The sequence below is a fragment of the Vibrio sp. R10-SG3-ISO3 genome, assembly GCF_059834225.1.
Window position 1 is genome coordinate 1 of record NZ_JCBDHE010000026.1, and the last position, 57,671, is coordinate 57,671.

The following is a 57,671-nucleotide window of genomic DNA, read 5'->3' on the forward strand; positions in this document are numbered from 1 at the left end:
GAGAAACAGAAGAAGCTCGGCGCGCTCGTGGTGTCTCGAACCGCAATGGCAACGCCAGATAAAGAAAAAATGACACAAGCTTTACTGAGCTATGTACGCCGTAAAGGCTTGTCTGTATTAGAGTGGTCTGATCGCGCTCGTGACACATTAGAGCGCATTCGCTGCGCTGCGCAGTGGCTGCCAGAGCACGATTGGCCAGATTGCTCTGACGATGGCTTATTGGCGGCTCTAGAGCGCTGGCTAGAGCCGTACATGAATCAGGTCACGTCGGTCAAGCAGTTGGCATCGATATCGATAGAGCAAGCGCTGCTGGCCTATTTGGGCTGGCCGTTAAATCAGCAGTTGGATGAGTGGCTGCCTACGCACTACACGCTGCCAACGGGCACACGAGCGCGGATTCGTTATCAAGATGGACAAGAGCCCGTGCTGTCGGTTCGAATTCAAGAAGTGTATGGCGAGCAGACGTCGCCACGCATTGCCGACGGTCGCAAAACCTTAGTATTGGAGCTGCTCTCTCCGGCGCGCAGACCGTTGCAGATCACCCGAGATCTCGCAAGGTTCTGGGCAGGCAGCTACGTGGAAGTACAAAAAGAGATGAAGGGGCGCTACCCCAAACACGTTTGGCCGGATGATCCTGCCAATCATGTGGCAACGACAAAGACCAAGCGGCACTTTAACTGACAGGGCTACTTAACGGTCAGGGCGCGTTAACGGAACTGGGATGGCGTCTGATGGGTAAAGCGCTTGAATTTAGTGCTGAAATAGTTGCTGTCTTTGTAGCCGACTTGAAAGGCAATGTCGGTGATCGACAGGTCAGAGTAATGGAGCAGATCAATGGCTTTATTGACTCGAACACGGTGGACGTAGTTGTTGAACGTGAGGTTAGTGACTTGCTTGATCTTGCGGCTCAGAGTGCGTGACGAGATGTTAAACCGCTCGGAAATGTCGTTGACGCATATCTCTTCACTGTAGTTATTCTGTAACCAGTCGATCACTTGCAAAATGGTGTTGTCGTCGGCGTTGTTATTTTGGGAAGTTAACCGTCCGCGTGACAGCTCAACGATCAACTGCTGAAACAGCGCTTCAGCCATAATGCGAGAATCGACCGAGTTCTGCATCGCTTCTTTTTCGAGTTGCGCCATCAGTTGCTCGGTGCGTTTCAACGTGGCGGTGGAAATCAGCCAACTTTTCTCTTCGGACTCTTCCCTCGGTAGTAGATTTTTCAGCAATGGTGAGTAGGCCAGTCGACTCTTTTTAAACAAGATATTAGTTAGATGGAGGTCATCTACCTGTTCGTACAAGTGACGGTCATTGGGTGAAATAAAGCAAATATGATTCTTTGCGAGATTGGTCGGGATGTCATTAAGAATGTGTTGTCCCGTGCCTTTGGTGACAATGATCAACTCGTGAAAATCATGCGAATGTTCTGGGTAGTTGGGTTGAGGAGCACGGACTTCGGCACACACGGCGGAGTCTGAAGTATGAAAAAAGTCGTCACCGTTTAATTGAAACATTGTTTTACTCCTCTTTGGTTGTTTTTTTGTACTCCTTTCATGTTGGAGCAGCAACTCTGGGATAGACAGAATGTGATCTTTAGTGCGACATGGAAGTCAGAGTGTGATCCTTTTCACTTCTCCAGTTTTTGCTCTAATTTCGGAGAAAAAACACAGAAAAGCCGAGAAGTGGAGGACTTCTCAGCCATTTACATCTGTGGCAGCGACGCCGTACTGGCTTAGAGGTTAAAAGTCTCTTTCAGCGCTAGCATATCTTCAGGGCTGACGCCTTGTGGGATAAATCCACTGGCTAAGCACATCAAATAGAGTTTGGCGCCTTTGTTGGCGACATCGACAAAATCGAACGCGGTCAGTGCGTCTTTGCCGGTGGCGACAGCGCCATGTTTTTCCCAAATAGCGACGTCGTGCATCAGCAGCTTATCGCGGGTTCCTTGGGCCATGGTTTGGCTACCCGGCATGCAGTAAGGCACTATGCCAATCCCTCTAGGTACGAAAGCGCGCACTTCTGGCAGCATTTGCCAACAAGCTATGGTGTACGCATCATCGTTTTGCGCAAAATCTGGATGATGGGAAAGTGCGATCAGCTCAATTGGATGCGTGTGAACCACGCATCGGCTATCTCGCCCAGCCTGCTGTTGCGAGATGATGATCTCCACATGAGAGATAAATTCGCTGGTGGGGGCGAAATCTGGATTATTTCGTCCACCCCAAAGCAGATGGTATCCCTGTGCGCTGTCGTCAATGCGCAAAATGCAGCCCGCTGCTTCTGGGTCACGTAACTCACGAATCCGCTCTCCCGTTCCTTTGACAAAAAAGAGATGACCCGCCGCAGCGCTTGGAAAGGCATCACCGCCAATCATAGAGAGCTTCTTATGCGGAAAAGCACTGAGGTCGGGTGGGAGAACGCCAAAAATATCAGTAATGTCGACAGAGATATTACCGCCATTACGCTCTGCCCACTCTCGTTGCCACAGATACTGCGCGACTTCGCTTACTTTGGCGATTTCGTCTTGGACTACTTGGTTTATGGTCACCGTTTGCATTTGAATTCCTTAATTGATAGTCGTGGTTACGCGAGATAGAAGACCGATTGCAGTGGCACTGAACGAGGTGAATTATCCTCGTTGGTATCCATGATGTCGGCCATGTATCGCCACCACTTTTGGCAGATGTCAGTGTCTGCGATGGCTTGCCATTTCTCTTCACTTCGTACATTGAGGCAGGCAAACAATTGCTCAGTCTCAGGGTGAAGAAAAATGGAATAGTGCTCGGCGCCGTGTGCTTTTAGCGCACGTTCCAGTTCAGGCCACAGTTCATCATGGCGACGCTGGTACTCTCGGGCTTGGCCGGGTTTAAGCTGCATGACCGTGGCGATTCTGATTGCATTGGGCGTCATGGGCTCTCTCACTCTGCATCACGGCGCAGCAGTACGGTTTCCTCGTACTCTTTGATATCGCGTAGCCAATCCAAACCGACAGGAACCTGGTTCATCAAACAGTAGTAATCCCAGACCGCTGCCCATGGCGCGCTGCGGGTCTCTTCTAATAGAGCCAGTCGTGTGGTGTAGTCACCGCTGTTTTCCGCTAGGCGCAGTTGCGTTTCGGGTTCGAGCATCGCTTTGAGTAGCGCTTTGCGCGTATTGCGTGTGCCAATCACCCAAGCGGCAACGCGGTTGATGGACGCATCAAAGAAATCGAGTCCCACATTGACGCGATCAAAGAGCTTGTTGCGAACAATTTCGTTGGCGATGGCTTGGGTTTCATCATCCAAGAGTACGACGTGGTCGCTGTCCCAGCGAATAGGGCGGGTGACATGAAGCAAGAACTCTTTCACATAGAGTGAGCAAGCCGAAATCTTGTCACTGATTACTTCTGTTGGGTGGAAGTGCCCCGCGTCGAGACACAGCAAAATGTCGCGTGTGGCGGCATAGCCCATATAGAACTCGTTGCTGCCTACTGTGTAGGCTTCAGCGCCAATGCCAAAAAGCTTGCTTTCGACGGCGTCTTTGTGAAAAGCGCTATCAATCGGCTCGGCGATGATTTCATCCAATGAGGCCATTAAGCGCTGTCTAGGGGTTAAGCGATCGATGGGCACATCTTTCATGCCATCCGGAACCCAAATGTTCATTACTGATGGAGTACCAAGCTCTTTACCAAAGTACTCTGAGATTTTTCGGCTCGCCTTGCAGTGGTCAATCCAGAACTGACGAATCTCAGCGTCGGGGTGAGAGAGGGTAAAGCCATCCTCACTGAGTGGGTGTGAGAAGCATGAAGGGTTAAAGTCCAGTCCTAACTCATTCCGTTTGGCCCATTCAACCCAATTCTTAAAATGCTCAGGTTTGATCTGGTCGCGCGGAACGGGTTGGTCCGATTCTAAGTAGATGGCGTGCAAGTTGAGTCGCTTAGCACCCGGGATCAAACTGAATGCTTTATCGAGATCTTGACGCAATTCTGCGGGTGTACGCGCTCTACCCGGGTAGTTCCCTGTTGCTTGGATACCACCACTGAGTGCTTGCTCTGGGTTTTCAAACCCACGCACGTCGTCCCCTTGCCAGCAATGGATGGAGATGGGAATCTCATTGACTGCTTTTATGACGTTGTCGGTATCAATGCCCATATCGGCAAATTGTTGTTTCGCCAGTTGGTAGGCTGAATGAATCTGTTGTTGAGTTGGCATCAAAGTATCCTTATTGAGTCAAGGCGTCGAAGCGCGCTTGCTGCGCGTCGAGTTGTGAAATCGGTGTCGGTGAAAATTGGGTGAGTTCGAAAGAGTGCGCGATGATCTCGCGCCCATGCTCAATCGAGTGCACCGCGCCAGTGGCAATCAATTGACCCATCATATTGCCCAGTGCCGAAGCTTCAGTCGGATTAGCCAAGACGGGCACTTGACAGGTATTAGCGCACAACTGGTTGAGAAAATGATTGTTGGCTCCGCCGCCCACCACGTGAATGGCGGTCAGAGGTTTGGGCGCTAGATGGTTAAGTTGAGCAAACACTTGTGCATAGCGCAGTGCCAGACTGTCGAAAATGCAGCGCGCAATCTGTGCCAATGTTTGTGGGGTTCCTTGCCCTGTTCGTTGGCAAAAATCGACGATCGCGTGCTCCATGTTGTCAGGGTTGAGGAAGCAGGCGGCGTCCGGGTCAATCAAAAACTCGAATGCGGGGCTTTGCTGAGCCACCTCCACTAAATGAGCGAAGTGATATTCGCTGTGCAGTTTTTGGATGGATTGAATCAGCCACAGTCCCATGATGTTTTTCAAGGTGCGATAGGTGCCACCCGCACCGCCTTCATTTGTCACGTTGGACAGTAGGGCTTCGTCATTCAATGTGGGATGAGCGGACTCGTATCCCATGAGCGACCAGGTTCCTGAACATAAATAGGCGCACGTGTCGGATTGGAGTGGCGTGCCTAATACCGCTGACGCCGTGTCATGGCTGGCAATGGACGCGACTGGAACAGTTTTGTACTCACCAATGATCTGGTTAGGCGCTTTCGGCTCCAGAAACCAATCACTTGGAATACCAATGCGATCAAGCAAAGCTTGGCTCCACTGTTTGGTGCGACAGTCAAGCAGTTGGGTGGTGGACGCGTTGGTGTACTCGCAATGCTTGACGCCAGTCAGGCGATAGTTGAGGTAGTCAGGAATCAGCAATAGGGTCGCCACATCGCTGAGTGATTCTTTGGGCAGTGCGCACAATTGGTAAAGCGTATTAAAGGGCAAAAATTGGATGCCCGTGGTTTGGTAAAGGGCTTTTCGGTCGAGTGTGTCGGCCAGCAGTTGCTCCATGACACCTTGAGTGCGCGCGTCTCGATAGGAGACTGCAGGGCTGTGTCTTTGACCTTGTTTATCCAGCAGAACAAAGTCGACACCCCAAGTGTCAATACCTATGCTCGCAGGGTGAATCCCACTTTCGAGCACGACGTCGATACCGATACACACTTGTTTAAACAGGGCATCAATATCCCAGCAGTCTTGACCTTGGATTGAAACCAATTGGTTGGTAAATCGATGTTGCTCATCAAGGGAGAGGCGCTGACCATCAAACGTTCCTAGCATGACTCTGCCGCTAGAGGCGCCAATATCAATCGCAATTACGTGTTGCTGCATTATGGATGTCCGTTGTTCTTAATGTGAGAAATTATCGGTAAATCTCTTCTTGAGAGACTTAAAAAAAATGCAGGGGTTGGCGATAAGGTGTCAGGTTTTTCAATATCGATTTGCGTTAGATCACAAAAGCTCACACCTCCGTTTTTTGTGCACAACAGGTGAAAAAAGCCCTGCATGAGCAGGGCAAACATCGCGTTTCGAGGACACGGTAGGTGTTTATAAATAGGTACGTAAATACTCAGAGAGACAAAGGATCGCCATAGCCTGACCATAAGGCATGGAGGTCAATGGGATGTTGCGGTAGTAATCGAGGTCATCGCCCATGGCGGTGCCAAAAGAGACATTGATCAGTTCACCGGATTCGCTGATGTAGTCCTTGATGAGGACATCGACGGCTTTGTTCGCCATTGGGGCGTAGTCGGCAGAAATGTATCGCTTGCGTACGGCTTTTAATATGCCATACGCAAAACCCGCCGTGGCTGACGCTTCCACATAAGAGTGATCGTCATCGAGCAGGGTGCACCACAAGCCACTCTCTTGTTGAGTGCGAGCGAGCATCGCCACCTGACGTTCAAGAATGTGCACCAAGTGACGACGATAAGCGTCATGCTCTGGCAAGTCGAGCAACTCAAGGAAATCAGGGATCACTATCGTGACCCAGCTGTTGCCGCGTGCCCAACGTGCATTGGCAAAGTTATGGTTGCCATCAAAGGTCCAGCCATGGAACCAAGCGCCGGTCTCGCGATCCATAAGGTATTGAATGTGGGTCAGGAACTGATATTTCGCTTCTTCCACATACTCTGGGCGGTCAAGCAGTAGGCCAATCTTGGTGAGCGGCATGACGCTCATCATGAGTGTGTCATCCCACATCTGCTCATTGTTTTCACTGTTGTAAACAATGTGCTGAATGCCACCGCTTTGCGTTTTGGGCATCTGGTACATCACATACTCTGCCCAAGCTTCCAGATACGGGATCAAGGATTGATCTTGCGTCTCTTCATAGCGATAGGCCAAGGTCAAAAATGGGCACACAGTATTGACGTTTTTCGTGGCTTGCTCTTCGGCAAATCGGTCTTCAAACCACTCATCAATAATGTTGAGCACGGTTTGATCATTGGTTTGTTGGTAATACTTGTACATGCCATACAGACCAATACCGTGCGTCCACTCCCAGCCGGCCCAGCCTTTGGTATCTATGGTGCGACCGTCATCAAGATGAAGTAAAAACTCGCCGGTTTCATCTTGAATGTTGATTAAGTTGTTGATCAAAGATTGAATCTTATCGACCACCACTTTTTTCGGGTGTTCACGTTCGATACGGCGAAGGAGTGGGCTTTGTTTTACAGGAAACACTTTCATTTTCATTCCTTAATTCGATTACATAACACCAAGCAGTCTTGGTAAGAATAGAGTGAGTTCAGGGACATAGGTAATCAGCATCAGCATCGCGATAATGGCGATGTAGAACGGGATCAGCGGCTTGATCACCTCTTCGACTTTAACTTGGCCGACGCTTGCCCCGACATACAGGCCACTGCCTACCGGAGGCGTGATGGTACCGATGGCAAGGTTGAAAACCATCAAGATGCCAAAGTGGACGGGGTCAACGCCAATCTTTTGCACAATCGGCAGTAAGATAGGAGTGAATATCAGGATCGCAGGTCCGATATCCATAAAGGCGCCGACAATCAAAATAAACAGGGTGATGACCAGCATGATAATCGCCGGATTATCTGAGATGCCAAGGATCAACTTACTCAGCGCACCAGGGATTCCGGTCATCGACATCGCAAAAGACATCGCTGAAGACGTGGCGAGCAAGAACATGATCACGCCCGTCATGACGAAGGTCTGGATCAAAATCTTCGGCAGATCTTTAAGGGTTAAGGTTCGGTACATCACTAAGGTTAAAAACGCGGTGTACACAACAGCGATCGCTGAGGCTTCGATGGCGGTGAAGATCCCTTGAACGATCCCGCCAACAATGATGACCACCAGCAGCAAGCTTGGGATCGCTTCTCGTGTCACGATCCACGCCGTGCCTTTTTGTAGGGTAAAGAAGTTTGTGTAGTTGTTTCTCTTCGCCACCACATAGGTGATGAGAATACACCCCAGCCCCCAAAGACTGCCCGCAATCAGACCGCCCGCAAACAGCGCTGCAATTGATGTACCGCCACTGGCCAACGCATAAAGAATAAACGCCGTGGTAGGAGGGATGAGCATCCCTGTCGGCGCTGACGCGATATTGACCGCAGAGGCAAAATTACGGTTGTAGCCCTCTTTGGCGCTCATTGGAATCATCACACCACCAATTGAGGTGGAAGCCGCAATGGCTGATCCAGACACGGCACCAAACATCATATTGCCCGCGATGTTGGTGTAGGACAAAGAGCCGGGGATGCGCCCCGTAAACAGCTTGGCAAAGTTGACTAATCGGGTCGCGATGCCGCCGTTATTCATGATAACGCCCGAAAGAATGAAGAAGGGAACGGCCAACAGCGCAAAGCTATCTAGGCTAGAAAACATCTTCTGTGCGGTGGTGAACATCGCAATATCGAACGGAAGAACGAGCATCACGGTCGCGCAGGAGGCAATCACGATGCACAAACCAATCGGCGTACCTAAAACTAGCAGCAAGACAAAAACGCCGATCAATAGGCTCGCTGCGGTGATGGGATCGGTCATGCGGTTTTCCTTGTTGCGCGATCGTTGATAGGCTTCTCTTTGCAAGGAAGAGCGCGAATTTCTTTATGAATATCAAGGATATTGAGCAGGCTGTAAATGATGATCAGCACGCCAGAGAGCGGTAGAGCATAGTAGACCTTACCCATCGACAGTTGCAGCACTGGCGAGATCTGCATCATGGCGTTGCTAGAGACTTTCCAACCGCCGATGATCATGATGTAGACCGAAAAGGCAATGAACACCATTTGGATGACGATGTTCCAGTAACCCGCAATTCGGGCAGGGTAGCGATCAAGAAACAGCGTTAGGCTAATGTGCTCTCGTTTTCCGGCCACATAGGCAAGCCCAATCACCGAGAGCCAAACCAAAGAGAAGCGCAGCATTTCTTCAGAGAAGGTGCTGGGCGTATTAAATAGGTAGCGACTGATCACTTGCCAGCAAGCGACAAAGACCATCACGGTCATCAGTGAGCAACCAAACCATTCGATGGCTTTATCGAGCCACTTTCTTAGCGTATTCATATCAACCTCGTAGGGCAGGAGATAGAAGACTGGCTTCTATCTCCTCGGTTTTAGTTTTGTTCTACTTGTTCGATTTTCTGATAGAGCGAGTAAAGCTCTGGTTTTTTCTTGAGGTTTTCATAGATGGGCTGCACTGCTTGTTTAAAGGGGGCTTGGTCTATTTCGAAGAACTCGACGCCAAAATCTTTGCGCGCAGATTCGGTCGTTTTCGCCATCTCTTCTTGCCATAACTCTTGCTGAAGTGTGATGGATTCATCAATCGCTTCTTGTAGGGCCGCAAGTTGATCTGGGGTCAGCTTTTGTTTGGTGATGTTACTCATGACCACCACGTCAGGGATTCGAGTGTGCATGTCGTAGCTGTAGAATTTGGCCACTTCGCCATGACGGGCGATGGTTAGGGCAAACTCGTTGTTTTCTGCGCCATCAAGAATGCCTTGCTGCAATGAGGTGTACACTTCAGCTTGGCTCATGGCGATAGGTGCGGCTCCGAGGAGCTTCATTGTCTCGATGGACGTTTCACTCTGCATCACGCGGATCTTTTTACCTTTGAGGTCGTCGAGCGTTTTCACCGGTGCTTTGCTCATGTAGAAGCTGCGCGCTCCTGAGTCATACCAACCGACACCGGAGAAGCCTTGCGCTTCTGTTGAACGATAGACCGTGCTCATGACATCCTCGTCTTCCATCACGCGGTAAAAGCCCTCTTTGCTGTCAAAAAGGTAAGGCAATGAAAAAACGCCGTAGAGAGGGGAGAAGCTTTCGAGAAGGCCAGATGAGACTTTAGTGATATCAATGGCACCGACTTGAGCCATTTCAACCAGTTCACGTTCGCCGCCGAGCTGGCTGTCTGGGAAGTATTGAATCGTGACTTCGCCGTTGGTTTTTTCAGCCACAGCATCACCAATGTACTGTAAGGCGGCTTTCACGGGTTGGCTGTTTTCAGCGTAGGCAAGCTTGAGCACGGTGTTTGCGTAAGCGCCTTGCGCAGCCAGCATCAGTGCGGATGCTAAAACGGCTTTGTTGAAGGGGGTGTAGAGTCGGGACATAGTATCCTCCATACATAATGGCTTTTGATTATGTTATTGGTTGGTTGGGTTTATCGTTATTGATTTACGCAGTGTATAGTTGCAGGGCGGCGCGATGTTCACCTTTAAAAATGAGCCAGCTTTATCTGGCCATCGTCAATTTTGCGAGATCGATAGCGCAGCGAGTCACATTTTTACTTTTTGTCTCCCCACGGAGAATGCGCTTGAACGCTGGGCTTTTTTACGCCGAACTGACTTACTGCTGTTTAGGCATACAGCAAAGCGCGATATAGTAAGCGCCAATGCTCAGCAATCCGAATTTAGCTCATGACCAGCAATAAGAAGCCGCGTTCGAAAGGGACAGCCACGAAAAAACGTACGCCAGCGCGAACCGCCTCGAAAAAGCCCTCTTCGCCTAATAAAACACCATTAAAAGCCAGTGTGTTACGAACCCTATGGGGCCTTACATGGAAGCTCGCCTTGGCTGGGTTTGCCTTACTACTGGTGGTGGGCATCTATCTTGATAGCTTGGTTAAACAGAAATTTGAAGGTCAGCTGTTCTCTTTGCCTACGGTGGTGTATGCGCGTATTTTGCATCTCGCGCCGGGTGACAACATTTCGATTCAAGAAGTCCGTAATGAGCTGGATGTGCTCAATTATCGCAAAGTGCGTCACCCTCAATACCCGGGTGAGTATTCCTCTTCTTCGAGCAAGATTGAGCTGATTCGTCGGCCTTTTGAGTTCTCTGATGGCCCAGAGCCTGACCGCCACGTCATGCTGCATTTTGATGCGTCAAGCCTGCAAAGGATCCAATCGTTAGAAAAGCCGGGGGAGTTAGGCTACTTGCGCATTGAGCCGAAAATGCTGGGTATGCTTGAAAAAAATCAAGATGAACAACGACTGTTTATCAAGCGGGTCGATTTTCCGGAAGTGATGATCGACGCGCTGCTCGCAACAGAAGACCGGCACTTTTATCAGCATGATGGAGTGTCACCATTGGCGATCGCGCGTGCTTTGGTGGCCAACGTGAAAGCGGGGCGGACCGTGCAAGGCGGCAGCACTCTGACGCAGCAGTTAGCCAAAAACCTCTTTTTATCGAGCGATCGCACCTTATGGCGCAAAATGAGAGAGGCTTACATCGCCCTGATTCTCGATTATCGCTACAGCAAAGACCGCATTTTGGAAGCGTACCTCAATGAAGTCTATTTAGGTCAAAGCCGCGGTGAAGCGATTCATGGCTTTGGTTTGGCGTCGCGTTTTTATTTCGGCCAACCGATTCAAGAGCTGAGAATTGATCAACTGGCGTTGTTGGTCGGCATGGTGAAAGGCCCTTCGTATTACAACCCACAACGCTACCCTGAGCGGGCGAAAGAGCGTCGAGATCTGGTGCTGCGCTTAATGATGCAACAAGGCACGTTGACGGCGAGCGAGTTTGATGCTGCTGCCAGCCGCCCACTGGATTTACAAGCAACGCCACAAATTGCCAGTCGTCAGCCCGCTTATTTTCAGCAAGTGAGTATTGAGCTCAAAGAGAAACTTGGAGAGCGTTTCCAAGGCGACAGCGGCCTGCGCGTATTTACCTCACTTGACCCTGTCTCGCAGCATCAATTGGAACGCGCCGTGGCCTCTAAGGTAACGCAACTGGCAACCGTGGCGGGCGATGAATTAGAGGGCGCAGCGGTGGCGGTGGATCGACACACCGGCGAAATTCGCGCGATGGTCGGTGGCAAACGCACCGGCTTTGATGGCTTTAACCGAGCCTTGAACGCGAAGCGGCAAATTGGCTCATTGGCAAAACCTGCGGTCTATTTGGCGGCGCTCAATCAGCCGGAAAAATACACCTTAGCCACCACGCTGCATGACAAGCCGATTACGCTCAAGGGCAGTCAAGGTAACGTCTGGTCGCCGCGCAATTACGACCGAGAATATCGCGGTGATGTGCCGCTCTATCTGGCGCTGGCCAAATCGCTCAATGTGCCGACGGTGGAGCTAGGTATGCAAGTGGGCATAGAGAAGGTCATCAACACCTTTGAGCAGCTTGGCGTGCCACGTGAAGAGATTCGCCCGGTGCCTTCGATGTTTTTAGGCTCATTCAGTCTTACCCCGTTTCAGGTGGCGCAGATGTACCAAACCTTAACCAACTCGGGCCGATACGCGAAGCTCTCTGCGCTGCGTTCGGTGCTGAATCTTGAAGGGCAGGTGCTGTATGAGTCTCTGCCTAGCGCGTCACAGCGCGTCGATCAACAAGCGGCCTGGCTGACCACTTATGCGATGAAAATCGGCGTTACCGAAGGCACTGGCCGCTATCTCAATAGTCAGTTTTCTCAAGCGGCGCTGGCGGGAAAAACCGGTACCAGTAATGATACCCGTGACAGTTGGTTTGTCGGTGTTGATGGGCGAGAGGTGACCACGATATGGCTTGGCCGAGACGACAATACACCGACCAAACTGACGGGGTCGAGCGGCGCATTACGTGTCTATGCCGATTACTTATCACAGCGTATTCCGCAGCCATTGAGTCTGCCATGGCCCCAAGGCATCACGACACTAGGTTTTGCTGGGCGAGAGTCGGGCAGCTTGGCGCTGGATTGTCGTAACGACTTTAGGTTGCCCGTATGGGATAACACAGGTCAGCTCAAACAACAGTGTGATAAAGCGTCGGCATCCTGGATCAATCGACTCTTTGACTGGTAAGGTCAGATGGGTTTGTGTATATAATCCGAAATCATTGGTTTTGAAAGGAATTCAAACGTGAAAAAAACGCTTCGCTCCTTGCGCGGTTTTAGCTATCTATGCGCTTTTTTAGGCGGGTGGCCACTCATAGCGACAGCACAGTCAGGACCATCGCTGCTTGATACCGATGTGCCAGCTGTTGAGCGCCCTAAAATTGCTGTGGTGCTGGCGGGCGGCGGCGCCAAAGGTGCGGCGCACATTGGGGTGTTGAAAGCGCTTGAAGAGCTGAAAATTCCAGTCGACTACATTACCGGCACCAGTATGGGCGCCTATGTCGGCGGCCTTTATGCGACAGGGATGAGCGCTGATGAAATCGAGAGTTTTCTTTACAGCGTCAATTGGAACTCTGGCTTTGTTGATAAAGTGCCGCGCAGTGAGCGTCGTGTGAGAGATAAAGAGTACGAAGACCGCTACCAACTGACGACCGATTTTGGCCTCGGGATTGGTGAGCTCAGAGCCGCCAAAGGGGTCGTGCAAGGGCAGAGTATGCTGCGTATCTTGCGCGAAACCACAGGTAATCTTCCTCCTTTTACCAGCTTTGATGAACTGGCGATCCCCTATCGTTCGGTGGCGACCGACATCATTCAATTAGAACCTGTCATATTAAGCAGTGGCTATTTGACCGATGCCATGATGGCGAGCATGTCTGTCCCTGGTGCGCTGCCACCGTATGAAGTGGATGGCAAAATGTTGGTCGACGGCGGGGTGACCAACAATATGCCGGTCGAACTCGCTCGAGCACTGGGCGCGGACATCATTATCGCGGTGGACATCAGCTCGGATTATCGCGCCGAAGAGGAATTTACCAACTTATTTACCGTCGCTTCGCAGTTGTCCAATTATCTTGTAAAGCGCAGTACTCGAGAGCAGACGAGCTTTCTTGCTGAGGGCGATGTCCTTCTGAAACCTGAGGTGGGTCGCTATGGCACCACCGATTTCTCCATTATGCCTGAAGCGTATGTCAAAGGTTATGAGGTCGCCCACGCAGCAAAGGAGCAATTGCAGGCGTTGTCGGTTTCTTCCGCTGAGTACCAACACTATGTGGAGAAAAAACAGCAAGCACGAGCCAAACTCACTTATGTCGATGAGGTGGTGATTGACCGATTGGAGGTGAGCAATAACAGCCCATTCTCCGATGAGGTGATAGCGCAGCGATTGAATCTTGAAAGCGGCGAGCAGTATTCGACGGAAACGTTGGAGCAGAGCATACGCGATCTCTATGTGTTGGATCGGTTTGAGTTGGTGACCTACCAGTTTGATCAGCAAGATGATGACAACGTGCTGCGCGTGAACATCAAAGAGAAATCCTGGGGGCCGAATTTTGTCGACTTTCGTTTCTTCCTTGAAGATGACTTTCAGACCAAAAGCCAGTACTCGATTGGTGTCTCCACCAACTTCACCGGCTTGACGGAGCAAGGAGCCGAGCTAAGAACCAATGTCGAACTGGGCACAGACAAGCTGTTGGAGTTTGATCTCTATTCACCGATCCTCTCCTCTCAAACACTGTTTGGTAACGCGATAGTCAGTTACAAGGAGCAGACGCGTAACCTGCCGTTTGACGCCGATGGAGAGTTCGAATTCATTACCGATCCTACCTTAGAGACAACTGAGAATTACCTGCCGGTGAACTATGCCCAGTGGATTGGGGAGCTGGCGATGGGTTATCAGAGCAACTTATGGAGCCAATTTAAGGTGGGCGGGCGCTATACGCACGGTGAAGTGGAAGCGTCGACCTTCTCCTTGTTTGGCACTGGCCGCTATGAGCGCCTGGGTCTGTTTGCCAACTACCGCATTGATACTTTGGACAACTTTGCCCTACCAAACAAGGGGGTTTACCTCGATCTAGGATTCCTAGTTTCTGATGATAGCTCGCAAGACAGTTTGTCGGACATCGATGATACCGTGTACGAAACCACCGTGCGTTGGATAGGTGCGCACAGCTTTGGCCGTCATACTTTAGTGGGAAACTTTGATGGCGCGCTAGTGGAGAGCAAAAAGTCCCAGTTGCTGGTGGATCCTAAACAGTTAGGCGGCTTTCTAAACCTCTCCGGCATCCCGAAAAACAGTCTGGTTGGGCAAAACAAACTCTATGGCAATGCCACTTATCGCTACCGTTGGTTTGATAATGATTTTGGCCTCTTCAGCTCGCCCTTCTACGTAGGCGCGTCATTGGAATATGGCGGTGTGTGGTCAGATCCGGATACAGAAATCAGCCAAGCGCCGATGTATCAAGCGGCTTCGGTTTTTGCGGGGATTGACTCGCCAGTCGGACCGGTGATGTTTGGTTATGGCCGTACTGAACAAAACTACGACTCGTTTTATCTCATCATCGGCAGTTCGTTTAAATAGTGGGATCGAGTCGATATAAATTGTTGTACGGTTTATAGGGTGAATGTGCTTATACTGCATGAAAAAGCATAGAACTTTAGTCTCAAGTTGCTATGTTGGTCAAAATGATGAGATTTTAATTTAACGTTAAATTTGCTATTCTACCGCCCACAGTTTGGCCTCTCTGGCATGATTATTCGATGTTTGGTATCGCACCAATTGAATGACAATATGGCATGGAGCGCCAAGTTTCCAAGGATGTTCACTCCCTTCTTTTCTGAATAAATAGCAATAAAGGGGAGGAACCGCAATGAGAGGAAAAAGTCGTGCTTGAAGCCTATCGTAAACACGTCGAAGAGCGTGCTGCTGAAGGAGTTGTACCTAAACCATTGGATGCCGAGCAAGTTGCCAGCCTAGTGGAACTTCTGAAAAATCCCCCTCAAGGTGAAGAAGCGTTTATTCTTGACCTTCTGGAAAACCGAATCCCACCGGGTGTTGATGAAGCGGCTTACGTCAAAGCTGGTTTCCTAACGGCTGTGGCGAAAGGCGAGGTCTCTTCTCCGCTGGTTAGCCGCGAAAAAGCCGCGCAGCTCCTTGGTACTATGCAAGGTGGCTACAACATCGCGCCGCTGGTTGAGTTCCTTGATGATGAGACTCTAGCCCCCATCGCGGTCAAAGCCTTGTCTCATACACTACTGATGTTTGATGCGTTCTACGACGTGGAAGAAAAAGCCAAAGCCGGCAACAGCTTTGCACAGCAAGTGATGCAATCATGGGCGGATGCAGAGTGGTTTACTGCCAAGAAGAAAGTCGCAGAAAAGATCACGGTTAAAGTGTTTAAAGTGACCGGTGAGACGAACACCGATGACTTATCCCCAGCTCCAGATGCTTGGTCGCGCCCTGATATTCCTGTTCACGCGAAAGCGATGCTGAAAATGGAGCGTGAAGGCATCAACCCAGATCAACCTGGTAGTGTTGGCCCTATCACGCAACTCGAAGAGTTGAAAAAAGACGGCATCCCACTCGCTTACGTGGGTGATGTTGTGGGCACCGGTTCTTCGCGTAAATCCGCGACCAACTCAGTGCTGTGGTTTATGGGCGAAGATATCCCATACGTACCTAATAAACGCACCGGCGGTATCTGCTTGGGTGGCAAAATTGCCCCTATCTTCTACAACACCATGGAAGATTCAGGCGCGCTACCGATTGAATTGAACGTACAACAGATGAATATGGGCGATGTGATCGACATCTTCCCGTACGAAGGTGTGGTACGTAAAGATGGCGAAGAGATTTCTCGTTTCGAGCTGAGCAAAGTGCTGCTTGATGAAGTGCGAGCGGGTGGCCGTATTCCTCTTATTATCGGTCGTGGCTTAACCAGTCGCGCGCGCGCATCGCTCGGTCTTGAAGAGACCGATCTCTTTGCAAAACCCGTTGACCCATCATCGTCAACTAAGGGCTTTACTCTGGCTCAGAAAATGGTCGGTAAAGCGTGTGGCGTTGAAGGTGTCCGCGCAGGTCAATACTGTGAACCTAAGATGACCACGGTCGGCTCGCAAGATACGACGGGCCCAATGACGCGTGATGAGTTGAAAGACTTGGCGTGTCTTGGTTTCTCCGCAGACCTTGTTATGCAGTCATTCTGTCATACCTCTGCGTATCCAAAACCGGTGGATGTGAATACTCACCATACCTTGCCAGACTTCATTATGAACCGTGGCGGTGTCTCTTTGCGCCCTGGTGACGGTGTTATCCACTCTTGGTTAAACCGCATGTTGCTGCCAGATACCGTAGGTACAGGTGGTGACTCGCATACTCGTTTCCCTCTTGGCATTTCTTTCCCTGCCGGTTCTGGCTTGGTGGCGTTTGCCGCAGCGACGGGTGTGATGCCATTGGATATGCCTGAGTCTATCTTGGTGCGCTTCAAAGGCGAGATGCAGCCGGGTATCACCTTGCGTGATTTGGTGCATGCGATCCCTTACTATGCGATTCAACAAGGTCTATTGACGGTTGAAAAATCAGGTAAGATCAATGAGTTCTCAGGTCGCGTACTTGAGATTGAAGGGGTGGAGCACTTAACGGTTGAGCAAGCGTTTGAGCTCTCTGATGCCTCAGCAGAGCGCAGTGCAGCAGGCTGTACGGTCAAGCTCTCTCAAGCGTCAATTGAAGAGTACCTCAACTCAAACATCACCATGTTGAAGTGGATGATCTCCGAAGGTTACGGCGATCGCCGCACCATCGAGCGTCGCATTACAGCGATGCAAGAGTGGTTGGCTAACCCTGAACTAATGGAAGCCGACGCGGACGCGGAGTACGCGCACGTGATTGAGATTGATCTTGCCGAGATCAACGAACCTATCTTGTGTGCGCCAAACGATCCGGATGATGCGCGCCTACTTTCTCAAGTGCAAGGCACTGAGATTGACGAAGTCTTCATTGGCTCGTGCATGACCAACATTGGTCACTTCCGTGCAGCAGGTAAATTGCTTGAGCAATATGGTGGTACCTTGAATACACGTCTCTGGGTAGCGCCGCCAACCAAGATGGACCGCGATCAATTGACCGAAGAAGGCTATTACGGCATCTACGGCCGTGCGGGTGTGCGTATTGAAACCCCAGGGTGTTCACTCTGTATGGGTAACCAAGCGCGCGTAGCGGATAAAGCGACGGTCATGTCGACCTCAACGCGTAACTTCCCGAACCGTTTAGGTACCGGCGCGAATGTGTTCCTCTCTTCCGCTGAGCTCGCGGCAGTGGGCGCTATCATAGGCCGCATCCCTACTAAAGAAGAGTATCTTGAGTACGCGGCGAAGATCAATGCGACCGCGGCGGATACCTATCGCTACTTGAACTTCCACAAGATGGAACAGTACACCAAGAAAGCGGATACCGTGATCTTCCAAGAACCAGCGTAATCACGCTCTAGCGAATATGACAGATCAGCGTCTGCTTCGGCAGGCGCTTTTTTTATCTCTGTTTTTTAGGCTCACGGTGTCGATTTTTAGAGTGTCTGAGGCCGATTTTAGGTATAGTGCGCGCCTTTTCTTCACGACTTTTTCTGGGTAGGTGGTTCAATTATGGAATTTGAATTTATTAAGAATACCTTACTGGGTGACGTCTACGTAAGATCCAGTATGGGGCATGAGGTCTTTGGTCGCTGGCTTCAGGAAGAAATTGGTCAAGACCCCGTCAAACTCGAGAGCATTGATCAGTTGCTAGCCAGTGCGAAAGCTGCGCCTCAGCAAGAGTGCATTTTAGAAGGCCGAGAAATTTCTCTGACAGTTCAAGGTGATGAAGTGTTAGTGGAAGAGAACAGCTTAAAGCATGACTTTGACCTTGGCGCGGAAAGTGAGTTTGAGTTGTATGAGAGCGAGAGCCGTGCAAGCTGCGGTTTGGAAGATTTCGAACAACTGCTCGACCAGTGGAAATCCTTTCTTCGAACAATGTAATGCACCCTATTGGTGAATGAATTCACGGATGCTCTGTTTTTGGGAAGCGCGCGCACCTTTATGGTGCGCGTTTTTCGTTCTACAGGATGGGAATTTAATGTAATTTCATATTTATCAATGGTTTAAAAACTTGGCACGCACCTTGGATTATAGAAAAGCAAAAGGATGACTGCTTCAGAGAGGATGCGATGAAACTTATTAATGCGATTATCAAACCGTTCAAATTAGATGATGTTCGAGAGGCGTTAGCCGATGTGGGCATCGAGGGGATGACTGTATCAGAGGTGAAAGGCTTTGGTCGTCAAAAAGGCCATACAGAACTTTACCGTGGTGCAGAATATCAAGTCGATTTTCTACCCAAAGTAAAACTAGAGATCGCCACTCAGGCTGAAAACGTTGACCGCGTTATCGAAGCCATCACGAAAGCGGCGCACACCGGAAAAATTGGTGACGGTAAGATTTTTGTCTACGACCTAAGTCAAGCAGTGCGTATTCGTACTGGTGAGACGGATGTTGAGGCACTTTAAGAATTCAAAGGACTGGAGATAAACACGATGGAATTATCAACAACAGTAACAGAGTTACGTTACGCACTAGACACCTTTTTCTTCCTCATTTCAGGTGCGTTAGTTATGTGGATGGCTGCGGGTTTTGCGATGCTGGAAGCGGGTCTAGTACGTTCAAAGAACACCACTGAAATCCTAACCAAAAACTTCTGCCTATACGCTATCGCTTGTACCATGTACTTGGTGGTTGGCTACAACATTATGTACGTCGACAACGGCGAAGGCGGTTGGCTACCATCAATCGGTGCGCTGATTGGTACGCAAGGTGAAGGTGCAGACCACTCCCTTGAGTCTGACTTCTTCTTCCAAGTTGTGTTCGTGGCGACGGCGATGTCGGTTGTCTCTGGCGCAGTGGCTGAGCGTATGAAGCTATGGGCTTTCTTGATTTTCGCTGTCGTACTTACAGCCTTCATCTACCCAGTCGAGGGTTACTGGACTTGGGGCGGTGGCTTCCTATCTGAAGCGGGCTTTAGCGACTTTGCAGGCTCTGGTATTGTTCACATGGCAGGCGCAGCAGCAGCATTGGCAGGCGTACTTCTTCTTGGTGCACGTAAAGGTAAATACGGCAAAAACGGTGAAATCTACCCAATTCCTGGTTCAAACATGCCATTGGCAACGTTGGGTACCTTCATCCTATGGTTCGGTTGGTTCGGCTTCAACGGTGGTTCACAGTTGATGGTATCAGATTTCGAGAACGCAACAGCGGTTGGTCAAATCTTCCTAAACACCAATGCCGCAGCCGCAGCAGGTGCCATTGCAGCGCTGTTTGTTTGTAAAACCACTTGGGGTAAAGCAGACCTGACTATGATTCTTAACGGTGCGTTGGCGGGCTTGGTAGCTATCACCGCAGACCCACTGTCACCATCACCACTTTACTCTGTGGCTATCGGTGCGGTATCAGGTGCATTGGTTGTGTTTAGCATCATCGGTCTAGACAAACTTAAGATTGACGATCCAGTGGGTGCTATCTCTGTTCACGGTGTGTGTGGCTTCTTCGGCCTGATGGTTGTGCCACTAAGCAACGGTGACGCTTCATTCGGTGCACAGCTTCTTGGTGCTGCAGTGATCTTCGCTTGGGTATTCGGTGCAAGCCTAGTGGTCTGGGGTATCTTGAAAGCAACAATGGGTATCCGAGTCTCTGAAGACGAAGAGATGGAAGGTATGGACATGCACGACTGTGGTGTTGGTGCTTACCCAGAGTTCGTGACTGTGAAATAAATCACTTTTTAATACAAAGTATGAAGCCCACACTCAGTGTGGGCTTTTTTTGATCTATGCTTCAGGGGCTGAGTAAAAGCACCATAGATACGCTCTGGCTTTTGAGACTGAGTTGATACAAAATTAATCAATATTTGGTTAGATGTGATACAAGTTGTTACAAATAAAGGGGTTTAAAATCAGCCGTTAACCCGCCTGTTTTGCTTATTGATGGATTGTTTTCTAAAGTTTGTTGAATATAATAAACGTATTGATAAACATTATCATTACTATATAAATCTAAAGGATTGACTCGATGAAAAAACTGCTGACTCTTTCTGCATTAGCCTGTGCAACTGTTGCCCCAACCGCGGCTCTCGCTGCAGAAGAAGTAAATGTCTACTCTTACCGCCAGCCTTTCCTTGTTGAGCCGATGTTCAACGAATTTACCAAAGAAACCGGTATCAAAGTAAACGTCAAGTTTGCGAAAACAGGGATCGCAGAAAAGCTCGCTCAGGAAGGAGAGTACAGCCCAGCAGACGTCGTGCTCACTGTTGACATCAGCCGCTTAGCTGAGCTTACCGACAAAGGTCTGGTGCAAGCGGTAAACAGTGACGTGCTTGAGAGCAACATTCCTGCTCAATACCAAGATGAAAATAACGAATGGTTTGCTCTGACGACACGTACTCGCAGCGTTTACTCTTCGCGCGACCGCGTAGGCAAATTGGGTGAAGACTTCACTTACGCCGATTTAGCCAAGCCAGAGTTCAAAGGCAAAATCTGTACACGTAGCGGTAAGCACCCATACAACGTATCACTGATCTCCTCTATGATTGCTCATGAAGGCGAAGCTGCGACCAAAGCTTGGTTGGAAGGGGTGAAAGCGAACCTAGCACGTAAACCGCAAGGTAATGACCGTGCACAAGTGAAAGCCATTAAAGAAGGTTTGTGTGACGTGTCGCTAGGTAACAGCTACTACCTAGGCGCAATGGTTAACGATCCAGAGCAGAAAGCGTGGGCTGACGCGGTGTACATCAACTTCCCGAACCAAAGCACCACAGGTACACACGTGAACATCTCAGGTATGGCGATGGCAAAATACGCGCCTAACAAAGAGAACGCAGTGAAGCTGATGGAATTCCTTGCGGATGACGTCGCGCAAGAGATGTACGCAGAAGTGAACTACGAATACCCAGTCAAAGCGGGTGTAAAACGTTCAGAGCTCGTGGCTTCTTGGGGTGACTTTAAAGCCGATACTCTCTCGCTAGATGAGATCGCCGATCACCACGAAGCAGCAGTGAAACTGCTTGATGAAGTGAAGTTTGATCTGTAATTCTTCTCATTCAGACCATTAATTAAAGACAACCTCAAGTCTCGCTTTTCTTTGCCGAGCTTGAGGTTGTTTGCTTATAAGGGTATAAATACACCTATACGGTTAAAGGATATGAGATGTATTTGCAACTGCATCTATCCCTCATACAGCCTGATGATAAATAGGCAATGAAAGAAAAATATTATTCATGGAAAACCAGCAGTGGAGCGCTTGCTTTGTTGCTGGTTTTACCGATCTTAGCGATATTCTACACCGCCATCGGCGAGACAGATGACCTCTTTGGCCATCTGATGTCGACTGTTCTCCCAACTTACACTTACAACACTGTGCTGCTAGCACTGGGAACCATGGCATTTTCTCTGCTTTTTGGTGTGCCGAGCGCTTGGCTGATGGCGATGTGTCGCCTGCCCAGTGAGCGAGTATTACAGTGGGCATTGGTCTTACCGCTGGCCATGCCTGCCTATATTGTCGGATACATCTTTACCGATTGGTTTGATTTTGCTGGCCCGGTGCAGGTGTGGTTGCGCGGCGTCACTGGCTGGGGACCGGGTGAGTACTGGTTTCCTGATATTCGCACTTTAAGCGGTGCGGTGGTGGTGCTGTCGTTGGTGCTTTACCCCTACGTGTATCTGCTGTGCCGCGCTGCGTTTATGGAACAGAATGTGTCGCTGTTGCAATCGGCGCGCTTATTGAAGTGCTCCCCTTGGGAGAGCTTTTGCCGCATTTCATTGCCACTGGCACGCCCAGCGATGGCAGTGGGGTTGTCGCTGGTTGCGATGGAGACCATCGGCGATTTTGGTACAGTCAGCTATTTCGCGGTCAATACGTTAACGACCGCGGTGTATGACACTTGGTTAGGCTACTCAAGCTTAACGGCCGCAGCAAAAATTTCCGCCATCATGTTGCTGATTGTGATCTTGCTGCTTAGCGCGGAACGCTACAGTCGACGCAAACAAAAGCTGTTTCAGCAGCAGTTTAATAGCCGTGAAGATTTTCGTTATGTGCTAACGGGTTGGAAGAAGTGGCTGGCCCTAATTTGGTGTTGGGGTTTGGTTTGTATCGCTTTTCTTTTCCCGTTGGGTCAACTGCTGATGTATGCCTACACCTACTTCTCACAAAGCTGGACCGCAGAGTTTCGCCAATTTGCGCTCAATAGTCTCTATGTTTCTATTTCCGCTGCGTTGATTGGTGTGGCGATCGCTTTGGTACTCAACTTCTGCCAGCGGATTACGCCGAGTAAGACCAGCGTCAGTTTTATGCGCCTCTCTTCACTGGGCTATGCGGTGCCGGGCACAGTATTGGCAATTGGTATCATGGTGCCTGTACTCAGTCTCGATCATTTGGTTAATGATGTCGCTAAATGGATGGAGTGGGGACGCCCAGGGTTGATTTTCTCTGGTTCTATGTTTGCAGTTATCTTCGCCATGGTGGTGCGTTTTTCAGCGGTGGCGATTGGCAGCATTGAAAGCAGTTTGAGTAAAGTGTCGCCCTCACTGGATATGGCGTCGCGCACCATGGGGTGTAGCGTCAATCAGATGGTGTGGCGGGTTCACTTCCCACTGGTGCGTCGCGGCGCTTTGATTGCGGGCCTGTTGGTGTTTATTGAGTCGATGAAAGAGCTCAACGCCGCTCTTTTGCTCCGCCCATTTAACTTCGAAACCTTAGCGACCTACGTCTACAATTTTGCCTCCGATGAGAAATTGGAGTTGGCGGCGTTACCCGCCGTATTGTTGGTTCTCGTTGGTCTTATTCCTTTAGTTCTGATCAACCGTTCACTGGAGCACACACACTGATGAGTTGCGCGCTATCTATTGAAAACCTCACTTGTAAATATGACGACCAGACCACGGTACTCGAGTCGTTATCTTTGCGGGTCGAGCATGGTGAAATTGTCTGTCTACTTGGCGCCAGTGGTTGTGGGAAAACGACGTTGCTCAAAGCGATTGCTGGTCTGCTTCCGCTCAGTTCAGGCACCATGAGTCTCAATTGCAACGTGATTGATAATGGCGAGCACTGGTTGCCGCCAGAGCAGCGCAACATCGGTATGATTTTCCAAGATTACGCGCTGTTTCCCCATCTGACGGTAGAACAAAACATTGCCTTTGGTTTGACCGCGCTCTCAGCGCAAGACAAACATCAGCGCGTGGAAGAGATGCTGGAATTGGTGCATCTCAGTGGTTATGGCGATCGCTACCCGCATCAGCTGTCGGGGGGTCAACAGCAGCGCGTGGCCATTGCTCGCTCTTTGGCGTACAAGCCGGACTTGCTCTTGCTTGATGAGCCGTTCTCTAACATCGATACCCAAGTGCGCCATGAGCTGATTGGTGAAATTCGCAAGATTTTCAAAAAGCAGGGCGTCACGGCGATATTCGTCACCCATAGCCGCGAAGAGGCCTTTGCCTTTGCAGACAAAATGGCGGTGATGAACCACGGCGTCATTGAGCAATACGGGACGGCAGGCGAGCTTTACTACCAACCGTCGAGTAAATTTGTGGCGGATTTCTTGGGCGGCGGCAGTTACATCAAAGCCAAGCGCATCTCATCGTCTGAGTTCGAAACCGAACTCGGCGTGATTGAAGCGACCGCGCAACATGAGATCTCTCAAGGCGGCGAATGTGAATTGTTACTTCGTCCACAACATGTCCAGATCAGTGCGACTCAAGAGAGCAGTATCTCGGTGTTAGAGCAGCAGTTTATGGGCGATCACTGCCGTTATGTCATCAATGCGGGTGGTAATCTCTTGCTCGCCAGCTCCCCTGAGCCGTTGATGATTGGCCAACATGTGTCTGTCAAAGTGGATACCCAAGGTGTATTGGCGTTCTAGTCTAGAGCGGACATTCCGACAAAAAAATGCCCGGTATAGTACCGGGCAAATCTTCTTCACCTATAGGGTGGACCCAAGATGGATCGCGATGAAGTCTAGAGTTTGAGGAAGGTTTTCATTTGCAGCACCACTTTTTCAGCCGTGGCTTGGTCTGCCATCTCAGCAAAAATTCGCAGTAGCGGCTCAGTGCCAGAGAAACGTGCGATGACCCATCCACCATTTTTAAACACCACTTTCGCGCCATCTTCGTAGCTGACTTTGTCGATGTCATACTCAAATTCAGGCAGTTGCTTCTCGACGTAGAGGCGATCATACAGCGCCTGTTTTTGCGCCGCTTTAAACGTACAATCTCCTTCTGCGGTATAGGCGTAACCGTAGCGTGAATAGATTTCACCAAGCAGTTCGGAGAGTTTTTTTCCAGTAACGGAGATCATCTCCACCAATAAGCTGGATGCAAATACCCCATCTTTGCCCTTGATGTGACCACGGATGGTCAAGCCGCCTGAGCTCTCTCCGCCGATCAGCGCATCGTGCGCTTCCATCTTGGAGCTGATGTGTTTAAAGCCTACCGGGACTTCATAACACGCTTCACCATGATCTGCGGCGATCTTATCGAGCAGGTGAGTGGTCGCGATGTTACGCACCACCGCACCTTTCCAGCCCTTGTACTCAAGTAGGTAGTAATAGAGCAGTATCAGCACTTCGTTGGGGTGAATAAAATGACCTTTTTCATCAATGATGCCTAAACGGTCGGCATCCCCATCGGTACCAATACCAATGTCGTAGCCTTCTGCTGCGACCAGATGTTTGAGGCGATATAAGGTTGCAGCGCTAGGTGAGGGCATCAGCCCGCCAAAATCGGGGTTCTTGCCATCGTGAATCACATCCACATCGCAGCGCCCGTTAATCAAAACGGTTTGCAAAGCGTTCTTCGCGACACCAAACATCGGGTCGATGAGAACGCGTAAGTTGGCTTTTTTAATAGCTTCAATGTCGATGAAATCGATGATGGAATCGACAAACTCGTTCATTGGATTAATGAGCTTAATACGCTGGCTATCAAGTGCCTGCTCAAACTCCATGCTCAACACATCACCTTGGCTGAGGGTTTCAATTTGCGCTTCGATCTTTTGTGTGATCACTTCATCGGCGTCGCGGCCACCTTCGATGAACACCTTGATACCATTGTAATCCGCTGGGTTGTGCGAGGCGGTGATGCATGCCGAGTAGGCGCAATTCATCTGCTTGGCCTTGAACATCACGATAGGGGTGGGCACAAATTTGTCGATAAAACTCACGCAGATCCCGTTCGCTGCAAGCACTTCAGCAAACCAGCGGCCCGCTTTATCGGAGAGAAAGCGGCGGTCATAACCAATCACGAATCCGCGGTCGCTGACCTGTTCGTGATTGATGATATTGGCCAGCGCTTGGGCAACAAGGCGCACATTGTCTTTTGTGAACGCTTCACCAATAAACGCACGCCAACCACCGGTGCCAAATTTAATTGCTGAACTCATAGTTGTTTTCCTTTCTATCAAGCCCAGAGCGGCGCAAGGACGCTCTGGGCTGACTCGTTATCCCAATACCACGACCACTTGGTTGACAGAGCCTTGAGGCTGAACCGGAACCACACCCTCGACGGCTTGGCCGTTCACCGTGATGGATTGAACCCCTTTGCTCACCGAATTCGGATTGTCGACTTTGATGTGATAAGTGGCACCTAGCCACTCACGCGTCACCTCAAAGCCCGGCCAATCGGTTGGTATACACGGGGCGATGGTTAGGCCATCAAAGCCACTGCGCACACCCAAAATAAAGTTGGTGACCGCAAAGTAAGCCCAGCCTGAGGTGCCGGTTAGCCAAGGGTGGTTGGCGCGGCCATGATCTTGATGATCGCGCCCCATAATAAATTGCACGTAGGAATAAGGTTCAGCGACACGTTTCTCGATGATGTCGTTTTGGTTGTATGGGTTGAGCGCATCGTAGAACTTCATCGCACGATCGCCGCGGCCCAGTTTGGCCTCTGCGACCCAAGCCCAAGGGTTAGGGTGTGAGAAGATGGCGCCGTTTTCTTTCACGCCCTGGTAGACGCGAGTAACAAAACCGATGTCGTCATTAGGGGTAGCGAACGATGGCGAGTTGAGATGCAAGCCGTATTCGGAGAACAGGTGTTCATCAACCGCGTCCATGGCACGCTCGCCACGCTGCTGCGAGACTGCACCAGAGAGGACGGCGAGGGTGTTCGACTCCAGATGAACACGGCCTTCTTTTTGCTGCGCAGTACCAATTTTGTCGCCATTTTTGGTCAAGCCGCGAATGTACCAACCGCCTTCGTCGTCCCAGAGGTGAGTTTCACACGCTTCACGGACGTTCGCCGCCATTTGGCTGTATTTCTCCACATCCTCCTCTTTACCAAGGAACTTGGCCAAGTCGATGAACTCTTGCAGTGCCCAGAAATGGAGGAAAGAGACCATCGATGACTCGCCGCCACCAAGGTTGAGACAGTCATTCCAGTCAGCGCGCAGGCCTTTACAGATACCCGTTTGACCAACGTACTCAGCCGAGAAGTCGAGCGCGGCTTTCATGTGCTCATAGACGCTGGCTTCGCCGCCATCGGAATACGGAATGGTTTCATCAAAAAATCCGTGCTCGCCCGTTTCCATCACGTATTTACAGATGGTCGGCACTAACCAAAGGTGATCGTCAGAGCAGGTATCTTCAATGCCATGGATCTTATCTTCATCGGAAGGGGTTGGAACCACTGTGGGTGATTTGGAGGGTTTTACATCCGCTTTTTCAGGATCGAACCAGTCAGGATCAAACAAGTGCAGACCGTATCCCGCTTTGACCTGACCGCGAAGCAGATCAACAATGCGCTTGCGCGTCATTTTCGGGTTAGCGTGTGGGACGGAAATCGCATCCTGAGCCGTGTCTCGATAGCCCAACCCAGTACGTCCACCCACTTCAATAAAGGAAGCGAAACGTGACCAGACAACACAGGTCTCGGCTTGGTACAGCGTCCAAGTGTTGATCATGGTATCCAGACCTTCGTTCGGCGAGCGGACTTGGAACTTGTTACAGCGCTCGTCCCAGTGCGCTTTGATGCCGGCAAAGGCGCGATCGATCTCACTCACATCTTGGTATTTGGCGCGCAAACGCTCGCCATTACCTTTTCCGATACCCAGCAAGTAGGCGAAACGCACTTCTTCACCCGGTGCAAGCGTGAACTGTTTGTGCAGTGAGCCACAGTGGTTGTAACAAGTTTGCGCGCTGTTCGAGCAGCGTCCTTGCTCGACGGCAATCGGATTGGCTTCGTCACGATAGAGACCAAGGAAACGATCGCGTTGACCATCATACGAGTCTGGATCGAAGGTGGAGGCGAGGTAATAGAAGCCTTCAAAGTCGTTGGTGTTGTAGTAGAGATCATACTCAATCACGCCGTCACGGTATTCGGTGCCCGCAGAGTAAAGTGACATCTGGTGGTTTTGATTGTCCGATTGAATATGGCTAAATGAGAATTCGACGAACGAAAACGCGCTGATCGTGCGTGGCGTATCTGAGGCGTTTTTGATCACCACATCCCAAATTTCAACGTCTTCGCCTTTCGGTACAAATAAGGTTTTGGTCGCGCTAATGCCACTGTACTCACATTTGAATTTGGAGTAAGAGAGGCCGTGGCGCACTTCATAGGTCGCTTCGTCTAAACTCTTCGCAACCGGCTGCCATGAGATAGACCAGTAATCACCGCTGACATCATCGCGCAGATAGACGTAATGCCCAGGGCGATCAAAGCTGGCATTGGGGCGGAATTTGGTGACGCGATTGTACTCAGGGGAGTTGTAGAAAGAGTAGCCGCCCGCATTGTGCGAAATGACGGTACAGAACTTTTCTGTGCCTAAGTAGTTAGTCCATGGTGCAGGGACGTCTGGTCGAGTGATGACGTATTCACGATGTTCGTTATCGAAATAGCCGTATTTCATGTGTCTTTCCTTTTAACAAGTTACCAATCAGTAACCAAATCTAAGCTAGTGAAAACTGTAAGTAGTGATTCAATGGGTTAAGTTCATCGCCAGGATTGCAGGTCTATAACCAGCGCTATCCGACGCTCATTTTTTCGTCTCGTCACCTCGTTGTTTGGGTGCTTGAGGTTTTGGCGAGAGAGGTTTGGCGCCAGTGCTTGCAGCTGTTCGCCAAGGCGCTCTATAGGCCACCCCTTGTTTGTCGAGCAGCGGTAAGTGGGCGTTAAGTCGCGCAAGGTAGTCCAACCAATCGCGCTGGTGTTTTTCACTCCAGCCCGCTTCAGCAAGCGCGGTTAGGCGTGGGAAAATCATGTAGTCCATGCGTGCAGGCTCGGTGACAATTTCGCTCCACAGCGCACATTGAATGCCTAAAATTCGACGTCGAATTGGGTCGTTGTCGGCGATGTCAGCCAGTGGCTCGTAGCGATACGCCTTTTCAAGCGGGATCACGTTGGCCCAATCGACCCCCGGCTCTTCAGGGGCGTAATCTTGGCTCATGTCGAGATAGGTGCTTTGACCAGGCTGTAAGATGACGTCAAAGCCTTGTTTGGCGCAGTGCAATGCAGCGTCCTCACTGAGCCAAGAGTAGATCACGGTATCTTTGCTCACTTTGTCACCATGTTGCGCTTCTTCCCAACCGACCATTCGTTTACCTAAGCTGCGTAACTTGCGCTCGGCGTAACGCAGCAGATGACCCTGTAGCTCTTTGCTGCTTTGGTAGCCGTGCTCTTTCATTAGCGCGATGCACGCTGGACTCTCTAGCCACACTCCTTGTGGCACTTCGTCGGCGCCGATATGCACCCAAGGAGACGGGAAAAGCGCCGCCACTTCCTCAAGTACCGCGTCGAGAAACGCATAGGTACCTGGCAGAGCGGGGGACAACACGTTGTCGCTGTAATGCTGGATACTGCGGTAGTTTGAGCGATCGCTGGCGTCATACAGCCATTCCGGTAGGGATTGGATCGCTGCTCGGCAGTGGCCTGGAATATCAATTTCAGGGATCACTGTGATGCCGCGTTCTGCGGCATAGTCGATCACGGCGGCGATCTCTTCTTGGCGGTAGTATCCACCGTAGCGCTGCCCTAGATGATTAAATTGCGCTTGCAACGCCAAATCTGGACCGCGAAACGCCCCAATTTCAGTTAATTGAGGCAAGGATTTGATTTCAATACGCCACCCTTCGTCATCGGTAAGGTGCCAATGGAAGGTGTTGAATTTGTAGTGCGCCAGCTGGTTGATGAGGCGTTTGATTTGTGCCACCGAGTAAAAATGGCGCGCGCAATCTAGCATCATTCCGCGATAGCGAAAACGGGGCTTATCGCTGATGGTGACCAGCGGCACGGCGAGCCCATTGCCTTGTTTCGCGGGTCTGATGAGTTGCAGCAAGGTGGCGCTGGCATGAATAAAACCGACGTCCGAGCCTGATTCAAGCTGCACACCATGATGAGTCACGGTTAAGTGGTATTCCCCCTCATCAAGTGTTGGGTTCAAGCGAAAGAGGATGTCACTTTGCCCAATCGTGTGCACCTCAAAATCATGCAGTGTGGCTAGCTCTTGTTGCAGCCAAGTAGCGCCGCGTTCTGCTAATGCGGTTTGCAAGGTGATTTGGCTGTGCTCAGAGAGACGATATTCGCCCTCTTTGAGTGCTAGAGCATTGGGCTTTGGGATCAGCGCCAAGGGTGCTGACGGCAGCTCTGAGCGGGCTGGGATCTCGGCCCGCTCTCGGTAGGGGGAGGCGAGAGCAATCGGCGAGACATGCACCGCGTGTGTTTGGCGTTGCTCAAGGTCGATCAGCAGCGCATCTTTTAGTCCATCAGTATAAAAACGTAGTGGCGCGGTTTTGATGCTAAATTCGCAATAAAAGTGTTGGTTGGCGGTTAACGTGTCGACATCTGGCGTTAAAGTGCAAAAACTCCCAGTCTGCACAATCTGCCCGTGGCTGACACTGCTTGGCTGAATGTAGCGATCAAGAATGAACTGTAACTGCCAGGTGGGCAGGTCTTGATCGGTTAAGTTGTGCAAGGTGAGGCCAAATCGGCAACCTTCTTTGCTCTCATTGAGCACCGCAAAATCCACTCGATAACTCATTGTGCACCTTCGTGTTGAATGTCGCTCAGTCTATAAAGGTTGTGCTCAGGTTTACCTGCAAACATCAGTGCCCCTTCGATGGCGTCGAACTTAGCAGGCACAATCAGACTTCTCATCGGTGGCGATAGCCACGCTTGCATGCGCTCCGCGACACCGCCCATCAAACAGATGCGCGTCGCGCCTCGGCGGCGTAACGCTTGCAGCCACATTTCGATATCGTCACGGGTTTGTTGTAAGAGTGCTTGTGCCAACGGGCATCCTTCATCGGCGAATTGAAATATCTGAGGAGAAAACTGACCATAGTCACGAGGCAGCGCTTGTTTTGACCAGGCAACAATCGCATCGACGTCATGGTGAAAGTGTGTCATCACGTAATGGTAGAGCGGTGTTTTGGGCTCAATGTCATCGTAGGCGAGCAGCACTTTTTGGATCAGACTTAGCCCCATCATCGCGCCACTGCCTTGATCGGAGATGGGAAACTCACGGCCACCGACCACTTGCTGCTCACCACCGTTGATCAATAGACCGCACGAACCTGTACCAGCAATCAGAATGGCACCATCTTGGCCGTCATGCGCGCCAAGACAAGCGCCATAGGCATCCGTATTGAGGACTATGGAGGCGAATGGGTGAGGCTGCTCCATCATCGCAAACCATGCAGACTTTTGCTCCGCGCCCGCGAGGGCAAGGCCAAGGTGCATGCGTGTGAAGTCAGTGCTCGTCAACTCGGCCTGAGTAGCTGCTGTCGTGACGGCATCGACAATGGATGTCAGGGCAGATTCGATGCCGAGTAAAATGTTAGCGCTACCGCTTTTTCCCTCGCCAAGTAAGCGCCCCTGCGCATCTCGGATTCGCGCTCGGCACGAGGTGCCGCCGCCATCAATGCCGACATATAAATAGGTCATTGCGCTTGCTCCTTTGAGAACGGGTGAGTTTGAGAGAAGCGACGCGCCTGATGACAAATGGCGAGCAGATACCACGCCGCATGAGGAATCCACTGTTCGCCCCAACGCCAGTTTTGCAGCATGTCATCACATTGAGGGGACGGATTGAAGGCGATGTCTCGTTCATCATCAAACCCGCTGGTAATGCCGTTACAAATCCCCCCTTTGGCGTTAAAAAAGCCCAGCTCAGGCAGGTAGTCTGGGTTGTTGTGACCTGCGCCATCAAGCATGCAGAGATCAAATGGGTTCAAGCCCAAAATCCAGCTCAAACAGTCTTCAGCAAACCCATCCAATTGCTGACACAGTGACGGGTTATCAAGGTGGGGCTGAGCGATATGGGCCATGCTCGCTAGAGAGCCGAGCCGTGCGTTTTCGCCTTGCCACCAGTAGCCAGTTTCATTGTCATGGGGAACAAAAAAGCGCGCGCTTTTCTCCTCTGACAGAGGCTTAGTGTATTGGCGAGGGTAACCAAAGGGATTGTGCACCGCTTGTGTGATGGAGAGTTCAAATCGGACTGCTTGTTCAATCACACGCTGGACGCTGTCTCGCTGCGCTGCATCGGTTTCAATATCCAGATAGCGACACAAGCTGATCACTGGTAATCCTGCGTCACTGGCGTGAAAGTAGGGGCGTGAGCCATCGTGATTCGCGGACCAGAAATGGCGCTGATCGTCATCGCTGTATTGACGTGCCATCAGTTTGTTGGCCCACTCTTGGCTTTGTTGCAAATAGCGTGTCTGTTTTGTGGCGCGATAGAGCTCGCAACAGGCCAGTAATGCACAGTACTCATCGATGATGTTTTCAACGCCATCGTCTAAGTACTCGCGGTTGTGTGAGATAAGGTGCCAATAGCCTTTTTCCGCTGCCGCCAAGTAGTCGTTGGGTCGATATTCTCCGCCTTGCTCGCGCTGCGCCGCGGCAGCGAGCGCAGCAATCGCGATGCCGCCACCTTGACGAAATCCAGCTTGAAAGTCCGAGGACTTATGGCCCAATTGTGTCGCATAGGCGCAAATATGGCGTTTGCTGGTCTCTTTTGACCACTGGTCAAACACCGTCATGTAAAAGTAGCCATCAGGATGTTGCATTCGCACTAAAAAATCGGAGCCGTGCGATGCTTCTTCTGCCATTCTCAGGCGAGTAAACGCAGGGACGGAATCGAGCGTTTGCAGCTGCTCTAAGCCATTGAATAGGTTCCACACGACCATGGGGATCTGCTGTGGATTGAAGTAATTGGCATAAGATAGATGGCTGAGGTATTTGCTGACATCGCCGGAGGCGTCATACCAGCCGCCGTGGACATCCGCGTACGCATCATGGCCGTAAAGGGGCACGTGGCGATCTTGCTGATCAAACACGCCCGTACAACGCTGAGACTTAAAGTAGTGCAGCGCATCGGACAGCGTGGCGCTGAGCAAGTGTTGATGGCGAATCTCGAAAGTGTGGGAGCGGACGGCGTCGTCTGCGCTCAACTCGTTATCTCTCGAGGTCTCTTTTTTTAACGTATCTTTGTTCAACCTATCAATGGCCAAGTAGAACTGGCCGATTTGATCAAAATTGGAAAACGGAATGCGAAAAAAATGCCCTTGGTGCCAATGGTCAACGGTGCCACCGGGCTCGGTTTGATAGGTGGCGAGCGTTTGATGACTCTTCGCGCACACAAGACGAGCAGTGGGGAGCGTCTCTAGTGCGTGGTTTGTCATCAGTACCGCCTGTTTTGGACCAAGGGCTTCATAACCAAGATGGTTAGTCAGTAGCTGCATTCTGTTCTCCGAACGTGGTATGTCTTATGCCGCGCAAGCGCGGGTATTCAAGGTGTTCATCACAGCCAAGGAGCGCCCTTGGCTGCGTTTTGGTGCGATGGCTGTTTAAGCGCGATTAGTGTTCAAACAGATAACAACGCACAAAGTGGTTTTCAGACAGCTGAGTGACCTCAGGTAATTGCTCACGGCAGCGCTCAGTAGCGTGCTCACAGCGCCCTGCAAATGGACAGCCAGTTGAGACGGGCGTCCAAAGCGGAATCTCCCCTTTGTTGCCTTTGAGCTTCTCGTGAATCGATTTGCTCGGATCGGGCACCGCAGAAACCAGCAACTGCGTGTAGGGGTGTTGAGGTTTATGGATGATCTCTTCGGTATCGCCCCACTCGACCATGTGACCCACGTACATGACCGCCAGATCTTCGGCGATGTAGCGAGCTGTGGCGATGTCGTGCGTGATGTAGAGCAGTGACATCTGTTTGTCGAACTTCATCTCTTCCATCAGGTTCAATACCCCGGCACGAATCGATACATCGAGCATCGAGGTCGGTTCATCAGCAAGTACAACCTCAGCGCCAACGGCAATATTGCGCGCCAAGTTGACCCGTTGGCGCTGACCACCGGAGAGCTGGTGCGGGTATTTTTCTGCGGTCTCTTTCGGCGGAATAAGGCCCACTTGTTCCAGCAGATCGTACACTCGCTCTTGCAGCTCTTTTTTGTTGCCCGGCGTGACTTTTTTATGGATCAGCAGGGGACGGGCAATGTGGTGGAAAATATTGTGTGTTGGGTTGAGCGAGCCAAATGGGTCTTGCCAGACCATTTGTACCCCTTCGCGATAACTCATTAAGTCCGATTTTGACTTGATGGTTTGAATGTCGCGGCCTTTGTAAATGATGTCGCCGGAGGTTGGCGCATACATCTTGGCGATCATTTTCGCGGTCGTGGATTTACCCGAGCCGGATTCGCCCACCACCGACAAACCGCGGCTTTTGTACATTTTGAATGACACGTCGTTGATCGCGCGCATCATAGGTTGTTGCAGTGCATTGCTGTTGATCGGGAAATCTTTGACTAGATTTTTTCCCTCAATCAACAAGTCGCCATATTCTGTGCTCATAATGGTCTCCAATGAAATTCTTCAGTTTCTCAATTCGTTACAACTTTGCTTGCGCAATGGGCTCACCGTATAGGTGGCAGTTTGAGAAACGACTTGGCTCGATTTCTCGCAGTGAGGTCGCCTTGCGGGTGCAGGTGTCATGGACACGATCACAGCGCGCTTGGAAGCGACAACCTTGCGGTATCTCCAGCAAGTTGAGTGGGTTACCAGGAATGCCCGTCAATTTGGTTTTCGGCCCGGTTAATGGAGGGAAAGAGCTACCCAACCCCTTGGTGTAAGGGTGGTATGGACTTTCAAGAATTTGTTTTGAAGGTGCGACTTCAATCAGTTCACCGGAATACATGATGCCGATACGGTCAGAGAACTCGACCATCAGGGACAAATCATGAGTAATGAACAAAATAGAGAAACCGAACTCCTCTTTCAGCGCGTAGATCTTTTGCAAGATTTCGCGTTGCACCACCACATCAAGCGCGGTGGTAGGCTCATCCATGATGATCATTTTCGGATTCAACGCGAGAGCGATGGCAATAACCAGACGCTGACGCATGCCACCAGAGAACTGGTGAGGGTAGTCGGTCAGGCGACTTGGGTGAATATCGACGATCTCCAACAAGCCTTCGGCGCGGCGTCTGGCTTGTTCATGCGTCATATTGGTGTGGCGCATGATCACATCGCAAAACTGCTCTTCCATGGTCAACACGGGGTTGAGTGCGTTCATGGCGCTTTGGAAGACCATCGACATCTCGCTCCAGCGGAACGACTGCATTCTGTCATCGCTGTATTTGAGGATGTTTTCACCGTTGAAGATCACCTCGCCACCGGTAATAAACGCGGGCGGCTTGTGCAGACGCATGAGCGAGAAAGCGACAGTGGATTTACCACAGCCCGATTCGCCGGCGAGACCGAAGACCTCGCCCGGAGCAATATCGAAGCTGACATCATTACAGGCGCGCACGTCACCGGCGGCTGTGATGTAATCAACGCATAAGTTGCGGATAGAAATGAGAGGTGCTGTCATGATTATTTGTCTCCGCTCCAGATTGCAGGTTGAGGTTCGAGCTCAGGTTTACGCTCTTTCTTGTCTTGCTCGGCTAGTTTCTTCCAGCGCTCCATACCTTTGTGGGAACGAAGTTGCGGGTTAGCAATTTCATCAACAGCAAAGTTAAGCAGGGCAAGGCCAGTCACAAGCAGAACAAGCGCCGCACACGGAGCCAGCAGTTCCCACCAAGCGCCAATCAGCATCGAGGAGGAAGTCTGGACGTTGTAGAGCATGATGCCCCAGCTGACCGTGTTCGGGTCACCAAGACCTAGGAAGGAGATGGTCGCTTCCATCATGATGGCGTACATCACTGAGCCAATGAAGCTGGCGCCAACAATGGGGATAAGGTTTGGCAAAATCTCGACGAAAATGATGCGCCAAGAGGACTCACCCAACACTTCCGCTGCTTTGACGAACTCTTTCTCACGCAATGCTAAGGTTTGCGAGCGTATCACCCTCGCGCCCCACGCCCAGGCGGTAAAGCCGATAATGAGCGCAATCGTTAGCGGGCCTGCTTCACCGATGAAGGCGGCAAGAACAAACAGCAATGGGTATTGTGGGATAACCAGCATGATGTTCATTGCGGCAGTGAGGAAGTCATCAATGCGCCCACCAAAGTAGCCTGCAGAGATACCGATGATGGTGGCAAGAAAGCAGACGGTGATCCCTGCGCCAAAGCCAACCGCCAGTGAAACGCGAGCGCCGTGGACAAACTGAGACCAAACATCGCGGCCCATACGTGTGGTGCCCATGACATGATCCGCCTTTTTCGACATGATCAGCGTGCGGCGATCCGTGGCGAGGTTGTCAGCCACCCAACCTTCAGGGTTGCTCTGCGCAGCTTTAACCACAAAAGAGGGGTACTCATGCGGGTTGCCCGAACGTTTGTCTGGCGCATGCTTGGTCAGCATGGGCGCGGCGAGGGCGATAAATAGGAACAGGCTCAAAATAATGCAGCCAACGAGCGCAATCGGGTTGCCAACGATCAGTTTAAAGAAACCTTTCATGATTATTTCCCTCCCTTACGTAGGCGAGGATCGAGCACGACATACAGCATGTCGGCAAGAAGGTTAAAGAACAGCATAAACAACGTCATGATCAGGAGCTGACCTTGCAGCACTTGGTAGTCACGCGCTTTGATGGCGTTAAATAGAACAGAGCCAAGACCGGGGTAGTTGAAGATGATTTCGATGATCAACTGGCCACCGATAGCCATACCCAATGCCATCGAAAGTGCGGTAACACTTGGCAAGAGCGCATTACGTGCCGCGTAGTTGAAGACCACTCGGTTCTCGCTGAGTCCTTTTCCTTTCGCCATGGTGATGTAATCTTCGGCGAGTAAGTTGATCATGTTGTTACGCATGTTGACCAAGAAGCCACCGATCTGAACGATAGAGGCACAAAATAGGGGCAGAACCGCGTGATAGGCGACATCTTTAATAAAGGCCCAACTGGTCCAGTCGGGAATGGTGCCTGCGGTATAGGCATAGCTTGTCGGGAACCATTTCAAGCCGATGGCGAAGACAAACATGGCGATCATGGCGATAACCACTTGAGGCACCGCTTGGATGATCAGCATGCCTGGCGTGACAAACGCATCGTATTTGCTGCCTCGTTTCCAGGCGGCGAAAATGCCCAAGATAGAACCGAGTGAGAACGAAATCACCACCGCGGTACCCGCGAGAAACAGTGACCAACCAAAGGCACTGCCCAACAGCTTGTTCACCGATAGTGGGTAGAACTGAATCGAAGTACCGAGCTCCCAGCTCAGAATGTTTTTCATGTACGCGTAGTACTGAGCGAGATAGCCGCCTTCGACAAAGCCGAGTAGCTCTTTCATAGCAGCGATACGCTCAGGCGTCACTTGAACCGATGCATTGGCAAACATCATGGTGACGGGGTCGCCTGGCATGGCGCGCGGAATAATAAAGTTTAACGTCGCAGCAACGAGCAAAGCGACAAAATAAAAGGACAAACGTCTTAAAAAGTAACCCATAACTCACACCTTACTTATCCAGATTTTTCCTGTTTCTGGTTTCAGGTCGCTCAAGCAAACCGTAAAATTTTGAGCGAAAAATCCCCTGACGACGGGCGCCATAGCTTTAACAACCTAAAGTTTTGGGGATTAAGCGGCGTACGGATGCACGCCGCAAAGACAAAGCAAACTCACTTATTTCACTGGTTTTAGGTCCAGTACGTGAAGTAGACGCTCTGGGATACCAGCCCAAATGTTTGGACGGCCTTTTGGATTCTCTTCGTTCCACCAGCCAGTGAAGCGAGTGGTGTTGTATTGGTACATGTAAGCACCAGACATCACAGGAATCGTCACTTGGTCAGCGGCAATGATTTGCTGGATACCGTGAGCGATCTCTAGCTGCTCATTTTTGTCCGCTGTTTTGTAGAAGCTATTGAGTAGTCCATCTAGCTTGTCGTTTTTGTAGAAGTGCATCGCGAAGCGCGGCATACCTTCACCCGATTGCAGTGCTGAGTTGTACGCACTGTTCCAGTAAGTGTATGGGTCTGCACCGTGGAAGTAGTTGGTGTACGCCACATCGTATGTCCCTTCAAGCATGGCTTGGTTGTAGACAGAGAAGTCTGGAGTACGTGCACGGGCTTTGATGCCCACTTCTGCGAGTTGTTCAACCGCAAGCTGTACTGTGTTGTTAAAGTCGGTCCAGCCGTTTGGTGATTGAATCAATAGCTCAAACGATTTGCCTGATGGCGTGTCGACAAAGCCATCTTTGTTGACGTCTTTAAAGCCCGCTTTCTTCAGAAGTTCTTTCGCACCTTCCACATTGTACGTGTTGTAGCCTTTGTACTTGTTGTGAGTGCTCTCATCAGACCAAGCTTCAAACGCGTAACCCAGACCAGAGGCAAAGTCATTCACTGTACCGCCGCCGTAGAACGCGATGTCGATGATGGTTTGACGATCCAGTGCCATTGAGAACGCACGACGGAAATCAACATTCGTCAACGCTTCGTTTTTGGCAGGATCTGGGTTTTTGTAGTTGACGACAAACGCTTGTGTGCCCGCTGGCGGGTACCAGTATTGGTGATTCGGACTTGCTGCTGCGTACGTGCGATCGATGTCTGGAATGAAGGATGATGTCCAGTCCATCTCACCGTTCACGACTTTACCTAGGAATTGGTCGTTATTCGCGATTTGTGGAACGCGTAGACAGTCAACCTCTAAGTTGTCGGCATCCCAGTAGTTAGGGTTTGCACACTGAATGTAGAGCTGAGCGGTGAAGGTGTCGATTTCAGTAAATGGACCTGAACCTACAGGGTTTTCGTTAGTAAATGTCGCAGGGTCTTTGACGTCTTTCCACACGTGCTCAGGGACAACAGGCACTTTTGCAATTTCGTAAGGAACGTTTGAGTTCGCTTCCGTTAGGCGGAATTTCACTTGGTAGTCGTTGATTTTCTCAACGCCAGTAACCCAAGAGTTGATACCGCTTTGGTCCAGTTCAGGTTTGTTTTTCACTAGGTTGAAAGAGAACACGACGTCGTTCGCGTCAAATGTTTCGCCATCAGACCATTTCACGCCTTTACGAATGTCAAAAGTGACGCTCATTAGGTCGTCTGACATCTTGTACGCTTCTGCCAAACGGAACACAGGTGTGTTGCCGTGCATCTCATTGAAGACAACGAGTGGCTCATACATGAAGTCTGTTGTGGTGTGAAGGTTGGTCGCACCTAGGTACGGGTTGAAGTTACGAACAAAGGTCGTGAACTCTTTAGGGTGGACGGTTAGCTCACTGCGCTCTGCCGCTGTTGCTACTGATGCAAAACCTGTAGTTGCAGTTGCGATAATCGCGGTTGCTAGTGCTGTTTTCTTAATGTTGGCAAGCATAGCTGTTCCTTACTATTTGCTTTCATTTCACAATGGTTGGAATGTCATCAATTGATAAACACTCACTAAGGCCTACCTCAGATTGGTGCTGACCAAGACGGAGGACCCAGTCAGCCAGAGTGGCCTGTAGGCCTTAGGCACAGTAAGAAAACACCGGAAGCGGAAAACGTGCAATCCTCTTTCCCGTTAAAAACGTTAAAACCAATCAATGACTCGTTAAAACCGTTAAAAAACACAGTAATTGTTTTAAATTTAATCAATTTTTTGCTTTGAAGTCTATCGCAGAAAAGCGCCATGCTTGGCGTGTTTGTAAGTGCATACTATCGCCTAGGCTTTTTCAATAAGGTCTTGTTGACGGGGCTTGCTTTGATTGAGATCTTGGTCACGTGCCCAGATTTGGGTTAATTTACCCCGTTAATTATAATCTGCCGTTCTGTTGTGATTGGCTTCGCAAACTGCCGTAATAATTCCTTCTTGCCGGTATTTGAGCGTGCTAATCGTCGATATTTTGCCGCATCACACGAGAGAAATAACCTGGCTATCATGGTTTTTTTACGCCGTGTAGTAACTGTTTGAGGCGTGAGGAAGGGTGTTTTTCAGGGCAGAAAAAAGCCCGCTAGGCAGCGGGCTCAATCTGCTTAGTTGGTCAATAAGTGATGCAATTTATCGCGCAATTCTTCGATATGTTCGCGCTGTGGACTGCGTTCCTGGCAGTGCTCCAAGATGTAATCGAGCGAGCTTAATACCGTGCGCCAGCGTGGCGTTTTAGGCAGTGTTTCAACTCGTAGGTATTTGTCCAATGTACGAGTTTGCAGTGTGCTGCGGTCTAAGTAGACGCGCCACAACCCACTTTGTTCAGCAAAGGAGAATTTCGTCTGACCGGTCACGCTCTCCCAATAGTCTAACGCTTGAGTCATGGCATCGACCAAGACTTCGCGCATCAGATCTTGCTTGGATTTATTGTCACCGCTGACGCGCTCGGCTAAACGAGTAAATTCGCCACCGAGCTCTTTGAGTTCTTGCAGTTTGGCCTTGTCGCCTTCAAAGGCAAAGGTAGAGAGTGCCTCAATGGCCGTCTCTAGGTTGTGGATACGAGTGGCATTGACACTGCCACCCACATTGAAGATGTACATGGTGCGCAGGTCGGAGCCCTCAGGCATACGCAGGATGTCGGCGGAGATATGCTGACGAACATCTTCTACATAGACATCGATAGTGCCGCAGTAGTGATCTTGTTTGACACTGAGGTATTTTGGCGCAATAAGCTCGTCTGCGTTTGAGCGTTTGAGCTGCTCCGCAGAGCGGCGGAAGAGGCGTGAAGCCGCTTCATTTGCAAAGCGCACTTTGCCATCTTCACGCACACAAATGATGGCTTCAGGGGCCGATTCAAGTTGCTCTAGCAGTCGTCCTTGCGTTTCCAGTAAGCTGGCTTCGACCGCTGCCCGTCGTTTTAACTCGATTTGCAGCTGCTGGTTCTCTTGTCGACGCAGCTCCGCTTTACTGGCGGTCAAATGGGCTTGAATGCGCGCCGCTAACTCTTGCTTGTTGAAAGGTTTGGATAGGTAGTCATTCGCGCCCGCATTGAAGCCTTTGACGCGATCGTCGCTTTGGTTAAGCGCCGTCAACATGATCACCGGCAGCGCAGCGTGATCGTACTGTTGACGCACTTTTTCACACACCTGATAGCCGTTCATCCCTGGCATCATGATGTCGAGCAGCAACAGTTGTGGTGGCTCTGCATCCAAGGCTTCCAACGCTTCTTGGCCATCTTTCGCGCAGCGCACACGATAGCCTTCAAGGCGCAGGAAGCTATCAAGCACCCGCAAGTTGACCGGTTCATCATCTACCACCAGTAGTAACGGCCCGTCTGGATTTTCTGGCAAGCTCGAGACTTCAGGCAGCTCGATCTCAGTATTATCAGGCGCTTTAAAGTGAGGCAGTACGGTCTGATTGGCTTGGGCAATTTGTTCGTCGCTTGCCACCGGGAGCGTAAAGCTGAAGGTCGTCCCCACCATGGGCTGGCTGCTGACGTACAGATTGCCGTGCATTAAATCGATCAATTGACGACTGATCGACAGGCCAAGCCCCGCCCCTTGGCGGTATCGATGAGCATCACTGCCTGCTTGAATGAGTGGCTCAAAAATGTGTTCCAGTTGATCGGCGGGAATACCTTGACCGGTATCTACCACTTGCACGCGTATTTGATCATCCACCACGCTGGCTGAGATAACGATCTTCCCTTCGCTGGTGTATTTGATGGCATTGCCAATTAGGTTATAGAGCACCTGTTCGAGGCGCTGCGGATCGGCACTGACCCAAACCGGCTCAACAGGGACCTGATTGATGATTCGAATCGGTTTGTTGCCCAGTAGGTGCGATGAGAGCTCAAGCACTAAGCGAGTGGCAGAAGAGAGATCCACTGCGCTGGTTTCAATATCGAGATTGCCATAGCGCATCTTGTGGTAATCGAGCAGATCGTCGACCAAGGTCGCGAGACGCTGGCCGCTGCTGATAATAATCTCTAGCTGGTATTTATGATCTGAGGTGATCGGGCCATTGGCGCCCGAGATCAGCGCTTCGGCGATGCCAACCATACCATGCAGCGGCGTTCTGAGTTCATGAGAGGTGGTGGCTAAAAACTCATCTTTGAGTTTATTGGCGAGCTGTAACTCTTCATTTTGCTTTTTGATCAGCTTTAGATGGCTTTCGAGCTCTTCATTTTGCTCTTTAATTAACTGAATTTTCTCTCGAATGGAGCGCTGCATGCGCTCGAAACTGACCGCAAGTCGGCCAATCTCGTCTTTACGGTTGGTGTTGTTAATGTCCGCTTCTAAGTCGCCCGCCGAGACTTTTTCCGCCGACCAGGTCAGTTGCAGCAGCGGCGAAGTGATGAAGTTGGACAGGTAATGCGAGGCGACGACAACTAAGACGATGGCACCCAACATGGCGAGAATAAACAGGGTTTCTAACTGATTGACGCGAGCAAAGGCGACCTTCATCGGCACTTCAACCACCATAGCCCAATGAATGCCGTTGACTTCAATCGGTGTGTACGCGGCAAACATCGACTCGTTATTGGCATTGGTGTAGGTGCCAACGGCACTTTCCCCGCTTAGGGCCAAATTGACCACCTCAAGGCTTTTTTCGACCTCGCTCTCATCGTAAGAGAGGGTGCGCGAGCGGTGATCTTGGCCGACCAATAAGGTTTTGATTGCCACCTGATTGCTTTTGTCCGCGATGAGTTTGGTGATGCCATTATTGGGGAGGCGAAACATCGCATAGCTGTGCAGGTAGCCTTGTTGAACGATAGGTGCACCAAACCACGCTACCATGCGACCTTGTTCGAGTGAAAAGTCAGAGATAATCACCGGGGTGTAATCTTCGTTGGTTTTGCGTCGTTCGGTCACTTGCTTGCGCAGGGCTTGAAAGGTTTTACCGAGATTTTGATCTTTGTAGCGGCCGCTCTGCAGGTTAGTGCCGTAGTTATCGTGCTTGTAAATGGAGTAGGTGACATTACCTTCGCGGTCAACCAACAGAATGTCGTCAAAGTCGGAGCGTTTGAGCAGCTCTAGGTACGCCCAATGGTAGCGTTTGTGCAGCAGGCGATAGCGCTCTGTGCCGGTGTAGACACTCGATTGAGGCAAAATCGAGGTTTTGATTTGATCTCCGGAGCCAGGAATATAGCGTTTTTGTGCGTACTCGCGTGCTTGTTCAATATCCAAGCCCAAGCTTTGAAAGGCGTTGACTAAGCCGTAAAAGCGACCGCCACTGGCGTAGGCCAGTTCTGAGCGAACAAAGCCCATCACTTCTGATTCTTTGGCGTAGAGGTAATCCTCAACCTGCTGCTGTTTGGTATCGCGTACTGAGGTGAGGTGGTAGGTGCTTTGCTCTTGCAGATCTTTGGTATGAGATTGGAGAAAAAAGATGGCCATTAAAGTCAACGGCGTGATGCTCAGTACCAAAAACGCCAACATTAACGTGTTTTGAAGACGCTTAAATCTTTGCTTTTTATACAACTTAAACATGTCGTGGGGGCTTATGGCTAAAAACGTTAATTTCTTAAACTGACAAATTTAACGAGTTTTTTTACTTTGACAAGTAAGTTGCCCGCAAAGCGTGGTTAGCGGCGCATTTTCAACGAAAAGAGGACAAAATAGCCCAACTTATGAGCGAGGTTGGGCGAGATAGGCTAGCGTTTGGCGTGATAAATAGCGAACTTGTTGGTCTTATTTAGTGTCTCGCATTTACCGAAAGCGGCGTCGATAATCGGCGGGTACTTGAGAAAGCTATTGGCAACAATAAACAGCGCTCCTTGGTGATTGAGGTGAGCGGGCGCTTGCTCTAGTAAGGTCTCGGTTGCGCTGTAACTGGTATCAAGGCCTGAGTGGAACGGTGGGTTGCTGATGATAAATTGATAGTCATCATCGGTATCAGAGTAGATATCGGACGCAAACACACGCCCGGTTAAACCATTGGCGGCTAAGGTCGCTTGGCTTGATGCCACGGCCAGGGCGCTGATGTCACACATCTCTAGCTCTATACCAGGGTTGAGTGCAGCCATCACGCTGCCAATCACGCCCGCGCCACAACCAAAGTCGAGTACTTTTCCGCTGAGTGGCGGCAGGGTATCAAGCAGCAGTTGGCTGCCAATATCAAACTCACCGTGACTGAATACCCCAGGCAAACTGTGGATCGTCAGGCGTGTTTCTTGGTAGCTCACTTCATAGCGCTTAAACCAAGCGTCCAATTGAAACGCTGGGGGAGTTTGCGTGCATTGACCCCAATAGAAGGAGCAGCGACGTGCTGAGTCATATTTGCGGATTGTGCCGTAGGGCTTGAACATCTTTTCGATGCTTTTAATGCCTGAGCGATTTTCCCCAACAACGACGATTTCGCACCCTTCGCCCAATTGAGCCATCAACATTGCCAGTAGGTATTCTGCTTCCGCTTTGGCTTTTGGCCAGTACAGCAGCACTAAATCCGCTGGCGCTTTATTCTCGTCTTTGAGTTTGTATTGAACGCCAAACTGACAATCTATGGCGGTATGCGCACTCAACTGGCGATAGTAGCCATAGTGGGTGGTGAATACGGTGACCGATTGGCAGTGGTTGGCCAACTCAATGGGAAAGAGATCTTCGGATTCTCCTGCTACTAAGACGTGTTTACCTTCAAAGTAAGCGAGTTGACGTTGGGCAATTTGGCTAGGCGCGATGTAAGCAGACATAATGAGCTCTGACGGAAAAAGACGGGGGATTTTCGCACAATCCCCCGATGATACCAAGCGCCCGGTCATACTAAGCGTTGGATGTGAGGTCAGTTTTGATCTTGGCGATCGAGAAAGTCTTGAAACTCTTCCTCATAGATGTTGAACAGCACCATGGTCACGGCAAAGATCAGCGGACCGTAGATTAAGCCAATCAAACCAAATAGATGGATGCCGCCAAGCAGGGAGAAAAAGATCATGAGCGTGTTCATCCCCGCGCTGCCTTGCATCAGCAAAGGTCTGAGTAAGTTATCGATGGAGCCCACCACCGCAACGCTCCACACCGTGAGGAAAATCGCCCAAGTGGTATCGCCACTTAAAAATAGGTAGCTCACGGCAGGAATCCAAATCAGAGCAGTACCGACGACGGGGATAAACGATGCAAACCCCATCATGGTGCCCCAGAACAAACCCGGGAATCCCGCCAACCACATGCCGATGCCGCCTGCTACCCCTTGCGCAATAGCGGTTAAAAACGATCCCATCACCGCCGATTTGGATACCTGTTCTATCTCATCAAGCAATTTGTCTTCTTGGCTGCGTGAAAGCGGCAGGATATGACGAATGGCGCCAATGATCTTCTCGCGATCGCGCAACAAGAAAAACAGTACAAACAGCATGAGGAAGAAATCCATCAAGAAGGTTGTGGCATCACCTAAAATTTTCGCGCTGATGCCGACCAAGTTGGAGCCAAAACGGGTGGCAAACTGGCCCACTTTTTGGGCGATTTGCGAGGGCTCAATCGCATCAAAGGGGAGGTAGTTGTTGACGATAGATAAGCCTTTGACAACCCAAGGATGCTCAAACAGCGCTTGAATCCCACCTTGCGTGACCCATTGATAGACGTTTTGTGAAAAGGCTGAGCCTTGCTGCACAATCGCAGCAAACACAAACAGCAGCGGGACGACGATAATGAAGGTCAAAATCACGCAGGAGAGCAGGGCGACGACATTGTTGTGCTTGGGCATTTTACGCTCAAGAGCCTGATGAATCGGCAACATGAGGATGGAGATGATAAACGCCATGACGATGGAGTTGACGTAGGGTTCGACTAACAGGTAGCACGCAAATCCGGCCGCTAACAAGGCGAGGATCAATACCCAATGACTCGAAGTGATGGTAACTTTGTTTGACACGATGACGTCCATTTATGCAACAAGGTAGTCGTATAATGGCGTTAAACCCTTCAAGCTTCAATCACTAACGTGTACGGGCGCCGGTTAAGGCTGCGATGTAAGGAGAAAAATGATGGGCTGTTGTAATAATGAGAACGGTCATTGCCCTACGCGCGCAAAGCGTCGTGGACTCTCTTGGTTTGGTCTGTTGATACTCGCGCTGGTGGTCACCGTGCTCTTCTTTTGGCGATGATTCTACGGGCATAAAAAAGGCTGCGCGATGCAGCCTTTCTTTTTGCCTTTCATTAGGGGCGTAATGCCGCCTAGATGCGATTAGGCTTCTTGCGCAAGCTGAGCGAAACAGCGATCCGCCGCTTCAAGCGTTGCTTCGATCTCTTTGCTGCCGTGAGCGAGGGAGGTGAAGCTCGCTTCGAACGCCGATGGGGCAAGGTAGACGCCGTGTTCTAACATCAAGTGGAAGAAGCGCTTAAATCGCTCGATGTCACAGCGTGTCACATCTTCGTAGCAGGTGATGCGTTCTTGATCGGTAAAGAAGAAACCGAACATGCCGCCCACTTGATTGACCAGCAGCGGAATGCCGTGCTCGGCAGCCAACGCTTTAAAGCCGTCAGCCAGTTGCTTGGTTTTTGCCGCTAGGCGTTTTTCATTGCCCTCTTCACGCAGAACCGACAAACAGGCGTAACCCGCTGCCATCGCGACTGGGTTGCCGGAGAGTGTGCCCGCTTGGTAAACCGGCCCTGTTGGCGCAATGTATTGCATGACGTCTTTGCGGCCACCAAAGGCGCCCACAGGCATACCGCCACCGATCACTTTACCCAGTGTGGTGAGGTCTGGCTTGATGTTGTAGTGGCCTTGTGCGCCGCCAAGGGCAACGCGGAAACCTGTCATGACCTCATCAAAAATCAGCAAGGCACCTTCTTGATCACAAATCTCACGCAGCCCTTCATGGAAGCCATCAACAGGTGGAATACAGTTCATGTTGCCTGCCACAGGCTCAACGATAATACAAGCGATCTCACCTGGGTTGGCTGCAAACAGTTCGCGTACAGAATCAAGGTCGTTAAACGTTGCTGTTAGGGTGTGCTTGGCAAAATCAGCCGGTACGCCAGGCGAGCTTGGTTGACCGAGTGTCAGCGCACCAGAGCCCGCTTTGACCAGCAAGCTGTCGGCATGACCGTGGTAGCAACCTTCAAACTTGATGATTTTGTCTCGGCCAGTGAAGCCACGTGCAAGACGAATCGCACTCATGGTTGCTTCAGTACCAGAGCTGACCATGCGCACTTGTTCCATTGATGGCACCAACTCGCTGACCAATTCCGCCATGGTGATTTCCATTTCCGTCGGCGCGCCAAAGCTGAGTCCGCGCTGCGCTGCGGTGATCACGGCATCACGAATCGCCACATGGTTGTGACCAAGAATCATTGGACCCCAAGAGCCAACGTAGTCGATGTACGCTTTGCCATCCGCATCAAAAATCAAAGGGCCATCGGCTCGCTCGATAAAAATCGGTGCTCCGCCCACGCCATTAAACGCACGAACGGGAGAGTTCACGCCGCCTGGGATTGTTTGCTGTGCCTTTTGATACAGTTCGGCTGATTTGGTCATTGGGATATCCTCTTCTGATTGCTCGGACCAATTTGCCTCGCATTGTACCTGCCCCACTGATGCGATTAAAACGCTTTCCACCACAGAACGGGGAGTTTTTCATCACGAAGCGGCGAAATTGTTAAAAATACTCGGGCAAAGATGGTGAATACTTGAACGCTTCACTCAGGTATTAGATAATCGTGGCTATTATATAAAGATGAACCATCCAGCGCGAAAGCTGTTGGGTTGACACGAGTGAGAGAGGTCATCGTGAGCGAAGTAAATATCCCACTAACATTTTCTGATGCCGCAGCGAAGCGAGTTGGTGCTCTGATTGCAGAAGAAGAAAACCCAAACCTAAAACTGCGCGTCTACATCACCGGGGGCGGCTGTAGCGGCTTCCAATACGGTTTCACTTTTGATGAGAGTGTTAACGAAGGCGACACCACCATTGTGAATAGCGGCGTGACCTTAGTGGTGGATCCGATGAGTTTGCAATACTTGGTCGGTGGTCAAGTTGACTATACAGAAGGGTTGGAAGGCTCGCGCTTTTTCGTTAATAACCCGAATGCGACCACTACCTGCGGTTGTGGTGCGTCTTTTAGCGTGTAACCCATACTCCTTTTCCTACCGACAAAGGCTGCCGATTGAGCAGCCTTTGTTTTTTTAGCATGGTTTTATGAGAATGCTTTTGCCGGTTTGATTTTATCGCTGACAATCCCGTATAACGGGGCGTTTTCCTGAAACTGAGATCTCAGCTAAATATCCTTGTCACACTGTTTTCTTTTTATGTGGTTAATTTATATCCTAAATTAACACGACAAAATAAAACTCAAAGGACTGTCATGGCTAGATTCTCTCTGTTGCGGTTTTTCGCGGTCAGACCCTACTTGGTGTCACTGATGATTGTGATCGGATTATCGGTCTGGTTAGGTATGGGGGCGACTAATGCAGACGAAGCTGAAACAGCCAGTGCGGCGCCGCCCATCCCTCTTGCTAAGGTCTCTTATCAGACATTCGAGGCGCAAAATACCCACAAGACCATTGAATTGTATGGACGCACTGCACCGAACAAGCAAGCACGTTTAGGGGCAGAGATTGCCGGTAAAATCGTCTCACTTCAGGTTGAGAAAGGTCAGTCAGTCACCCAAGGTCAGGTCATTGCGCTGATTGATAAGGCCGATCTCGGAATCCAACTCGAACGAGCGCAAGCAATGCTGCAAGTGCGAGAGAAAGAGTACAAAGCTGCGCAATCGCTCAAAGACAGAGGGCTGCAAGGGGAAGTGGCATTTACCACTTCTCAAGCGGCGCTGGTGGAAGCTAAGGCAATGGTCAGCAATGTCAAAACCTCATTGGCGAACACATCCGTGCGTGCGCCGTTCAATGGCATTGTGGATCACCTCTTTATTGAACAGGGGGACTTTGTTGGTATTGGCGACCCCGTGGCGACCTTGATTGATCTTGAGCGATTGGTCATCGAAGCGGATGTGAGCGAGCGGCATATTCGCGATCTGTCTCTCGATCAAGAAGCGCAAGTGAGCTTAATTCATGGCGACCAGTTGGTTGGCAAGATCCGCTATATCTCCCGTGTCTCTTCCGCCTCTACCAATACGTTTCCGATTGAAGTCGAGCTAGAAAATCCTAAGCAAGCGATCCCCGCAGGTGTAAGCGCAGAAGTGACCTTAAACCTAGCGGAGCAATTGGCGGTCAAAGTGACGCCGGCTATGTTGGCACTCGACGAAGCTGGCAATTTGGGCGTGAAGACCTTGCAGGGTAAGCGGGTGAAGTTTGTCCCGATTCAATTGGTTAAGGCAGAGCAAGATGGCGTATGGCTCACGGGCCTAGGTGAGCGGGTTGACATCATTACTGTTGGGCAAGGGTTTGTGCGTGACGGTGATGAAGTGAATGCGGTGGCGCGACCATCCTCTTCAGACTCTTCCACCTCACAGCAATAGGGGCGCACTATGTTATCCGTGATTGATGCGGCGCTGTCGCGTACGCGTACCATGTTGGTATTGTTGCTGTTTATTTTGGTCGCTGGTGTGATGACTTATGTCACCATCCCTAAAGAGTCGAGCCCTGACATCACCATTCCTATTATCTATGTGTCCGTCGGTCACCAAGGCATTTCGCCCACCGATGCGGAGCGCTTATTAGTGCGCCCAATAGAGCAAGAGCTGCGCGCCATTGAAGGGGTCAAAGAGATGACCTCAACCGCATCAGAAGGGCATGCGTCAGTGATGCTGGAATTCAGTGTCGGTGTGGATTTAAACAAAGCAATGGCGGACGTACGTGAAGCGGTGGATTTAGCCAAACCTAAATTGCCCGCAGACAGTGATGAGCCTACGGTCAACGAAGTGACATTGGCCTCTGAAGAGCCCGCGTTGACCGTGGTGCTGTATGGCACCGTACCTGAGCGAACCATTGTTCAAATCGCCCGTCAGCTACGAGATAAGCTAGAGAGCTATCGACAGATTCTGGAAGTCGACATTGCCGGGGATCGCGAAGACATCGTCGAGATCATTGTCGATCCCTTATTGATGGAAAGCTACGGGCTAGATCAAGCGGATATTTATAACCTGATAGCGCTGAATAACCGCGTGGTCGCTGCCGGTTTTGTTGATACGGGCTATGGCCGCTTTTCGGTCAAGGTGCCGTCGGTGTTCGACTCATTAAAGGATGTGCTGGAGCTGCCGGTCAAAGTCGATGGCAAGCAGGTGATTACCTTTGGCGATGTGGCAACGGTGCGCCGCGCATTTCGTGACCCAGAGAGTTACGCTCGGTTAGATGGCAAATCGGCCATTGTGTTGGATGTGAAAAAGCGCGCTGGAGAAAACATCATCGATACTGTGGCACTGGTCAAAGCCGTGATGAGTGAAGCGCAGCAACGCGATGAGTGGCCAAGCAATCTGCTGGTCAAATACACCTACGACCAGTCTGATGATGTCAAAATGATGCTCAATGATCTGCAAAACAACATCATGTCGGCGATCATTTTGGTGGTGATAGTGATCATCGCCATTCTTGGTGTGCGAACTGCCTTGCTGGTGGGGGTGTCGATACCGGGCTCGTTTCTAACTGGTTTGTTGGTGCTGTCAGTGTTTGGCCTCACGGTCAACATTGTGGTGCTATTTTCGCTGATTATGGCGGTGGGCATGTTGGTCGACGGAGCCATTGTGGTCACCGAGTTCGCTGACAGACGGATGCAGGAAGGGACGCCAAGGCGCGATGCGTATCGTGATGCGGCCAAGCGCATGGCGTGGCCCATCACAGCGTCGACAGCGACCACCTTAGCGGCGTTTGCACCGCTGCTGTTTTGGCCAGACATTACCGGCGAGTTTATGAAGTATCTGCCTTTGACCTTGATCGCTACCTTAGCGGCTTCTTTGGCAATGGCACTGCTGTTTGTCCCTGTGCTAGGCAGTTTGATTGGACGTCCACAAAATGTGACGAAAGCGCAGCGAGAGAAGATGGTTGCGCTGCACGAGGGTGATTTTAGCCAAGCGACCGGTATTACTAAGCTTTACTATCACACGCTGGATATTGCTCTAAAACATCCGTTGAAAATTCTGCTCAGCGCCATTTTGCTCTCGGTGGGGGTGGGCTTTGCGTACTCAAAAGCAGGCTTAGGGGCGGAGTTCTTCCCTGAGGTTGATCCGCCATTTTTCACGGTGAAAGTACGCTCTTATGGCGATCTCTCGTTGGATGAGAAAGACGTCATCATGCGCGATATCGAAGCGGTGATGCTCGGTCATGATGAGTTTGAAAGCGTCTATACCAAAACCGGTGGTGATGATGAAATTGGCCAGATCCAAATCACACCGGTGGATTGGCAATACCGTCGTAAAGTCAAAACCATTATTGAAGAGTTAAAAGCGCAAACCGATCACTACGCTGGCGTTGAGATTGAGTACAAATTTCCCGATGCTGGCCCGCCAGTTGAGCACGATTTGGTGATCGAAATGTCCGCGCGAATCCCGACCGAACTTGACTCGGCGGCCAAAGTGGTCCGTCACTGGGCCGATGGCTACGAGGCTTTCACTAACGTCAGTGATACCTCCAGCAAAGAGGGGATTGATTGGCAAATTGATATCCGCCGTGATGATGCGTCACGTTTTCTTGCGGACGCTACGCTGGTCGGCAATACGGTGCAGTTTGTTACCAATGGTCTCAAGTTGGGTGATTACTTGCCCGATGATGCGAACGAAGAGGTCGATATCTTAGTGCGCTACCCAGCAGAGAAGCGCGATATTGGCCGCTTTGACCAATTGAAAGTCAAAACCGCGGCAGGCATGGTGCCGATCACTAATTTTGCCAGCATTATCCCGAATCATAAGCAAGATACGATTCGCCGTATTGACGGCCACCGAGTGATCAACATCTTTGCCGATATCCGTGAAGGCTACAACTTGGCGCTGGAACTGCCTAAAGTGAATCAAGCATTAGCCAGTTTGGATTTACCTTCTGGTGTCGAGTTTAAAATTCGCGGGCAGAACGAAGAGCAAGAAAACTCATCGGCCTTCCTTCAGCAAGCCTTTATGGTGGCGCTGGTGGTGATGGCGCTGATTTTGATCACCCAGTTCAATAGCTTCTACCAAGCGTTTTTGATCCTCAGTGCGGTTCTTTTCTCCACGGTAGGCGTGTTTGCTGGGTTGATCGTGTTCCAAAAACCGTTTGGCGTCATTATGTCGGGCATTGGTGTGATTGCGTTGGCGGGTATAGTGGTGAACAACAACATTGTCTTGATTGATACCTTCAATCAGCTGCGCAAACGCGGCTTGGAAAAACGTGAAGCGATCTTGCGCACCGGCGTACAAAGGCTGCGTCCAGTAATGTTGACCACTGTCACGACCATTCTTGGCTTGCTGCCGATGGTGCTCGAAATGAACATTGATCTGCTCAATCAGAAGATCGAGTTTGGCGCGCCGAGTACGCAGTGGTGGTCACAACTTGCGACGGCGGTAGCCGGAGGTCTGGCCTTCGCAACGGTATTAACCTTAGTGCTTACGCCGTGTTTGTTGATGCTCGGCCGCGAGCACAAAATTGAAGAGTAACGCCATACAAGCGTAACGCTATACATGGTAGCGATAACAAAAACGGGCTGCATCGCTTTCGGATTTTCCTAAAGCGATGCAGCCCGTTTTTCTTGTTCACTTAACGAGTGGCTAACAGCTCACCATAGCGTTCGAGTTTATCTAAGCGAATTTTGGCGTTGGCAATAAAGGTGGTTTTCTCTTTACCCGTTAACGACTTTGATTGCGGCAGTTTGACCGTTCTTGGGTTTTTGTGCACGCCATTGACCAAAAACTCATAATGCAAGTGCGGTCCAGTCACACGGCCAGTGCCACCGAGCGTACCCACGGTTTGACCCTGTTTAACCCGTTGCCCGGTTTTAACTTTGCGTTTTTGCAGGTGCAGGTACTTAGTGATGTAGGTGTTGCTGTGCTTGATAAAGACGTAGTTGCCATTGAATTGGTTATAGCTGGATTTAATCACTACACCATCACCAGCGGCCCATATCGGCGTACCGACAGGCGCGGCGTAATCGGTTCCGCGGTGAGCACGTACCTGTCCGGTAACCGGATGGCGACGCGTTGGGTTAAAGTTAGAAGAGACGCGGCGAAAATCGAGCGGTGAGCGCAAAAAGGCTTTTTTCATCGCCCGGCCATTTTCATCGTAATAGTTGCCCGTGTGGTCATCTAAAATCGCCGTGAAGTTATCACCTTGGTTGGTAAATAGCGCAGCGATGATTTTACCTCGTCCGACAATTTCCCCTTCGACCACTTTCTCTTGGTAAAGAATCTTAAAGCCGTCGCCTTGGCGGATATCGAGGGCAAAGTCGATGTCCCAACCAAAAATCCCAGCCAGCTCCATGATTTGGTTGGCGGTTAAACCGGCGCTGACCCCTGCATTCCAAAAGTTAGAGGTAATGGTCGCTTCGGCGTAGTTGTATTGATAAAAGACTTCTTTGACATCAAGACTTGAACGAAAGCCGTCTTCAGAGCGGGTGATCAGAAATGATTCGTACGGGCTCAGCTCGCGTTTGATTTGCACCAGTTGGTTGTTTTCATCAAAGCCAAATAGAAACGCATCGCCGGGGCGTACTCTTGTCAGTTGTTGCTCTATCTCTTTATTGGTGGAGGTGAGTTCATACAGCAGTCGAGAAGAGAGGCCAGCACGCTGAAAGAGCAGTGCCATGCTGTCGCCAGAGCCAATGGTGTGTTTGTCCCATCGAAGAATCGATGGTGGACCGATTACGGTGTCGATCTCTAACGCGGCGGCATCAATCGCGATAGGGTAAGGCATGCCTATTTGGTAGCGCTTGTCATCCTGACGCAAATCCTGAGGGGTGGGAAGAAACAAGGCAACCACAATAAGCGCGCTAAACAAAGCGATAAAAGCTCGGTGAAACCAAGGAAGTCGAGCGAAAAGAGACAACATCGTTTGTCCGTTCTAAAAAATTCGAGAAAAAGCCTAGCTGTTTAGTTTAACTGGTTTCAAAAAGCATCGCTATTCAAGTAAGATGGGAAATTATCAAATTTTTGCCAAATCTGTGGGAGTGAACAAGAATGGCGAGCATTGAAGCTGCACTAGCGGAGATTAAGCGCGGTGTTGAAGAGCTAATTCCAGAAGAAGAACTGATTGCTAAGTTAAAAGAAGGGCGTCCACTACGCATTAAGTTGGGCGCTGATCCCACGGCTCCCGACATTCACTTAGGCCATACGGTTATCCTAAACAAGCTGCGTGCGTTCCAAGAGCTAGGCCATGATGTGACCTTTTTGATTGGTGATTTTACCGGCATGGTGGGTGACCCAACCGGGAAGAACACCACACGTCCACCACTGACTCGTGAAGACGTGCTGCGCAATGCAGAGACCTACAAAGAGCAAGTATTCAAGATCCTCGATCCTGCCAAGACCAAGATTCAGTTCAACTCTGAGTGGTTATCTGAGCTGGGCGCTGAAGGTATGATCCGTCTTGCCGCGCAGCAAACTGTGGCGCGTATGCTTGAGCGTGATGATTTTAAAAAGCGCTACACAGGCGGTCAGCCAATCGCGATTCACGAGTTCATGTACCCACTACTGCAAGGTTACGACTCGGTGGCGATGGAGACCGATGTTGAGCTAGGTGGTACGGACCAAAAGTTTAACCTGCTGATGGGACGTGAGCTGCAAAAAGCGCACGGACAAAAACCGCAAGTTGTGCTGACTATGCCACTGCTGGTGGGCTTAGATGGTGAGAAGAAGATGTCTAAGTCGGCGCACAACTATATTGGTGTCAGCGAAGCGCCAAGTGAGATGTTTGGTAAGATCATGTCTATCTCTGATGATCTGATGTGGAGCTACTACGAGTTGTTGTCGTTCCGTCCTCTTGAGGAGATCGCGCAATTTAAAGCCGACATTGCTGCGGGCAAAAACCCACGTGATGTCAAAGTCTTGTTGGCGAAAGAGATCATCGCCCGCTTCCATAGTGAAGCCGATGCGGATGCCGCTGAGCAAGAGTTTGTTAACCGCTTTGCTAAAAATCAGATCCCAGATGAGATGCCAGAGTTTACCTTTGACGCTGGTACGCCTGTTGCCAACCTGCTTAAAGACGCCGGTTTGTGCGCTTCTACTTCAGACGCGATGCGCATGGTGAAACAGGGTGCAGCGAAAATAGAGGGTGAGAAGGTCGCGGACGCGAAATTCGTACCTGAAGCGGGCACTTACGTATTCCAAGTGGGTAAGCGTAAGTTCGCACGTATCACGATTGAGTGATGGGTTTTGGTTCCTAGTTCCTAGTTCCTAGCGACTAGTGACAGAGGGTAAAACGAGTGGAAAAAGCGTCGATATTCGGCGCTTTTTTATTGCCTGTAATGATGGGTTGGCGCCAGGTATAGGGCAAATCTATCGGGCTTTTTAACACGATTTTGACTGATTTTTTCTGCCTGTTTTGCTACACTCTCGCCGCTGCCAATTTGGTGGTTTTTTTGGAGATTTTTATGAACACTACCGACCATCCCCCTAGTATCAAAGGGGAAAAATAATCCGCTGTCGGTATGGCCTCCATTTGCTCTACCTCGGTGGTAGAGTCCTGTTTCCTTTCTCGCGTTTTTCTCCTCACAGCATTTTCGCTTATTCATACTAGTTACGCATTTCTCATGCGTGATGGTCGTTACCTTTTTGCCAATCGGGAGATTCGCCATGACGGTAATGAGCAAACCTTTTGTAGACACACAATCACACTTTTCTCGTGAAGAGATTGGTGCCGCTCGCAGCGCGTTTTTGCAATACGAGCAAAGTCATCAGCTTCATCTGTTGACAGTAATGCCGATTGAAGAGGCGGTGGCCATTTTACACCACTGCACCATCGGTTACGTTCAGACCTTGATTTCAAAACTTGAGCTTCAAGGGCATGACAAACTGGCGCGTCACTATGCGCACCAACTGGGTCTTATCCACTCGGAAGTAGAAACCGGGGATAGCTATCTGAGTACCTCGGTGCTGGAGCACGTGAAGCAACGTATCGGTTGGATCATCGCGTTGGCCCTACTCGGGATCGTCTCTGGGTTGATCATCGCTCAATATGAAGACACTTTAAGCCAACTGGTGCTATTGGCGGTGTATATGCCTGTCATCGCGGCAGCAGGGGGCAATACCGGCACCCAAGCGGCGACCTTGGTGATTCGAGCGTTAGCGACGGGAGAGTTGCGTAAGCGGCAATGGCTGTTAGTACTGTGGAAAGAGAGTCGCGTGGCACTGTGCCTCGCGTTGGCGATTGCTCTGGTGATGGTTGGCCGCATTTTGTTGTTCAGCGACAGCGCCTCAGCAGGCGGGTTTGACATTGACCTAATTGCGCTCGCCATTGCGGTGGCTTTGTTTATCCAAGTCACCCTATCAACGACCTTAGGCGGTGTACTACCGATTGTCGCGCGGGCTTTCAAGTTGGATCCGGCGGTACTTGTCAGCCCGGTGTTGGCGTCGATTGTTGATATTTCGGGGATGTGGATCTATTTCACTGTGGTTAACGCGTTCTTAGGGATTGCCTGACTGAAATTGACTACGTCTTGATAAAACAAGGTTTCAAACTGGGTAATAGCCGCGGGGCCTCTTGGGGCGTTGCGGCTCTCCTCTCCCGGGTGGTAATCGGCCACAAACTGAATAAATAGCGTGGTCGGTGTACCATGCTCATCAAGCCCAAAGCCAGCCATATTCATGCTGCCGTAAATCGAGCCACTTTTCGCCACCAATGCGCCCTTGATGGGCGATTGACGCATACTGCGTCGATATTGCAGCGTGCCATTTTCACCTGATTTTGGCATGGCAGCGATCAGATTTAAGTCTTCATCGTGTTGCCAGATGTAGCGAAGCACCTTCGCCATCATGGCTGTCGTGATGCGATTGTTGCGTGACAATCCTGAGCCATCGGTCATGGGGACATCGGTTAAATCAATGCCGGTATGGGCGAAGATAATCTGCTTAATCGCCTTGGTACCATTACTGAAACTGCCCGGTTGAATGTAGAACTTCGCGCCCAATGTTTTAGTCAGGTTATCTGCAATCAAGTTGTCGGATTTGGTCAACATGGTGGCAATCAAATCGGATAGCGGCGCAGAGCGGTGAGTGGCGATACGCTGAGTGTCTGCCGCTGGCGGTTGGCCAATACGAACCTGCCCTTTAAGTGTAATGCCGAGCGCGCGCAGTTGCTGACTTACCATGCGTTGAGTGTAAAGCTCTGGATCTTGCACCGCGAATTTGAGCGGCAGCGGTTTCTCACGCTGGGTTAAGCACCCCTGAAGCTGGTAGTGGTTTTCGGGCGAAGAAAGCAGCTCCAAATCACACTGTGTGGCTTGTTGTTCGGTTTGGCTGACCGACTTAGCGCTTGATGTGACGTAAATCGGGTACTGCTCAGGCACATAGACACGTGTTTTGCCATCGTCTTGGGTATAAATCGACGCATAGACACAGTTTTCATCCAGTGAAATAGCGCTAGCCGGCGCGCTGTAGCACACACCTAAGCTATCCCAAGGCCAGCCGACGGCTCGGTCATAGCCGGTAAACGCTCGGTTATCGAGCCAAAGATCTCCTTTAATCTCAGTATGGCCATCGCGTTTGGCGAGAGCGAGCAGATTGTTGAGATCTTGGCTCATCAGAGTTGGGTCACCACTAAACTGAATCACCCAATCTTGATCGGCTGTCGCAAGGTGAGTCTCAAAACGGAAGTTGTCGTCAAGCTCTAGCTTGGCCGCGAGCGCCGTGAGCAGTTTCAGTGTGCTGGCTGGGGGAAAATATTGGTCTTGGTTGTCGGTGACGAGCGCAGTGTCTCTCTCCACTAAGCTTTCAATTCTTAACGCACTACGACTGCCAACGGGCAGATGAGAGAGTGGGGGATAAGGCTGCGCAGTAGGCGCTGAACTCGGGGTAATATTGGCATGCGCGCTAGGGGCCACGAATAGGCACAATGACAGAGAGACAAGGGAGCGAAGAAGAGAAGTCATATCAAAACACCGATTAAGAAACGAGTGTCAGTATAACTGCAAACAAAACTGCCAGCTACGTAGCTGGCAGTAAATACTTGAGACCTATTAATTGCGAAAGCGCTAAAGATT

The 57,671-nt window shown here is 50.6% G+C and carries 41 protein-coding genes and 1 pseudogene (1 of these 42 running past the window's edge); 15 read left to right on the top strand and 27 right to left on the bottom strand.

From position 1 onward, the window contains the following. Positions 1 to 681: ATP-dependent helicase C-terminal domain-containing protein (locus AC6R1A_RS06350; RefSeq protein ID WP_500646161.1), on the top strand; the 681-nt coding region annotated here is incomplete at its 5' end. A 26-nt stretch (positions 682 to 707) separates the two neighbouring features. Here AC6R1A_RS06350 and AC6R1A_RS06355 read toward each other — a convergent pair. The 9 genes from AC6R1A_RS06355 to AC6R1A_RS06395 all read right to left on the bottom strand — a co-directional run bounded on the left by AC6R1A_RS06355 (position 708) and on the right by AC6R1A_RS06395 (position 9,871). Next, on the bottom strand, positions 708 to 1,514 hold the full coding sequence (locus tag AC6R1A_RS06355) for a helix-turn-helix domain-containing protein (RefSeq protein WP_500632750.1): 807 nt from the start codon (positions 1,512 to 1,514) through the stop codon (positions 708 to 710). Positions 1,515 to 1,732: 218 nt separating this feature from the next. Next, complete coding sequence (gene rhaD, locus AC6R1A_RS06360; protein ID WP_500632749.1) at positions 1,733 to 2,557, bottom strand: rhamnulose-1-phosphate aldolase; 825 nt, start codon at positions 2,555 to 2,557, stop codon at positions 1,733 to 1,735. Between the two features lie 26 nt (positions 2,558 to 2,583). Further along, positions 2,584 to 2,910, bottom strand: a complete 327-nt coding sequence (gene rhaM, locus AC6R1A_RS06365; protein ID WP_334568377.1) for an L-rhamnose mutarotase — start codon at positions 2,908 to 2,910, stop codon at positions 2,584 to 2,586. Positions 2,911 to 2,918: 8 nt separating this feature from the next. Continuing rightward, the gene (locus AC6R1A_RS06370) at positions 2,919 to 4,190 is read right to left on the bottom strand and encodes an L-rhamnose isomerase (protein ID WP_500632748.1); all 1,272 of its coding nucleotides are present in this window, start codon (positions 4,188 to 4,190) and stop codon (positions 2,919 to 2,921) included. Between the two features lie 10 nt (positions 4,191 to 4,200). Continuing rightward, complete coding sequence (gene rhaB, locus AC6R1A_RS06375; RefSeq protein WP_500632747.1) at positions 4,201 to 5,622, bottom strand: rhamnulokinase; 1,422 nt, start codon at positions 5,620 to 5,622, stop codon at positions 4,201 to 4,203. A gap of 216 nt (positions 5,623 to 5,838) precedes the next feature. Next, positions 5,839 to 6,981 (bottom strand): beta-galactosidase BglB, encoded by a 1,143-nt coding sequence (bglB, locus tag AC6R1A_RS06380; RefSeq protein WP_500632746.1) that lies wholly within the window; start codon positions 6,979 to 6,981, stop codon positions 5,839 to 5,841. Between the two features lie 18 nt (positions 6,982 to 6,999). Next, on the bottom strand, positions 7,000 to 8,307 hold the full coding sequence (locus AC6R1A_RS06385; protein WP_500632745.1) for a TRAP transporter large permease: 1,308 nt from the start codon (positions 8,305 to 8,307) through the stop codon (positions 7,000 to 7,002). Further along, on the bottom strand, positions 8,304 to 8,828 hold the full coding sequence (locus AC6R1A_RS06390) for a TRAP transporter small permease (RefSeq protein ID WP_500632744.1): 525 nt from the start codon (positions 8,826 to 8,828) through the stop codon (positions 8,304 to 8,306). The genes AC6R1A_RS06385 and AC6R1A_RS06390 overlap by 4 nt, the downstream gene beginning before the upstream one ends. Before the next feature lie 50 nt (positions 8,829 to 8,878). Next, complete coding sequence (locus tag AC6R1A_RS06395) at positions 8,879 to 9,871, bottom strand: TRAP transporter substrate-binding protein (protein ID WP_500632743.1); 993 nt, start codon at positions 9,869 to 9,871, stop codon at positions 8,879 to 8,881. A 306-nt stretch (positions 9,872 to 10,177) separates the two neighbouring features. Here AC6R1A_RS06395 and mrcB point away from each other — a divergent pair, with 306 nt between their 5' ends. The 9 genes from mrcB (at position 10,178) to AC6R1A_RS06440 (ending at position 24,280) form a co-directional block, all read left to right on the top strand. Beyond that, positions 10,178 to 12,544 carry a penicillin-binding protein 1B gene (gene mrcB / locus AC6R1A_RS06400; RefSeq protein WP_500632742.1) on the top strand — a complete coding sequence of 789 codons (2,367 nt, stop codon included), beginning with the start codon at positions 10,178 to 10,180 and terminating at the stop codon, positions 12,542 to 12,544. A 126-nt stretch (positions 12,545 to 12,670) separates the two neighbouring features. Beyond that, the gene (locus tag AC6R1A_RS06405) at positions 12,671 to 14,932 is read left to right on the top strand and encodes a patatin-like phospholipase family protein (protein WP_500632756.1); all 2,262 of its coding nucleotides are present in this window, start codon (positions 12,671 to 12,673) and stop codon (positions 14,930 to 14,932) included. 305 nt (positions 14,933 to 15,237) lie between these two features. Beyond that, a complete protein-coding gene (gene acnB / locus AC6R1A_RS06410; protein WP_500629318.1) occupies positions 15,238 to 17,826 on the top strand; it encodes a bifunctional aconitate hydratase 2/2-methylisocitrate dehydratase in 2,589 nt (862 codons plus the stop codon). A gap of 162 nt (positions 17,827 to 17,988) precedes the next feature. Then, positions 17,989 to 18,360: a YacL family protein gene (locus tag AC6R1A_RS06415; RefSeq protein WP_500630126.1), complete on the top strand. Its 372-nt coding sequence runs from the start codon at positions 17,989 to 17,991 to the stop codon at positions 18,358 to 18,360. 188 nt (positions 18,361 to 18,548) lie between these two features. Beyond that, positions 18,549 to 18,887 (top strand): P-II family nitrogen regulator, encoded by a 339-nt coding sequence (gene glnK / locus AC6R1A_RS06420; RefSeq protein ID WP_334553954.1) that lies wholly within the window; start codon positions 18,549 to 18,551, stop codon positions 18,885 to 18,887. Positions 18,888 to 18,914: 27 nt separating this feature from the next. After that, the gene (locus AC6R1A_RS06425; RefSeq protein ID WP_334553955.1) at positions 18,915 to 20,144 is read left to right on the top strand and encodes an ammonium transporter; all 1,230 of its coding nucleotides are present in this window, start codon (positions 18,915 to 18,917) and stop codon (positions 20,142 to 20,144) included. 295 nt (positions 20,145 to 20,439) lie between these two features. Next, positions 20,440 to 21,456, top strand: coding sequence for a Fe(3+) ABC transporter substrate-binding protein (locus tag AC6R1A_RS06430; protein WP_500629319.1), 1,017 nt, complete (start codon positions 20,440 to 20,442; stop codon positions 21,454 to 21,456). Positions 21,457 to 21,623: 167 nt separating this feature from the next. Continuing rightward, entirely contained in the window at positions 21,624 to 23,249 is a 1,626-nt protein-coding gene (locus AC6R1A_RS06435) for an ABC transporter permease (protein WP_500632741.1), read from the top strand. After that, positions 23,249 to 24,280, top strand: coding sequence for an ABC transporter ATP-binding protein (locus tag AC6R1A_RS06440; RefSeq protein ID WP_487902098.1), 1,032 nt, complete (start codon positions 23,249 to 23,251; stop codon positions 24,278 to 24,280). Before AC6R1A_RS06435 ends, AC6R1A_RS06440 begins: the two co-directional genes overlap by 1 nt. Before the next feature lie 95 nt (positions 24,281 to 24,375). On the opposite strand, the gene AC6R1A_RS06445 is transcribed toward AC6R1A_RS06440, so the two are convergent. The 14 genes and pseudogenes from AC6R1A_RS06445 to hemL form a co-directional block, all read right to left on the bottom strand. Beyond that, positions 24,376 to 25,797: a phosphoglucomutase/phosphomannomutase family protein gene (locus AC6R1A_RS06445; protein ID WP_500632740.1), complete on the bottom strand. Its 1,422-nt coding sequence runs from the start codon at positions 25,795 to 25,797 to the stop codon at positions 24,376 to 24,378. A gap of 57 nt (positions 25,798 to 25,854) precedes the next feature. After that, positions 25,855 to 28,260: a glycoside hydrolase family 94 protein gene (locus tag AC6R1A_RS06450; RefSeq protein WP_500632739.1), complete on the bottom strand. Its 2,406-nt coding sequence runs from the start codon at positions 28,258 to 28,260 to the stop codon at positions 25,855 to 25,857. 207 nt (positions 28,261 to 28,467) lie between these two features. Then, positions 28,468 to 30,387: pseudogene (locus AC6R1A_RS06455) on the bottom strand (beta-N-acetylhexosaminidase); the annotation flags it as partial. Further along, positions 30,384 to 31,292: a glucosamine kinase nucleotide-binding domain-containing protein gene (locus AC6R1A_RS06460; RefSeq protein WP_500632738.1), complete on the bottom strand. Its 909-nt coding sequence runs from the start codon at positions 31,290 to 31,292 to the stop codon at positions 30,384 to 30,386. The gene AC6R1A_RS06460 and the pseudogene AC6R1A_RS06455, both read right to left, overlap by 4 nt. After that, positions 31,289 to 33,091, bottom strand: coding sequence for a glycoside hydrolase family 9 protein (locus AC6R1A_RS06465; RefSeq protein ID WP_500632737.1), 1,803 nt, complete (start codon positions 33,089 to 33,091; stop codon positions 31,289 to 31,291). Before AC6R1A_RS06465 ends, AC6R1A_RS06460 begins: the two co-directional genes overlap by 4 nt. Before the next feature lie 115 nt (positions 33,092 to 33,206). After that, the gene (locus AC6R1A_RS06470; protein ID WP_334553970.1) at positions 33,207 to 34,202 is read right to left on the bottom strand and encodes an ABC transporter ATP-binding protein; all 996 of its coding nucleotides are present in this window, start codon (positions 34,200 to 34,202) and stop codon (positions 33,207 to 33,209) included. 37 nt (positions 34,203 to 34,239) lie between these two features. After that, positions 34,240 to 35,223, bottom strand: coding sequence for an ABC transporter ATP-binding protein (locus AC6R1A_RS06475; RefSeq protein ID WP_500630119.1), 984 nt, complete (start codon positions 35,221 to 35,223; stop codon positions 34,240 to 34,242). A gap of 2 nt (positions 35,224 to 35,225) precedes the next feature. Next, positions 35,226 to 36,251, bottom strand: coding sequence for an ABC transporter permease (locus AC6R1A_RS06480; protein ID WP_500632736.1), 1,026 nt, complete (start codon positions 36,249 to 36,251; stop codon positions 35,226 to 35,228). A gap of 2 nt (positions 36,252 to 36,253) precedes the next feature. Next, positions 36,254 to 37,240, bottom strand: a complete 987-nt coding sequence (locus AC6R1A_RS06485) for an ABC transporter permease (RefSeq protein ID WP_334553976.1) — start codon at positions 37,238 to 37,240, stop codon at positions 36,254 to 36,256. Positions 37,241 to 37,414: 174 nt separating this feature from the next. Beyond that, positions 37,415 to 39,097, bottom strand: coding sequence for an ABC transporter substrate-binding protein (locus AC6R1A_RS06490; RefSeq protein WP_334568394.1), 1,683 nt, complete (start codon positions 39,095 to 39,097; stop codon positions 37,415 to 37,417). A 638-nt stretch (positions 39,098 to 39,735) separates the two neighbouring features. Further along, positions 39,736 to 43,122: a response regulator gene (locus AC6R1A_RS06495; protein WP_500632735.1), complete on the bottom strand. Its 3,387-nt coding sequence runs from the start codon at positions 43,120 to 43,122 to the stop codon at positions 39,736 to 39,738. A gap of 164 nt (positions 43,123 to 43,286) precedes the next feature. After that, complete coding sequence (gene rsmC / locus AC6R1A_RS06500) at positions 43,287 to 44,321, bottom strand: 16S rRNA (guanine(1207)-N(2))-methyltransferase RsmC (protein ID WP_500632734.1); 1,035 nt, start codon at positions 44,319 to 44,321, stop codon at positions 43,287 to 43,289. Between the two features lie 89 nt (positions 44,322 to 44,410). Beyond that, positions 44,411 to 45,496: an AI-2E family transporter gene (locus AC6R1A_RS06505; protein WP_334553983.1), complete on the bottom strand. Its 1,086-nt coding sequence runs from the start codon at positions 45,494 to 45,496 to the stop codon at positions 44,411 to 44,413. Between the two features lie 312 nt (positions 45,497 to 45,808). Further along, positions 45,809 to 47,101, bottom strand: a complete 1,293-nt coding sequence (gene hemL / locus AC6R1A_RS06510; RefSeq protein WP_500632733.1) for a glutamate-1-semialdehyde 2,1-aminomutase — start codon at positions 47,099 to 47,101, stop codon at positions 45,809 to 45,811. Positions 47,102 to 47,353: 252 nt separating this feature from the next. Here hemL and erpA point away from each other — a divergent pair, with 252 nt between their 5' ends. The 3 genes from erpA to AC6R1A_RS06525 all read left to right on the top strand — a co-directional run bounded on the left by erpA (position 47,354) and on the right by AC6R1A_RS06525 (position 52,137). Beyond that, positions 47,354 to 47,695, top strand: a complete 342-nt coding sequence (gene erpA / locus AC6R1A_RS06515) for an iron-sulfur cluster insertion protein ErpA (protein WP_038137912.1) — start codon at positions 47,354 to 47,356, stop codon at positions 47,693 to 47,695. A 233-nt stretch (positions 47,696 to 47,928) separates the two neighbouring features. After that, the gene (locus AC6R1A_RS06520; RefSeq protein WP_500632732.1) at positions 47,929 to 49,038 is read left to right on the top strand and encodes an efflux RND transporter periplasmic adaptor subunit; all 1,110 of its coding nucleotides are present in this window, start codon (positions 47,929 to 47,931) and stop codon (positions 49,036 to 49,038) included. Positions 49,039 to 49,047: 9 nt separating this feature from the next. Next, a complete protein-coding gene (locus AC6R1A_RS06525) occupies positions 49,048 to 52,137 on the top strand; it encodes an efflux RND transporter permease subunit (protein WP_500632731.1) in 3,090 nt (1,029 codons plus the stop codon). 100 nt (positions 52,138 to 52,237) lie between these two features. Here AC6R1A_RS06525 and shyC read toward each other — a convergent pair whose 3' ends face one another. Then, entirely contained in the window at positions 52,238 to 53,524 is a 1,287-nt protein-coding gene (shyC, locus tag AC6R1A_RS06530) for a peptidoglycan DD-endopeptidase ShyC (RefSeq protein WP_500632730.1), read from the bottom strand. Between the two features lie 128 nt (positions 53,525 to 53,652). Here shyC and tyrS point away from each other — a divergent pair, with 128 nt between their 5' ends. Beyond that, positions 53,653 to 54,840, top strand: coding sequence for a tyrosine--tRNA ligase (gene tyrS, locus AC6R1A_RS06535; RefSeq protein WP_487901831.1), 1,188 nt, complete (start codon positions 53,653 to 53,655; stop codon positions 54,838 to 54,840). Between the two features lie 86 nt (positions 54,841 to 54,926). Here tyrS and AC6R1A_RS06540 read toward each other — a convergent pair whose 3' ends face one another. Beyond that, positions 54,927 to 55,205 (bottom strand): hypothetical protein, encoded by a 279-nt coding sequence (locus AC6R1A_RS06540; protein ID WP_500630117.1) that lies wholly within the window; start codon positions 55,203 to 55,205, stop codon positions 54,927 to 54,929. Positions 55,206 to 55,266: 61 nt separating this feature from the next. Here AC6R1A_RS06540 and AC6R1A_RS06545 point away from each other — a divergent pair, with 61 nt between their 5' ends. Further along, positions 55,267 to 56,112 (top strand): magnesium transporter, encoded by an 846-nt coding sequence (locus AC6R1A_RS06545; RefSeq protein ID WP_334568401.1) that lies wholly within the window; start codon positions 55,267 to 55,269, stop codon positions 56,110 to 56,112. On the opposite strand, the gene dacB is transcribed toward AC6R1A_RS06545, so the two are convergent. Further along, positions 56,073 to 57,560, bottom strand: a complete 1,488-nt coding sequence (gene dacB, locus AC6R1A_RS06550) for a serine-type D-Ala-D-Ala carboxypeptidase (RefSeq protein WP_500632729.1) — start codon at positions 57,558 to 57,560, stop codon at positions 56,073 to 56,075. The genes AC6R1A_RS06545 and dacB overlap by 40 nt on opposite strands. A 109-nt stretch (positions 57,561 to 57,669) precedes the next feature. Continuing rightward, positions 57,670 to 57,671, bottom strand: a 2-nt sliver of a protein-coding gene (locus AC6R1A_RS06555; RefSeq protein WP_500632728.1) for a porin. The gene runs 991 nt beyond the window's last position; just 2 of its 993 coding nucleotides fall inside the window; the start codon falls outside the window, past its right edge — the gene reads right to left on this strand; its stop codon straddles the right edge of the window (only 2 of its three bases are visible, at positions 57,670 to 57,671).

Excerpts from the sequence above, each read along its gene's own strand:
- AC6R1A_RS06355 (WP_500632750.1), bottom strand. The coding sequence starts at position 1,514 with ATGTTTCAATTAAACGGTGACGACTTTTTTCATACTTCAGACTCCGCC.
- rhaD (WP_500632749.1), bottom strand. The coding sequence starts at position 2,557 with ATGCAAACGGTGACCATAAACCAAGTAGTCCAAGACGAAATCGCCAAA.
- rhaM (WP_334568377.1), bottom strand. The coding sequence starts at position 2,910 with ATGACGCCCAATGCAATCAGAATCGCCACGGTCATGCAGCTTAAACCC.
- AC6R1A_RS06370 (WP_500632748.1), bottom strand. The coding sequence starts at position 4,190 with ATGCCAACTCAACAACAGATTCATTCAGCCTACCAACTGGCGAAACAA.
- rhaB (WP_500632747.1), bottom strand. The coding sequence starts at position 5,622 with ATGCAGCAACACGTAATTGCGATTGATATTGGCGCCTCTAGCGGCAGA.
- bglB (WP_500632746.1), bottom strand. The coding sequence starts at position 6,981 with ATGAAAGTGTTTCCTGTAAAACAAAGCCCACTCCTTCGCCGTATCGAA.
- AC6R1A_RS06385 (WP_500632745.1), bottom strand. The coding sequence starts at position 8,307 with ATGACCGATCCCATCACCGCAGCGAGCCTATTGATCGGCGTTTTTGTC.
- AC6R1A_RS06390 (WP_500632744.1), bottom strand. The coding sequence starts at position 8,828 with ATGAATACGCTAAGAAAGTGGCTCGATAAAGCCATCGAATGGTTTGGT.
- AC6R1A_RS06395 (WP_500632743.1), bottom strand. The coding sequence starts at position 9,871 with ATGTCCCGACTCTACACCCCCTTCAACAAAGCCGTTTTAGCATCCGCA.
- mrcB (WP_500632742.1), top strand. The coding sequence starts at position 10,178 with ATGACCAGCAATAAGAAGCCGCGTTCGAAAGGGACAGCCACGAAAAAA.
- AC6R1A_RS06415 (WP_500630126.1), top strand. The coding sequence starts at position 17,989 with ATGGAATTTGAATTTATTAAGAATACCTTACTGGGTGACGTCTACGTA.
- glnK (WP_334553954.1), top strand. The coding sequence starts at position 18,549 with ATGAAACTTATTAATGCGATTATCAAACCGTTCAAATTAGATGATGTT.
- AC6R1A_RS06425 (WP_334553955.1), top strand. The coding sequence starts at position 18,915 with ATGGAATTATCAACAACAGTAACAGAGTTACGTTACGCACTAGACACC.
- AC6R1A_RS06430 (WP_500629319.1), top strand. The coding sequence starts at position 20,440 with ATGAAAAAACTGCTGACTCTTTCTGCATTAGCCTGTGCAACTGTTGCC.
- AC6R1A_RS06435 (WP_500632741.1), top strand. The coding sequence starts at position 21,624 with ATGAAAGAAAAATATTATTCATGGAAAACCAGCAGTGGAGCGCTTGCT.
- AC6R1A_RS06440 (WP_487902098.1), top strand. The coding sequence starts at position 23,249 with ATGAGTTGCGCGCTATCTATTGAAAACCTCACTTGTAAATATGACGAC.
- AC6R1A_RS06445 (WP_500632740.1), bottom strand. The coding sequence starts at position 25,797 with ATGAGTTCAGCAATTAAATTTGGCACCGGTGGTTGGCGTGCGTTTATT.
- AC6R1A_RS06450 (WP_500632739.1), bottom strand. The coding sequence starts at position 28,260 with ATGAAATACGGCTATTTCGATAACGAACATCGTGAATACGTCATCACT.
- AC6R1A_RS06460 (WP_500632738.1), bottom strand. The coding sequence starts at position 31,292 with ATGACCTATTTATATGTCGGCATTGATGGCGGCGGCACCTCGTGCCGA.
- AC6R1A_RS06465 (WP_500632737.1), bottom strand. The coding sequence starts at position 33,091 with ATGCAGCTACTGACTAACCATCTTGGTTATGAAGCCCTTGGTCCAAAA.
- AC6R1A_RS06470 (WP_334553970.1), bottom strand. The coding sequence starts at position 34,202 with ATGAGCACAGAATATGGCGACTTGTTGATTGAGGGAAAAAATCTAGTC.
- AC6R1A_RS06475 (WP_500630119.1), bottom strand. The coding sequence starts at position 35,223 with ATGACAGCACCTCTCATTTCTATCCGCAACTTATGCGTTGATTACATC.
- AC6R1A_RS06480 (WP_500632736.1), bottom strand. The coding sequence starts at position 36,251 with ATGAAAGGTTTCTTTAAACTGATCGTTGGCAACCCGATTGCGCTCGTT.
- AC6R1A_RS06485 (WP_334553976.1), bottom strand. The coding sequence starts at position 37,240 with ATGGGTTACTTTTTAAGACGTTTGTCCTTTTATTTTGTCGCTTTGCTC.
- AC6R1A_RS06490 (WP_334568394.1), bottom strand. The coding sequence starts at position 39,097 with ATGCTTGCCAACATTAAGAAAACAGCACTAGCAACCGCGATTATCGCA.
- AC6R1A_RS06495 (WP_500632735.1), bottom strand. The coding sequence starts at position 43,122 with ATGTTTAAGTTGTATAAAAAGCAAAGATTTAAGCGTCTTCAAAACACG.
- rsmC (WP_500632734.1), bottom strand. The coding sequence starts at position 44,321 with ATGTCTGCTTACATCGCGCCTAGCCAAATTGCCCAACGTCAACTCGCT.
- hemL (WP_500632733.1), bottom strand. The coding sequence starts at position 47,101 with ATGACCAAATCAGCCGAACTGTATCAAAAGGCACAGCAAACAATCCCA.
- AC6R1A_RS06520 (WP_500632732.1), top strand. The coding sequence starts at position 47,929 with ATGGCTAGATTCTCTCTGTTGCGGTTTTTCGCGGTCAGACCCTACTTG.
- AC6R1A_RS06525 (WP_500632731.1), top strand. The coding sequence starts at position 49,048 with ATGTTATCCGTGATTGATGCGGCGCTGTCGCGTACGCGTACCATGTTG.
- shyC (WP_500632730.1), bottom strand. The coding sequence starts at position 53,524 with ATGTTGTCTCTTTTCGCTCGACTTCCTTGGTTTCACCGAGCTTTTATC.
- tyrS (WP_487901831.1), top strand. The coding sequence starts at position 53,653 with ATGGCGAGCATTGAAGCTGCACTAGCGGAGATTAAGCGCGGTGTTGAA.
- AC6R1A_RS06540 (WP_500630117.1), bottom strand. The coding sequence starts at position 55,205 with ATGAATAAGCGAAAATGCTGTGAGGAGAAAAACGCGAGAAAGGAAACA.
- AC6R1A_RS06545 (WP_334568401.1), top strand. The coding sequence starts at position 55,267 with ATGACGGTAATGAGCAAACCTTTTGTAGACACACAATCACACTTTTCT.
- dacB (WP_500632729.1), bottom strand. The coding sequence starts at position 57,560 with ATGACTTCTCTTCTTCGCTCCCTTGTCTCTCTGTCATTGTGCCTATTC.